This is a genomic window from Mesorhizobium sp. M7A.F.Ca.US.006.01.1.1, from assembly GCF_003997935.1.
Classification (GTDB): domain Bacteria; phylum Pseudomonadota; class Alphaproteobacteria; order Rhizobiales; family Rhizobiaceae; genus Mesorhizobium.
The window spans coordinates 1-54,643 of record NZ_RZQL01000014.1; the positions used below are offsets into that span (position 1 = coordinate 1).

Consider the following 54,643-nt stretch of genomic DNA (forward strand, 5'->3'; position numbering starts at 1 on the left):
CTCCGCAACCCCTCGCCCTCTCCCCGGCCTTCCCGCGGCCGGATTCGAACCCTGGAACAAATCACGGGGCCTGGAACCAAATCACGGGCGAGACTGTTCAGTTGTAACTTTGATCCCACGCTGACATCCGGCCGGCAAAGCGGCGACATTGAGGAGTTCTCACCATGAAGATTTCATCCGGATTTCGTTCCATCGCGGTTGCCGCCATCGCCACCGCGAGCATCGGCTTTGCCAGCGCCGCGCATGCCGACAGCGGCACGATCCGCTTCGCCGTCTACAAGGCGGCCTTCTTCGTCGGCGGCTCCGGAGGCGAAGGCACATTCACCTTCCATGGCCGCACCTACCCGATCTCGGTCGGCGCCGTCTCGGGCGGCCTCGCCTTCGGCGTTTCCAAGACCTATTTCCGAGGTACCGTGCGCCACATCAAACGCGCGCGGGATGTGACCGGGGTCTATGGCGCGGCGGGCGGCGGCGGCGCGCTTGGCAAAGGGGCTCAGGTGATCGTCATGACCAACGACAAGGGCGCCCGGCTCGAATTGACGGGCAGGCAGGTCGGCCTGCAGGTCAACGCCGACCTCAGTGGCATGAGCATCTCGCTGCGGTAAGGGCCTAGCTCCTCAATCCCGGCGCTTCCTGCCCGGTGCGCTCGACATATTCCGTATAGCCGCCGCCATAGGTGTGGATGCCTTCGGGCGTCAGTTCCAGCACGCGGTTGGAAAGTGCTGCCAGGAAATGCCGGTCGTGCGAGACGAACAGCATGGTGCCCTCGTACTGCGACAGTGCCGTGATCAGCATCTCCTTGGTGGCAATGTCGAGATGGTTGGTCGGCTCGTCCAGCACCAAAAGGTTGGGCGGGTCGAACAGCATCAGCGCCATCACCAGCCGCGCCTTCTCGCCGCCTGACAGCACGCGGCATTTCTTCTCGATCTCGTCGCCGGAAAAACCGAAGCAGCCGGCAAGTGCCCTGAGCGGCGCCTGGCCGGCCTGGGGGAACGCGTCCTCCAGTGTCTGAAACACGGTGCGCTCGCCTTCCAGCACCTCCATGGCGTGCTGGGCGAAATAACCCATCTTGACACTTGGGCCCCGCGCGACCGTGCCGGTGTCGGGCTCGGAAGCGCCGGCGACCAGCTTCAGAAGCGTCGATTTGCCGGCGCCGTTGACGCCCATGATGCACCAGCGCTCGCGGCGGCGGACCTGGAAGTCGAGCCCCTCATAGATTGTGCGGCTGCCATAGCCCTTGTGGACGTTCTTCAGCGTCACGACATCCTCGCCGCAGCGCGGCGCCGGCAGGAAATCGAAGGACACGGTCTGGCGGCGCTTCGGCGGCTCGACGCGGTCGATCTTGTCCAGCTTCTTCACCCGGCTCTGCACCTGTGCGGCGTGCGACGCCCGCGCCTTGAAGCGCTCGATGAAGGCGATCTCCTTGGCCAACATCGCCTGCTGGCGCTCGAACTGTGCCTGCTGCTGCTTGTCGGCGATCGCCCGCTGCTGCTGGTAGAATTCGTAGTTTCCGGAGTAAGCGGTCAGCGAACCGGCGTCGATCTCGACCACCTTGTTGACGATGCGGTTCATGAACTCGCGATCGTGCGAGGTCATCAGCAGCGCGCCGTCATAGCCCTTCAGGAAGGATTCCAGCCAGATCAGGCTTTCCAGGTCGAGATGGTTCGATGGCTCATCGAGCAGCATGGCGTCGGGCCGCATCAGCAGGATGCGGGCCAGCGCCACGCGCATCTTCCAGCCGCCGGACAGCTTTCCGACATCGCCGTCCATCATCTCCTGCGAAAAGCCGAGACCGTCCAGCACTTCTCGGGCGCGGCCATCCAGCGCATAACCGTCGAGTTCCTCGAAGCGGTGCTGCGCCTCGCCATATTTTTCGATGATCTCGTCCATCTGGTCGGCCTGCTCGGGATCGGCCATGGCCGCCTCGAGGGCTGCCATTTCGGCCGCGACTTCGCTGACAGGACCGGCGCCGTTCATCACTTCGGCCACAGCGCTGTGGCCTTCCATGTCGCCGACATCCTGGCTGAAATAGCCGATGGTGACGCCGCGATCGACCTGCACCTGGCCTTCGTCGGGCTGCTCCTGGCCGGTGATCATGCGAAACAGCGTCGTCTTGCCGGCGCCGTTCGGCCCGACGAGGCCGACCTTCTCGCCCTTCTGCAGGGACGCCGACGCTTCGATGAAGACAAGCTGACGGCCGTTCTGCTTGCTGATGCTTTCAAGTCTGATCATGCGGTGTCCGGGGAATATGCTTGCGTGAAAGGATTTGCCCGGCGCCTTACGCGAAGGATGGCTGCAAAGGAAGAGGCGCAAGCGCCGCAGCGCTCACCCTCCCCCTTGTGGGGAGGGTCGACGAACCGGCGTTGCGCAGCAACGCCGGTGAGACGGGGTGGGGAGCAGCGCTGAGACGGGATGGGGGCGCTAGACAAAACGAGGCGCGGGAGCCCCCGGCCACCACCTTCCATCCCACATATGAGAGAGATCTAAGCCAGATCTGGCGCCGACATCATGATGAACGGGCAGAGCCGGCTCGCGCTGGCGCGAGCCGGCTCTTTTCAAAGGGTTCTGTTCAGAACCGGTAATTCAGCCCGACGAGCACCTGCTGCACAGTGAGTTTCGTCGAAACGACGTCAGGCACACCAACGGCCGTCGGCCCCAAGTTATAGCTCACATCGTGCTTGCCGAAATCCATGTAATTGTATTCGCCGAATACCGACCAGTTGCTGGCGAATTTCCACTCGGCGCCGACACCGACGGTCCAGCCCAGCCGGTCATAGTCAGCGCTTTCCGACAGGAAGGACGAGCCGTAGACGGCGCTATCCACATGAGCCCAGGCGCCACCGGCCTTGACGTAACCCAGCACTGCCGGATCAAAGAGATAACCTGCCCGGCCGGTAACCGTGAAGAGATCCTTGACCTTGTCTTCCAGATCGAAGGCCGGGAAAGCGGTAAGGGCGTGACTGCTCTTGATGTCGCCGAAATCGAACATGCCCTGGACGCCGAATACCCAACGATCCATCTGATAGTCACAGCCGAGCTGCGCGCCGCCAATGAAACCGCTGCCGCTGCCGGATCCATAATCGTTGTTCACGATCGTACCGTCGACCTTGCCAACCTGCGTCTGATCGACATGAGACCAGCCGCCACCGACATTGCCGCCGATATAACAGCCTGTCCAGGATGCGACCGGCGCTTCGGCCATCGGGGCCAATGCATCGGCTGCCCAAGCCGATGAGCCACCAAGCGTGAAGACCGCAAAAGACGTAAGCAACAAGCTTTTCATGTGAATGCCCCCATTCAGCGAATTCACCAATACGTGGCAATATACTCCGCCTGCCTACTTTAGATGTACCAAATAGGCCACAGATAGCGGAATTGCACCGCAAGCGCCAAAGCAAGCGGCGTATCTCCCCCCAGACACACGCCGGAAACAACATTCAACACTCCAGAAAAACTCGCGAAAACATCGCCTGCCATAACCACCCTCGCGGCGGCCAAGCGGCCTGCGGCACAACGCGAAGAAAATGGTCCCGAAAATGCAACGACGTTCGACCGGATGGATCGGTGCCCTCGCAGGCATTTCGCTCGCCATGCTTGCGGCCGTACAATCGGGTGCGGAAGCAGCGGTCACCCGGAGCGAATATTGCAGCCAGCTCGGCCTGCAGCTCGACGGGGCTATCCAGACGAAGGCCACCCCAGGCACCCGCGCAAGCCAGATCGCCGAAGCCACCGCGCTTCAGGACAAGGCGAACCGGTTTTGTGCCGAGCGCAAACAGGCCCAAGGCATCAGAACCTACGCCAACGCCCTGAAACTCCTTGGCGTGACACCGGTCGACCTGAACCAGTGACAGCAACCAATCCTTGAAAGACAGGCCACCTCTCTCGCAGAGCGAGGGCGGGTTTTCCAGCGCATCGCACCGCGGAAGTTCCTGCCGGACTACTTCTCGCCCAGATACTGGAAGACGGCCTGCTTCCACCAATCGCTTTCGATGGTCTGCAGGAGGGCGACATCGAGAGACTTGCGCAACGGGCTGCCGAGCGGCAGCGCCATGGCATATTGCTGCTGGTCGAAGGTCGCGTCGAGAACCTGCAGGCTCGTCGCGTAGTTCTGCCCGACCAGCCAGCCAAGCAGCGGCTTGTCGTGCACCAGCGCATCGATCTTGCCGGCACGCAGCGCATCGAGGCCTTCCTTGACCGAGGCAAAGTCCTGATGACGAATCTTCGTCGAATCCAGATAGGACGCAGTCGGCGAACCCTGCACCGCGCCGACCCTGACCGCGGCGAGATCGCTTTCGCCCTGCACCATTCCTTCCATCTGCGTCACCGTCAGCACCGATGTGACGCCCGCGGTGAACACCGCGATCGCAATGATCGATCCCATCATCCAGAGCGCGGCCAGCACGCGCCCCGGCACGGTTCGCGGGCCGAAATCACCGGTGCTAGCCTGCGTCGCGGCGATGGTCGACCACCACATGCTGGAAAACAGTCCCTTGGCTACGCTGCCGCCGAAATCGTCATTGTGCCGACGTTCGAACATCCAGATCAGGACGCCGACCACCACCGATATGATGACCAGCGCCAGCACCGCCTGCAGGAAGCCGAACGATGTCAGGGCATGCAGCACCGGCCGCCATGACGGCTGGTTGTTGAGCGGCGTCGCGATACCGAGCCCGGTCGTGAAGAAGGGCTGCGTGAAGTCGACGGCCTTTTCGCGGTCGGCCGTGACCGTGATCGCGGCCATCGCCGCATCGAACCTGCCGCTAACGACACCATCGATCTGGTCCTGCACGGCAGGCACTTCGACATAGCGGAAGCGAAGGTTGAGCCGCCCGGCCATTTTCTGCCAGAGGTCGATGCTCAATCCCGACCAACTGCCGTCCTGCAGCTTGAACGCAAAAGGCGGCGCCTGCTTGATCCCGACCGAGATCTCTTTTGCCGGCGAGGCCGAGGGGGAAGCCAGGTCGGGAGAAATCTGATCTGGCGAAGTCTGGGCAAGCGTGGCGCCGGCTCCGACACACGCGACGATGACAATGAGACCCAGCGCCATCGTCCACGAAGCAACTCTTCTCAACAGCAACGACTCCCAGCGACCAGTCCGCCGCTCGGTCGTCGCGGCTTTCGAAGGGTAACCGCCGTGCCCTCCGTCGTCCACCGGCGATGTCGTTGCTGAAGAGGCCGCGCCACGGGCCGACCACCGAATTGCACAAAAACAAGCAGTTGGAACAATTTCACGATTCAGATCCTGAAGCGCTTCGCGCAACGCCCGATCCCGTGACGACAGGCTTGCCGTACCGAAGACGAATTCGCGCCAACCTCACTTCTTGCCTTGCGGATGGATCGTCTCGCCACGCTTCAGCATTGCCACAAACGCCTCGATCTTCTTCTTGCGCCCGGCCTCGGTCTTCATGTTGTGGGTGCGGAAGGCGAGCGCGAAGCGGTTTTGCGCGCTGAGTTTTTCAAGCATGGCCTTGGCAGCGGGTTCGGCGTCTATGGCTGCTTGCAAATCATCGGGAATTTTCATCTCCTTGCCGCTGCCATAGGCGCGCGCCCAGCGCCCGTCGGCCTTGGCCGCCTCGACCTGTTTGAGCCCATGCTCGGTCATGCGGCCCTCCTCGACCAGCCGCGCCACATTGTCGATGTTGATCAGGCTCCAGATACTCTTCCTGCCGCGCGGCGTGTAGCGCTGCAGGAAGCTCTTGTCGTCCAACCCCTTGCGCACGGCGTCGATCCAGCCGAAGCACAGCACGACGTCGATGGCTTGCTTGGGGGTGATCGACTTCAGTCCGGACCCTACCTTGTGAATCTTGATCCACACTTCGGTTTCCGTGGCGTGGTGCTTGCCGAGCCACGCGTAGAAACTGGCAGGATCCGGAAACTCGTGCACCTTGTCGGGATCGACCCTGACCGGCGCCATCAGTCGGCCTGTCCATTCGGTGTCGCTCGCGCCATCATAGTTCCCTCTCTGTCATCCCTGGCATTGCCCATCGTCATCGACCAGAATGGCACGAGTCGCTGTCAGTTTCCGGCAGCAAACTTGGCAGGCGCGTACGGCGTTCCTTCGCGCCCTCGACCTGAACATTTTTCTCCCGGCCCCGCTGTATAAAATCTCGGAATACCTGCCATGCTCTTGCTCGGGCACGCCATCTCGCTCCCTGGGGAATACGCCATGAAATCTCTGTTGCTCGCGCTTGCGTTTTTGCTACCCACAATGGCACTCGCCGAGCCGATCGAGACCCGGAAGATCATCACGGCTGTGACCGGCGACTTCAACGGCGATAGCGCCGTCGATCTTGCCATGGTGGTAGAGACTGAGCCCGGCCATCCGATGGACGTCCATTTCTTCCTCCGGGACAAGGAGCACAATTACCTCAAACCCGTCGAGATCGTGCGCGGGCAGATCCGCGGCGAATGGAACGGCTACGACCGCCCGGGTTACAACAACTCCGACACCGAGCCGGAACTGACGATGCTGCCCAACGGCTCGATCAAATTCTACCAGCCAGCGATGCCGGTCGGCAGCGAACGGACCGACATGACGCTGACCATCGCCTGGCGCAATGATGCCTTCGTCGTCGCCGGCTTCGCCTATGACCACTATGACTATTTGAAGGACAATGCCGAAAGCGCCTGCGAGTACAATGTCCTGACCGGCAAAGGCACCAGCAGCGAAAAGCAGCCGGACGGCAGCACCAAGCACAAGACCGTCTCGGTCGAAGGCCACACCATCGCCTTCAAGGACTGGAACCCGGGTACCACCTTCAGCGCTTGCGGCGAGTGACCGGCGCCTCTTCGACCGACTTCAGCTTGGCGGCGGCGCTGCAGGCGTCAGCCCGTGGCGGCGCATGATGTCCATCATCCCAGCCTTGTCCGGCGGACCGCCGGCTGCGGCGTTGAGCAAGCCGAAAGCCTCGCGGAAATAGTCCGGACCGATCGCCGCCGGTGTGATGACGCACAGCGCCTTCGCATCCGCGCTGCCATTGTTGTCGAAGCGATGGACTGCGCCACGCGGAATGCACAGCGCCTCTCCGGGTCCGACCTCGATCGGCTTGCCGTCGACGGTCCAGGTCAGCACCCCGTCAATGCCATAGATCGTCTCTTCATAGTGGTCGTGGCTGTGGGCCGGCGCCGGCAGGCGCTGCGCGCCTGGCACCATCAGCTCGAAGGCAGCAACGCTGCCATTCGAATTGTCGCCCGTCACCAGGAAGCGAACCGACAGACCCGTGGTGCCGATGATTTCATTGGCTGGATTGACCTGAAGATTCATGACTGACATTGCGCAAACCCCTCCGGTAAATTACATTTACTAGCTATCAGTAAACTCAATTTACCGGATCGTCAATGGCCGCCTCAGCGGAAGTTCTGCAGACCAAGACCGAGAACCTGCTGATCGGCGCCCTGCTGCGCGTGCCGGCACAAGCGATCCAGCGGCGGCTGATCAAGGAGCTCAACGCCGCCGGTTTCGACGAATTGCGCCTGCCGCACATGGCGGTGTTGCAGTTTCCCGGACCGGACGGCGCGCGGCCCGGCACCATCGCCGAGCGTGCCGGCATGAGCAAACAGGCCATCAACCAGCTGCTCAGCAGTCTCGAAGGATACGGCTATCTGGTCCGCTCCGACATTCCTGGCGACGGCGGTGCGCGCGTCGTGCGGTCCACGGAACGCGGCCATGCCGCGTTCTGGAAAATGGTCGATATCCTGCGCGACATCGAGGAGGAATGGCGCATCGAACTTGGGCCGGAGCGCTTTGCCCAGCTGAAAGCTTTGCTGTTCGTCGTCTGGGAAAGTCCGCTGGTGCGCTGAGCCAGAGACGGCGCTCGTCCGCCCTGCTCCATCCGCCTTTCCGATGGCACTATCGGTTTCTTCCGTTTCCTTCTGTCGCGCCGAACTGCCAATTCCTGCCCTTGTCCATCCAAGCAAAGGCAGAGCGAAATGAGCATTTCAAATCAGAAAATCCTGATCGTCGGCGGCGGTTCCGGCATGGGTCTGGCACTGGCCAGGCGCTGCGTCGAGGCCGGCGCCGAGGTGATCATCGCCGGCCGCGGCGAGAACCGGCTGCGGCAGGCGCGCGAGGCGCTTGGCAATCCCGCCGGGCTGGAGACGGCCGTCGTCGACATCACCCGCGAAGACCAGGTCGCGGCTCTGTTCGCAGGGATCGGCGACGTCAATCACATCGTCAGCACCGCAGCCGACATCGAAGGCGCCTACCAGCTGCTGCCGGCGCTTGACCTGAAGGCGGCGCAAAAGGTGGTTGAGAGCAAGCTCTACGGTCCGCTGCTGCTTGCCAAGCACGGCGCACCGCGGCTGGCGGTGACCGGCTCGATGACCTTCGTTTCCGGCATTGCCGCCTACCGACCGGCCGCGCGCGGCTCTGTCGTTGCCGCTGTCAACGCAGCGCTCGAAGGCCTCGTGCGGGCGCTGGCGGTCGAGTTGGCGCCGATCCGCGTCAATGCCGTGTCACCCGGCTGGGTCGACACCACGATCTGGACGCAGGTGGCCGGCGATCGCAAGAACGAGACCTTGGCCGCGATGGCCGAGCGGCTGCCGGTCGGGCGGATCGGCCAACCCGAGGACATCGCCGACGCCATCGCCTTCCTGATCGGCAATGGCTTTACCACGGGAACGACGCTGCATGTCGAAGGCGGCCACCGGTTGATCTAGACCGCCGCTGTCTCCGTCAGGAGTTGTTTGCAAACAAGGCTTTGGAGCGGTTCGCCGATTCAAGTCCTGAACCAGCCCTGTCGGGCGACGCAACCGGCACCAGCGTGTCGCGCGCGGCAGTGAGAAATTGCTTGAGCGCCGGCGGCTGGACGCGGCGGCGGCGCCAGATCATCGCCAGCGGCGCCGTCAGCGCTTGGCCGGGCCATGGCATTTCGACGAGATCGCCATGCGCCAGCGCATCGCCGACGGCAAGGCGCGGAACGAGGCCCAGCCCCGCACCGGCCGCCACCAGCCGCGCAATGGCGCCGATGCTGCCAACCTCGGCCGCAAGTTTTGGCGCGGCAACGCCCGCCTCGGCAAAGGACGTGTCGAACATGTGCCGGTAGATGCATCCGGGCTCCGTCGCCACGAAGGAGAGCGTGGCAAGGGCGGCCAGGTCATGCCTTGCGCTGCCCTGCCCCGCAGCGGCGACCAGCACCAGCGGTTCGGCTGCTATCGTGCGGCTGGCGAAGCGTTCATCGGCGGCGTTCTTCGCGAAATCACGGCGGTCGAAGCAGAACGCGACATCGATCTCGCCATCCTCCAACTGACGCAGCAGCACGCCGCTGCCCGCCACCTTCATCCGCACAATGATGTCGGGATGGCCGGCCTGGAACCCAGGCAGCCAAGGCGCCAGCCTGGCCGACGCGATCGTCTCCAGCGCGCCGATCGTCAGCTGCCCGCTTGTCGAACCCGCCGCCGCCTGCACGGCCGCGCGCGCCTCGCCATCGAGCCGCAACAAATCCTCGGCGATCGGCTTCAGCGCCAGCCCCGCCGGCGTCAGCTCGAGACCGGACTTCGCGCGCGAGAACAGGGGAGCGCCAAGCTCCGTCTCGAGCGCCAGAATTTGGTCGCTGACGCTCGATTGCGCGAGATGGACCACTTCTGCGGCACGCGTGATGTTGCGGCTCCGCGCCACCGCCAGGAAGGTTTTGAGCAGCCTTGGATGCATCGCGTGGTTGACGCGCCTACTGCAGCTGCGGCTTTTTCAGAAAGCTGCCGCGGTCGGCCGATTTGACGCGCAGCCAGGTTTCGCGGCCGTCGCGCAGCACCCGCATCGGGATCTCGGCACCGGCCGAGCCGCTCTCCCACAGCTTGCGATAGAAATCAGCCAGCCCATCGACAGCGCCGTCGCGGATGTCCGAGATGATGTCGCCCTGGCGCAGGCCAGCCTTGGCCGCCGGACCGCCTTCGGTCACGCTCATCACCACCACTCTGCCATCGCTTTCGGCCGACAGCGCGCCGAGCCATGGCCGCGGCGGCTTGGCCACCTGGCCGCGTGTCAGGAGGTCGTCGAGAATGGGCGGCAACAGATCGATCGGCACCACCATGTTGATGTCGGCCACCTCGCCGTTGCGGCTCATCTGCAGGCGCAGGGAACCGATGCCGAGCAGCGAGCCGTCGGCGCCGAACAGCCCCGCACCGCCCCAGGACGGATGCGCCGGCGCAATGAAGATCGCCTCGTCGAGCAGATATTCCCAATAGCCGGCGAATTCTTGCTTGGTGACGATCCTGGCCTGCACCGACTGGCCGATACCGTCGGCCAGCACCACGGCGTCGCCGATCCTCGCCTTGCCGGCATCGCCCAGCGCCACCGCCGGCAGGCCGAGCGGCGCCAGCGCCTGCACCAGGCCGAAGCCCGATTCCTGGTCATAGGCGAGCGCGTGCGCGGGGATGACGCGGCCGTCATGGCTGGTCAGCCAGACCTCTTCCGCTTCGGTGATGAGATAGCCGATGGTCAGCACCAGCCCGTCATTGCGAATGACGACGCCGCTGCCTTCCCTGAGCGTGCCGAGCGCCCCGGCCGTAAAGGCATCTTCGGGAACAGTGGCCCGCACGGCAACGACCGAGCGCGGATTGGGATTGATGCTCATGCTTTTGTCCTGGGTGGGCTTTGGCGACATCTTCTATAGGTATGCCACGCAGGAGAAGGCGCAAGGGTAAGGAAGAGCCCAATTGCCGATGTCGGCCCTGCGGGCATCGATTATAGTTCAACGCAAGTTGAACTTACACATCCGCAGCCCTAGTTTATGGCGACCCGCCATCCTTCCCCGACACGAGGCCACGAAATGACCGACTACACACCGCCGAAAGTATGGACCTGGAACAAGCCGAGCGGCGGAGCCTTTGCCAGCATCAACCGGCCGATCGCCGGGCCGACGCATGACAAGGAACTGCCCGTCGGCGAGCATCCGCTGCAGCTCTATTCGCTGGCGACGCCGAACGGCGTCAAGGTCACCGTCATGCTGGAAGAGCTTCTGGCGCGCGGCCACAAGGGTGCCGAATACGATGCCTGGCTGATCCGGATCAACGATGGCGACCAGTTCGGCAGCGGCTTCGTCGAGGTCAATCCAAACTCCAAGATTCCGGCCCTGATGGACCGCAGTGGCGCCACACCGGTGCGCATCTTCGAATCCGGCTCGATCCTAGTCTATCTCGCCGAAAAATTCGGCGAATTCCTTCCGACCGAACAGCCGGCCCGCGCGGAGGTGCTGTCCTGGCTGTTCTGGCAGATGGGCTCGGCGCCGTATCTGGGCGGCGGCTTCGGCCACTTTTATGCCTATGCGCCGGAAAAATTCGAATACGCCATCGATCGCTTCTCGATGGAGGTGAAACGCCAGATGGATGTGCTCGACCGCCGGCTGGCCGAGACTGAATATCTCGGCGGCAAGGACTATTCCATCGCCGACATGGCAGTGTGGCCATGGTACGGCGGGCTGGCACTCGGCCGCATGTACAATGATTCCGCCGAGTTCCTGTCGGTGCAGGAGTACAAGCATGTGCAGCGTTGGGCCAAGGCGATCGACGCCCGCCCGGCGGTCAAGCGCGGCCGCATGGTCAACCGCGCTTTCGGCGAGCCTGCCATGCAACTGCATGAACGCCACGACGCCGGCGATTTCGAGACGAAGACGCAGGACCGGCTGGCGGCCGAATAGGCCATCACGGGTAGCGGCAGAGGAAACCCGCCACCGACGCGACGTCGGGGCGGGTTTTTCCCAAGGTCGGGAACGCCCTTAGTTCGGGAACGCCCTTAGTGCAAGACTTCGACGATCTGGCGGGTCTCGGGATCGACCAGGACAGTCTGGTCGTTGATCACCGCGACGCGATATTTGACGTCGGGCACTTCACGCAGTTCGACAGTGTCCGGCACCGAGGAGCCGAGCTTGAGCTCGACTCCCAGAAGGTTCACCGAGGCAAGCGGTTCCCTCTTGATGTATTCGCGAACGACCGTCTCCTGCTCCGGCTGGACGACGACGACGTTTTCCGCCAGCGCCGCACCAATGCCACCCATCAGGACGACGGCGGCCGCCGCACTCGTAAGATGAAGTTTCATGACCATTCTCCTGGTGATAACTGAATTCCGCCCTCCATAAAAACTCCATCGCTGCCATGCGGTTCCATCACCACTTCAGAATTGAAGATGTTACGATTTCGGTCCGGATATTAATTTGTTGCTGATCAAACGCTCGGCAGACAGCGTTGAAAAGCTTGAAAATTCGCACAAATATGTGGGGATATTTAGGGGTGAAGAATTCTATCTGCAGCCGGATTGGCGAGCAATCGGCCCCGCATCCCTCCGTCTGGACGGTGTGAACGGCTTCGGCACGAAAAAGGCTCGCCCCGCCGGGAGCAGAGCGAACCATGACAGTATCGATGGAGGTGGCAACCTCATCGGTACTGCCAGAGAACGCGAAGCATCAGCACTTGTTCCAAGCCTGGCGGCCTGAGCACGATGCGAAGCCGGTCGCGCATGCATCATGTTCCCATGATGGCTGTGCCGAATCTCCAGCAGGGATATGCTCAGACGGCGCCGTGTCTCAGTGACCAAACACCTTGGACAGCTTGGTATAGAAACGCCATTCCTGATCGGTCCCGGTTATCCGGTCTCAAAGCTGGACACCGTCGCGATGCAGTGGCGGGAAGGCGTCTACCGGATCCTGGCTCGGCGCGATATCGTGTGCGCGCCTGAAGATCAGCCTCACGATCAGGACGAAGTAGCCGACCTGCAGGACAAGCAGCGTTGCTATCGTCCAGGCAAATGCCTCCCAGAAGGATCCGGTGGCCATATAGGTCCAGGCCGCGACGATGATGGCCGTGGCTGACATTCCTACGAGAAACTGTCCAAAATACATGGTTTCCAAAACCGTCGAAACCGCGGCGGCTCCGATCAGTCCCTGCCTCATTCCTGCGGATAACATTTCATTATTTTAGCAACTTCGCAAGTAAGAGACCGATCGCCGCTACGGCTCTCCATTGCGCGGGGACTTGGCAACGGTGGCGATCCGGCGGGCTGGGCTGACGCGCCAGCCGTCGACAATCCAGAAGCACGCCCGCTCTTTGCACTTCGAGCACGGAACAAACACCGACACGCCGAGTTTCGCCTCCAGTTTTCTCAGGGAAAGGAGGCCAGCATGGCACCGCGCAACAAACCAGGCGCCGACATCGAAGATGACGCACCGCAGGCGGATGGGCCTACCATCGAGCAGCAGGATTGGGATGCGATCAAGGGCGGCGAGATCCTGCCAGAGTCCGTGCTGGAAAACGGCGACATACGCTACGGCATCGAAAAAGACGGCGATCTGCCCGACGAGGACGACGATATCGCGTACCAGGACAGCGACGACGCCCTCCCCGATGATGAGGAAGAAGCCGCAATCACGCGCGATCAGACCCGCGAGGGCCGATTCGACGAGACGTGAGCCGTTCGTCGGCCGAGACTGTTGTTGAACTTGCCAAAGCCACATTTTCCCTGCCCGGTTCGCGGGCAAATCTGGTTGGCCGGCTAAGTTTTCCGCCTAGGCACTATATCAGATTTACCTAAAATAGCGGAACATCCAAGGGACATTATCGGAACTGAACAAGGCCCCTTGGACTTTTGCGCACGCCAGATAAGACCTTGGTCCTACAGGAAAAAGCAAAAGCCCGAAGTGACCGATTGAGCCTTCCAACGAGGGAACATCGGGCCTTGCTTGTCGTTTCTCGCGAACACTCGGCACAGCCGGGTGCCATGCCTGGAGAATAGCGCGATGCCTTACCGATCCACCATCATCAAGACAGGCTATGGCCCAGGCACGGCGATCGCCGTGCTCATGGTTGGATTGACGGTGGTGGGCATCGTGTTCCTCATTCTCGGCAGTTCGCTTTACTTCAGCGAGCAGCCTGCGGATCAACGGGCCTTGTCTTCGCCGCCCGCTCGATCGATACACGCTGCCGATAGCAAAGCGGCAACTGAACGAGCAACTGCTGAGCGATAGCGAGATTGCCGCCGCGCGGGCTCTCCAGGCTCCTCGAGGAAGAACCGCCATTGCCGCTGTTTGCAGCACTGCAGCCTCGGCAAACAGCCTTCGGCTCGGCAGCCGCAGGAAAGATGCGGATGCCGAGCCGATCGCACTGATCAAATCGCTAGGACGTGCAGGCTAGCTGCTAAAATCGAAGGATGACCGAAGGACCGCGTCTGCGATAGCACCGGACGCGACGGCGACCATGCCGCCAATAACTGCGGCAGACCCGTCTCCAACGCCGCCCGTGCCGGCGCCGGCGCCAGCCCCGATCCCGATCCCAACCCCGGTCCCAGTTCCGATCCCACCTTCGATGATCGACCGGCTGCACCTCCGCATGTCCACCTTCGTCGTCGAAGGCCTCTGTTTGTGATGCCTCGATTTCATCGAGAATCGTTTCCGGCGCCTGGAACACCGGCCGCTGCCTCGATCGGGCGAATTGCCCCTGCAAGGGCCGCTGCCCCGGCAATGCCAAACATCGCTGTCAAGAAGGATCGCCGATCCATAGTAACCTCCCAACATTTCATAAGCTGAACATAGCGCTTGCTTGCCGAATGAGCAGGCCCGCGCATGGTGAAAATAGAGGATTCGCCAGCCGCCGAAGCGGCTTGCGAATCCTATCAGCGCAGGAAGGGACGTTGCTGCGCCGATCGACGAGATGTCAGCCAAGGACTATCCCCATCACCAGAAAGGTGACGGCTGTCGCGAAAATCGGTGCGAGCAACCAGCGCGCTTGGCCAACACTTTTGTCCATCTGTCTCTCCGAATTCCGGGAGACAAACAGCCGTGAACAGAGAGCCGTTCCCGTCGGTAAGACCAATGCGGTCGCGGACCAGACTTAAGTCGCACATCTTATCCGACCGAAGCCCCAGCGGAGGAACATTTTCATTTGGCTCAAGTTCAGTTGCCGTCAGCGTTGGACAATCTTGTCATGCTGACTCGCAAGGAGAAACGGTATGAAAATGCACCTAACGGGCGCCGCAGCGGCGCTATTGCTGTTGGCCGGAGTCGGGGCCGTTGCCGCTCAGGACGTTGTCATTCAGCCTGAACAGGACACGGTCATCCGCGAGTATGTGAAGAAGCAGCCCCTCGCTTCGGTCAAGGTTCCCGGTGTGGAACTGAATATTGGCAGCGCGTTGCCGGACACGGTCGAGCTTCATGAGATCCCCGATGTCAAATACCGCTACGTAGTCGTCGACAACCGCACCGTCCTTGTGGATCCCAGCACCCGCAAGATCGTCAAGGTATACGACTGAATTTCGAACTGTTCCAAACCCGCCGCCAACCATGGCGGCGGGTTGCCCATGTCAGTTTCCAATCAGGACGAGTGAAGATGACAAGCAAAGCTGTGACATCCCCTGCCTTGGGCGTTCGCCTGGCCGATCTCCAAGCCAGGATGCGCGATGCGCGGGTGACGGATGCCGAAATGAAAACCTTTCAAAAGGTCGCGGCCATCATGGAAGATCGTCACGGCCGGATCGATGGCGACGACCTGATTGCGGCGTCGTTCCTCGCCGATCCGGTGCAGACCGGCAAACGCCCTGAGCGACATGCCGACAACCAGCAGACTTGATTCCCGTACCGGGAAAGCGCGCCGAAAGTCTCAGCCGAATCTGCACTTTTTCTCCGGCCTATTCCGCTTTCGCGGAAGTTTCGAGCAGCCTGCAATGTGCAATGTTGCTAATGCGGCGGTACGAGCCGCCCTGGTTGACGCGGGCGCCCGAGCCATCCCAACAATGCGCCCCCCCGTCCGCGTCGACCACGGCAGCCGCCCGGCGCTGTCTTTCCTCGCGAACTCCTCAAGCCGGCGTGCCTGATAGTGCAACCAGCGGCGACGTTCATCACAGGCTTCAGCCGCCGACAAGCGCCTTTGTGGTCACCAGATTGACGCCGGCCTCGGCGAATTCGCCATTGTGCCTGATGATGACCTGCTCGGCACTCTCACTGGCATTGTCCAGCGTGCTGTGCGCATCGGACACCACGGTCACGCCGAGCCCTCTGGCGATCGCGCCCTTGACCGTCGCGGCCACGCAGAAATCGGTCTGTGCACCCAAGAGCACGACAGCACCCGCACCCTGCCCGGCAACCCAGTCACCGAAGGCAGGATTGCTGAAAGCATCGCGCACGGATTTGGCAAAGGTCGGCTCGTCCGCCGCTTGGCCAAGTGCGGGCCACACCGGCCAGCCCGGTTCATCCGGTGCCAACGGATCGCCTTCGGGTCCGTCATGCCTGATAAAAGCGACCTTGCGCCCGCCGCGCCGCGCCCAGTCGATCACCGCCTTGGTGCGCTCGACAATATCAGGCGCATCATGGATCGGCGGTTCGTGCACCCCGTCGAACATACCGGTCTGGAGATCGATGACGATGAGCGGCGCGTTGTCTGGGAGGCTGGATGCTGGCATGAGCCTTACATAGCACGGCGGACAAGGTGATCAAGATTTCGCCCACTCCGGCGCACCGGCAAACAGCACCACGCCGTCGCCGCCGGTGGACGGCCAGTCTCGGATGGTGCGATCGTTGCCGCCGGTCGGCACCGTGCCGTCGGCGGCGAGGGCCACCGCATAGATCGCGCCGGGTCCGGCTGTCGAATAGCGCCCGATTGCCGGTGTCCCTGTCCCACAGCCGCGCCGTTCGGTCGAGTGAGCCGGAGACCAGGCGCTGGCCGCCAGCCGATAGCGCCAGGAAGCCCGCTGTCGGCGCCCGGCTTGGTTGACACATGTCGCGCATCTGCCATTCTCGCCTAGCGATGAGGAGAGATCACGATGAAGAAGACTTACGCGAAGCCGACCTTCGTCAAGAAGGGCAAGCTTTCAGCCGTCACGGCAAACGGCTCGACCAGCGCCACGCTTTAATCGCACTTGGGCGGAGATGCGCCTGGCGCTGAAGCAATTCCAGGAAAACATCGAAGGTTTCGATCCGGAATCGCGCAAAATAAAGAATTGGAGGGCGGGCACCTTGCCGCTCCTCCTTGGATTTATTGCAGTTTTACCGATTTCAGCCCGCGTGGTTGACAGTTAGCCGCAGTCTGGCATCATCGGATCGGGATTTTAGGAGAGTCTGATATGAAAAAGATCTATGCGAAGCCAGTTTTCTTGAAAAAGGGCCGACTGTCGGCGGTCACAGCGTCAAACGGCGCCTCTATTATTATTAACGGCGCCGCGTAAACGTAACCTGATTGAAGCGGAGCGAAATTTCGCCCCGCTTTGGCGTACCCAAATCTCAGCGCGTCAGGACCAAATCGTCCACGACCATTTGCCAATAGTGTTTCGTCGACAGGCGAACACGCGTTACAGCTTTGAGCATCGGGGCGTAGTGCAACGGCGCGAGCGCCGACAGCGTGATCTGATCGCTTGAGATCAGTTGCTCGCCAAGCCAGCTTTCGATCAGCGCCACCTCCCCTTCCGACGCCAGCCAGGCGGCGCTCAGCATGACCGAGTGAAAGCCGAACGGCCGTTCGCGGCTGAATTCGGCCGGCAGCCCGCTGCTGGTGTAGAGCACATAGTCACCGGAGACATTGCCATTGACATAGCCCTGGCTGTCCTTGGTGTAGTCGCGCGCCATCGCATTCAGGTTGCGCCACGCCAATCCGGCATGACCGGCCGGAATTTTCCTGAAGGGGCGCGACGTCACATCGTCGAAACCGATCGTTTGGAGAGCGGCATCAGTGGCGATGCCGGCGCGTTGCGGCGACAGCAGGCCGAGATCCGCCGAGTAGGGCGACAGCGTCAGCCGCCGCTCCAGGCCGCCGCCACTGACGCTGACCGTGTCGGCTTCTTCAGCCAGGTCGAAGCTGAAGACGGCGCCCGGCGCCAGTGCCCGGTTCTCCAGGACGTGCCCATTCCCCGACACGGAGAGGGTCGCGGGGCCATCGCCGGCAACGCGCCCACTGACGCGGCGCGGCGGTGCCAGACCGACCGGCAGCAGCATTTCCTGCGATACCATCCCGGCCGGCGAACCCGGCAGCGGCTGGAAGGGTCGGGACTGAATGTCATTTTCGCTTTTCGCCTGCCAGCCGGGCGGCACCGAAACCACAAAGCGCCAGTTGCCCGGCTTGCGGATCACGGCCTTTCTGCTTTTCACCGACATGGGGAAATTGGCAAAGCCGGCATTGTTGGTACGCGCGGACGCGGCGAGCTTGCCGGCTTCGTCATACAGCCGCACCATGATCCCGGCCATCGGCCGGTCTCCGGCGCCGTATTTGCCGTCGCGATCGACATCGAAATAGACGAAGGACGAGTAATTGAGCATACCCCCGCGGGCGTTCCAATCGGTACGGACGGCATAGTCGGCAGCTGGATTGGTCTGCCGCCGTCCCTTCCGACGGCTGCGCTTCCGCCACAGCCGCCAGGACACGACAGCAGCCGCAAGCACCACAATGGCGGCGGACAGTATCTCGACAGCGCCCAAGTCAGGCATGGAGCCTCGATTCACAAATCTCGTGGGGGATTGCGTTCATGGGCGATCCGGCTGCGTTGGAATACTTTGCCGACAGCTTATTGCACGTCGGCCAAAAACGAACCAGGATTTGGGACAGCGACATGCATCAAGACAAAAGACTTAAAGCGCGTTGCATGGATCCGTTCAAGCGCGACGCATGAAAGCAGTCGCCCTACTTCAATTCCACCCACACCGGCGCATGGTCGCTGGCACCGTCCTCGCCGCGCACGTCGCGGTCGATCCCGGCGGCGGTCAGGCGGCGTGCCGCTTTCTTCGACAGCAGGATGTGATCGAGCCGGAGGCCCGCATCGCGCGGCCAGCGGTTGCGGCGATAGTCCCAGAATGTGTAAAGCGTTTCCTTCGGATGCTTCTTGCGCAGGGCATCAAGCCAACCCTGGTCGAGCAGGCGCTGGAACGAAGCCCGGCTTTCCGGCTGCACCAGCGCGTTGTCGTCATAGGAGCGGGTGGCGTAGATATCGCGCGGCTCGGGCACGACGTTGTAGTCGCCGGCCAGCACCACCGGCAGGCCGGTGTCGAGCAACTGTTCGGCATGCGCCTCCAGCCGCGCATGCCATGCGAGCTTGTAGGCGAATTTCGGGCCGGGCTGGGGATTGCCGTTCGGCGCATAGAGGCAAGCGATGATAATGCCATTCACCGCCGCCTCGATGTAGCGGCTCTGCCTGTCGGCCTCGTCGCCGGGCAAGGCATCGCGGGTCAGCACTGGCTCGGCACCCCGCGCCAGAATGGCGACGCCGTTCCAGGTCGGCTCGCCCTTCCACACCGCGCCATAGCCGGCCGCCGCCAATGCCGAGCGCGGAAACTGCATGTCGCGTGCCTTCAGCTCCTGCAGGCACACGACATCGGGCTTTGCCACAGCCAGCCATGCCAGCAGGTTTTCAAGCCGGCTGTTGATGTTGTTGATGTTGAAGGAGGCGATCTTCATCGCTTCAGGAGGCGATCCGACCCGACCACGCCTTCACCGTCTCGGCCAGCGTCTTCAGATGGTCGGCGGTCGAAAATCCCGAAATGCTCTTGCGTGGCTTGAGATCATGGTCGCCATCTTCCAGCCAGATAATTTCGATACTGTCCGACAGCCCATAGCCGGCCACCTCGTCCCTGGTGCCGAACTCGTCGCGGGTGCCCTGGAAGATCAGCGTCGGCGTCTTCAGATCGGCGAGGTGTTTGGTGCGCAATTGCTCGGGCTTGGCCGGCGGATGGAAGGGATAGCCGAGGCAGACCAGCCCTGAAATCTCGCCCTTGGCAAACATCTCGTCGGCAACCATCGAGGCGACGCGTCCGCCCATCGACTTGCCGCCGATGACGAGCGGGCCGGTCACGCCCTTCGCCCTGAGGTCGGCTATCGCCTTGATATATTCCGGATTTACCGTCTCGGCCCGCGGCGGTGGCTTGCGGTGGCCGTAGCGGCGCGCGGCCATGTAGTGGAATTCAAAGCGCGCAACCTGTAAGCCGGCCGCGGCCAGCGCCTTGGCGGTGGCGGTCATCGACGCCGAGTCCATCGGCGCGCCGGCGCCGTGGGCGAGCAGGATGGTGATGGGGGCGGTGTCGTGGCCATCGAAGAGGAAGGTGGTCATAGGGCGGTCTCGCTGGAGAGGTCGAGTTCCGTCACACCCCCCTCTGTCCTGCCGGACATCTCCCCCGCAAGGGGGGAGATTGCGCGCTCAACCGCTTTCGCCAATCTCCCACTTTGCAAGAAGGAGCGGGACGCCCAAGCTTCCGATCTCCCCCCTTGCGGGGGAGATGGCCGGCAGGCCAGAGGGGGGTGTTCAAGCGCCAGCATCCCTCACTCCGCCGTCCGCGCCAACTGCAAATCCACGAACTGCACCCCCTTAGTCGCCACCCGCGCCCATTCCGAATCCGCATCGAGCTCGAGATACCGCACCCACAACCGCCGCGCCTCCAGCAGATTGCCGGCGTCGAACTCCAGCCTCGCCAGGTTGAACACCGGATCGGCATAGCTCTTGTCGAGCGCAATCGCCTTCTGCAGGTGCCTTCGCGCCGAAGCTTCGCGGCCTTGCTCGCTCATCAGCCCGGCGAGGTTGAACCAGGCCTCGACGAAGGCCGGGTCGAGTTTTATCGCGCTGATATAGGCATGCGCGGCGTCCGCCGCGTGGCCGCCGGCGCGTAGGCAGTTGGCACGGTTGAAGGCGGCTATCGCATCGCTCGGGTCGATGGCCAGGCAGCGCTGGTAGAGCGCGGCAGCACCTTCATGGTCGCCGCCCTCCTCCGCTGCTTCCGCCTCAGCGAACAGCTCTTCCAGCGTGTCGTCGCCCTCTGCCCCGGCTGTTCCGAGATCGAAGAGCAACTGCCCGTCGAGTTCGCTCTGACCGCCCTCGAGATAGATCGCGTCGGCGCGCCCATGCTGCGAGCCGACGTTGAGCGACTTGGCGGTCAGCGACGCCACCGGGCCGGAGCGGTGGACGGAGCGCGCGATCGCCCCCCATGTCGCGCCGCCGGCGATGAGCCCGGCATATTTGCGCGCCAGGATCAAGTCGCGGAAGGAATAGGGTTCTGCGTCATGCTCGAACGCATCGAACAGCGACAAAAGATCGAGGTCGGCGCCAGATAGCCGCGATTGCTCGATCAGCGATTGCCGCGAGAGCGAAGACGCCTCCGGCGCCTTCATCAGCCCGAGAAGGCGCAGGAAACCATTCTCGCTGAGGAGCTTGTGCCCGGCCGCGCGCTCGGCGGCGACACGGCGCTCGATATCGGCGTCGCCGTTCCTGGAAAGCCTGGCCTTGGCGAGCAGAGCGCGGCCGAAGACAACATGCGTGGTGCGCCTGGTGATGCCGCGCCGCAGCTGACCGTGCTGACGCTCGGCCTCACGCGCCGCCAGCCTGAGTGGAAACGCCGCCAGCGCGCCGATGGTACCGAAGACAGCCCCCGGGACCGCTTGTGCCGTCATTTCTTGCTCTTGCCGACCGCCTTCAGCAGATTGGCCTTCAGCGGATTTTCAGCAGCACCACCCCCTGCCACCTTCTTCGCGGCGGGTTTGGCGACCTCGTCGGCCTTGCTCTTCGACTTGGCCGGCGGCTTCGGTTGCGACAGGCTCGCCTTGAGCGCATCCATCAGGTTGATGACATTGCCGCGCTCGGGGGCTGCCGCGATGATCGGCTTGTGGCCTTTCAGCTTCTCGCGGATCATCGTCATGAGTGCCGCCTCGTAGCGGTCCTCATAGTTCTTCGGATCGAAGGTGGTTTCCTTCTGCTTGATCAGCGCCTCGGCGAGCTGCAGCATTTCGGGGTCGGGCTTGCCGGCCGGGATGTTGCCGAAATATTCAGCCGTCCCGCGGACTTCGTTCGGGTTCCTCAAGGTGCACACGAACATGCCGTTCTCGCGCGCACCGATCGTCACCACGCGCTCGCGGCTGGACAGCACCAGGCGGGCGATCGCCAGCTTGCCGGATTTGCGCATCGCTTCGCGCAGCACGGCGAAGGTCTCTTCCGCCATCGCGCCGTCGGGCGCCATGTAATAGGGCGCATCCTGATAGATGACATCGACCTCGTCCTCGTCGACGAAGGCCTCGATGTTCATCGTGTGATTGGATTCGATGCGCACCGCATCGAGATCGGCATCATCGATGATGATGTACTGCTTGTCCTCGTATTCGTAACCCTTGACCAGATCAGCACGCTCGACGAGCCCTAGTTCGGGGTCGACCGGCTTCATGTTGATGCGGTTATGGGTCTTCTTATGCAGCTGGTTGAAGCTGATGCGCTCGCTGGCGCTGGTGGCGGGATATAGCCGCACCGGACAGCTGACGAGGCTGAGTTTGAGGTAACCTTTCCAACTTGCCCTGGGCGCCATGAAACACTCCTACGCGGCCATGCACTGACATTTTAGCTTGAGCATGATCTTATCCGAAAACCGGTTCCCACTTTTCGGGATCATGCTCTCTGCAGCGCTTTTCGTCCGAAGGACGATTGGCGACGCGCAAATCCTACACCGACCCCACACGATACAGGCAAATCCCTGACGAAATCTTTTAGGGCGCCTGAGGGGTCGCAGGCTAAGGATAATTCAAATTGTATGAAGCGTCGATGGACTTGGATTCCTCGCCCCCGAGTGGAGGCGAGGAACCTAGTTCTTCAAGGTCGGCAAATCCCGCGCGAACTCGTCGATCTCGGCCCATGGATCGCCCGACGTCGCCAGCAGCCCCGGCAGGGAGGAATAGTTCAGATCCTGCGGCGCATCGATGGATTCCAGATCGCTCCAGCTCACCGGGGTCGAGGCCGGCAGATTGGTGCGGGCGCGCAGCGAGTAAGGAGCTGCGGAGGTGTGGCCGCGCGCATTGCGGTGATAATCGATGAAGATGCGCTTCTTGCGGTTGTCCTTGCCCATGGTGGTGGTGAAAGTATCAGGCGCCGTTGTCGCCAGATGCGTGGCTATCGCGCTGGTCGCCTGGTGCAGTTTCTTCCAGTTCTGCTTGCCCGTCACCGGCACGGTGATGTGGATGCCGCTGCCACCGGAGGTCTTGGCGAACGGCACCAGCCCCAGGCGCTCCAATTCGCCCTTGATGTGCACGGCAGCCTCGACCACCTCGCGCCAGGCGATCCCTTCTCCCGGATCGAGGTCGAGGACGATCTGGTCGGGTCTGTCGAGGCTGGTGCGGTGGGTGCCCCAGGTGTGGAACTCGACGACGCCGAACTGCGCCAGCGCCAGATACCCTTTCGCGCCTTCGACCGAGAGATAGGATTTGGTCTCGCCCTCGGAATTCGTCGCCTCGAACGTCACCACCGAGGGCGGCATGCCGGTGAAGGCGTGGCGCTGGAAGAAGCAGTCCTTCGGCAGGCCGGTCGGGCAGCGCACCAGCGACACCGGCCGGCCGAGAATGTGCGGCAGCATGAAATCGCCGACCAGCGCGTAATAGACCGCGATGTCGAGCTTGGTCGGGCCGGTCTTGCCGAACAACCGGCGCGTCGGGTTGGTCACCCAGATGGTGGCAAGGTCGGCCTCGGCGATCAGCCGCTTGCGCTTGGACGAAACCGGAGTCGACAGGCCGACATCCCTCAAACCGCGGAAGACGCCGTGGCGCAGTGCATTGTCCGAGGTGCGGTTAGCGTAATGGATGCGCGCCGACAGCAGCGGCCGCACCCAGTTCATCTCGCGCATGATTTCGCGCGGGACACCCTCGGGCGCGGTGGCGCCTTCCCGCAACGGCTCCAGCCTGGCGAGCAATTCACCGACGGTGGCGGCATCGAAACCGGTGCCGACTTTGCCGCGATAATGCAATTCACCACCCTCGAACTCTGCCATGCCGAGCGCCGCCAACCCTTCGGCCGCATCGGAAATGGTGAAGCCGGCGATGACGAAGTCGCCCGACTGCAGCGCCTTGGTCTTGGTCCAGCTTTTGCTTCGGCCGCTCTGATAGACGGCCGTGGCGCGCTTTGAGACGACACCCTCCAGCCCAAGTTCCGACGCCTGGTCGTAGAGCCCCTGCCCCGAGCCCTCGACATGGTCGGAGAACTGGATGGCGGAATTGGCGCCGAGGCCCGACAGCATCTGCGCCAGCAGCGCCTTGCGCCGGACCAGCGGCGCCTTGGTCAGGTCCCAGCCGTCGAGATGGAGAAGATCGAAGGCGTAAAAATGGAGCTTGCTGCCGGCGCCCTCGGCCAGCGCATCCTGCAGCAGCGCGAAGCGGCTGATGCCCTTGGCGTCAAGCACGACGATCTCGCCATCGATGATGGCATCGCGGCACGGCAGCTTCGCGAAGGCATGCGGCAGGTCGCCATAGCGCTTCGTCCAGTCGATGCCGCCACGGGTGATCAGCTTGACCGCGCCGTCAGTGAGATGCGCCATGGTGCGGTAACCGTCGAATTTGATCTCATGCAGCCAGACTTCCCTCGTGTCCTCGCCATCCGGTGGTTTTGGCACCTGCGTCGCCAGTTGCGGCTCGATACGGGCAAGCATGAGGGCCTTGAATGCGCCCGGCAGTGTGCCGGGCTTCAGCGATCCCTGTCTGAGCGCGGGTCTGGCGGCGGGCTTTGCCGGCGCCGCCAGCTCCTCGATGCGCAATCCGGATTTGACGCTTTCCGGCCGCGCCGTGAGGATGTCAAGCGCGGTGTCGGCGGCGAGGTCACGCTCCTTGAAGAGCAGCCAGTTCTTCTTGTTTTCGTCTTCGCCGGGTTTCGGCTTCAGCCGGGTCAGCATCCAGCCGCCATTGAGCTTGTCGCCGGCCAGCCGGAACTTGAAGGCGCCGGTGCGCAAGCTCTTTTCGACATCGTCCATCGGCGCCCAGGTGCCAGTGTCCCAGACGATCATCGGCCCGCCGCCATACTCGCCCTCGGGAATGACGCCCTCGAAGTCGATATATTCGAGCGGATGATCCTCGGTCTCGACCGCCAGCCTTTTGTCGGCCGGATTGAGCGAAGGCCCGCGCGGCACCGCCCAGCTCTTCAAGACATCGCCGACCTGCAGTCGCAGATCATAATGGTCTGCGGTGGCGTGGTGCTTGTGCACGACGAAGCGGTTGCCGTCGCTGCTGACGAGCCCGCCAGCCGGTTCCGGCGTCTTGGCGAATTCGCGTCTGGCGCGATAGGCTTTGAGCTTTGGTGGAGTGGTCATGGCAAAGATCGGAGCGCGGAGGCCAGGAACAAGCCAGTCACGCCCTCAATCGTCAGCAGCCGGCGTCAACTCGAGCTCCGCCGGCGACAGCCCTTGCTGCAACTGGCTCAGCCGGAATTCGTCGACCCAATAGGCCTCGCCGTCGACCAGAACCCGGGCCTGGTAGGTGCCGGCCGAAAAACGCTGCGCGGTGATGTAGACCTTGTGACGATCAAGCGCCTTGCGCACTGCGGAGCGCTTGGAATTCTGACCTGTGACGGGACTGAACATGACACTGCCCTCGGTCGCCCTGACACGCAACGCGGCCGCTGCCGGCAGCCTGACGACTGAGGTCAAAGATGGCGGAGACGCTCCGTCCTGTCAATTTGGAAGCACACAACCTGATCATGCACGGTGGCGCGGTGCCGTCCGCCACCATCCTGCCGCCGGAACATGTCGGGTTACCCGTCAGCTTGGCGATGACGACAGGATCGTTATCGCCGTGACGCTGGTGAGTTGCTGGCGCTTGTTAAGCGTCGGCTTTTCGTAAATCTTTTTCATTAAAATCCCCAAAGCCCCGAATGGCCGCGCCAAGTGGGGCACCCACCAGCGCTTTGTCAAGCGAACGCTGAAATACCTTCGGCGGAAAACCTCCTCGCGCACGCGCGCACATGCTACCGCGTCAGCGGGGATGCTTCGCGAGGACTGCCGACCGACTGCCGCCCTACGTGGCAGGCATGCCCGAATGAGCAGATTTTTGAACTTCCGTGCCGATGAGATCGAGTGTCGCCGCCGCGACATCGGCAACCTGAAGCCGCTGGACGCAGTAGACCCCACCGGGGTTATTTTCTTTACACAAACCCGGAGCGATGCATGGGCAAGGCATGGGCGGCTGGAGCGTTCGGCTGGGGACACCGAACGGGCCCCATTGCTCAGGCGACGTCAGACCGTACAGCCCCACCGCTGGAGTTCCGACAGATGCCGCGATGTGCATCGGGCCGCTCTCATTGCCAAGAAAAATCGACGCTTCGGCCAACAATGCCGTCAGAACCTCAAGCGAGGCTTTTCCGACGACACTTGCGACCGGCGACGCTGCCCCTTCAAGGATCCTTTGCGCGGCAAGCCCTTCATCCGGCCCACCAACGAGCAGGGATCGCAGCCCGGTTTTGGCGTATACCTCGTCGATGACCGCCGCAAAATGTTGCGGCGGCCAACAACGTCCTTCGAACCTCGCGCCGGCATGCACGGCCACATATGACTTCTTCGCCAAAGCGTTTCCCGCAAGAAGCCTGGCACATTCTTCCTGGGCAGTCTTGGTCGGCTGCAGCCGAGGCGTTGGGTCCTGACAATCCAACCCAAGGGCGCGGAGTGGAGACAGGTTCCTGTAGAGATAATGCGGTCCGCCATCTCCGAAGGTCGCGGCGAGAACGTTTGCAAGCTGGATTTCCCAGAACTTCATCGGATGCTCGGGAGGATCGAAGCCGACGCGAAGTGGAGCTCCAATCAAACGATGCATGATCCGCGAGGTTTTCGAATCGGTAAGGTCGATGCTAAGATCGAATCTTCGACGCCGCAGATCAGAGATGACGCCACGATAGTCGCTCAAACGCTTGCCCAGAGTCCTTCCTCTGCCACGGGATTCAAAGCCAACGGCAACATCGGCGATCCCTTGCGCGACAATGAACTGCTTGAGACCCGGCGCACAAAGCATGGTTACCGATGCTTGTGGATAAGAAAGACGCAGATTGCGAACCAAAGCAGATGTCAGAACGACATCTCCAATGTACTTTGTTTGAATAATGAGGATGGAACGAATCCCATCTCCTAAACTTGCATTCATCGAGATGATCTGCCGAAAACGCTAACTTAAAAAAATCTGCCGAGGACACTCACTTCTGAACGTCAAGCGGCGCTTTCAAATATAGAGCCAACCAACCCTGTCAACAAGCTTGCCGTGCCTTGGTGCCTCTTTGCATCGGTCGTTGGCGACCGGCAAACGCTTGTCCTAATCCTTCAATCGCCGCCGCAAGCGGCGCGTCACACCCGACCGGCCTTGAGCAGCCCCGGATGGAGCACACGCGCAGCTTCGTTCGGTCGCCAGCCTACGAAGCGGCCGGCATGCCCGAATGAGCGGATTTTCGAACCTCCCCGATGAGATCGAGTGTCGCTTCTGCGACTTCAGCAACCTGAAGCCGTTGAACACAATAGACTGCACCTGGGTTGTATTCTTTACAAACACCTGGAGCTATACATGGACAAGGCAGGGATGGCCGGAGCGTTTTGTTGGGAACAACAAACGGACCCCATAGATCAGGAGACTGCATACCGAACAATCCCACCGCCGGAGTTCCAACAGACGCTGCAACGTGCATCGGGCCGCTGTCATTGCCAAGGAAAATTGCCGCTTCTGCCAACGACGCGACAAGGACTTCAAGCGAGGCCTTTCCGACCACAGAGGCCACCGGGGACGTTGCCGTTTCAACTATGCTTTGCGCAACGGGCCTTTCATCAGGCCCACCGACGAGCAGGGATCGCAGCCCGGTTTTGGCGTATACCTCGTCGATGACCGCAGCAAAATGTTGCGGCGGCCAACAGCGCCCCTCAGACCCCGCGCCTGCATGCACGGCCACATACGACTTCTTTGCCAAGCCGCTTTGCGAAAGAAGCCTGGCACACTCCTCTTGAGCAATCTTGGTTGGCTGCAGTCGAGGGGTTGGATCTTGAACCGCTAACCCAAGGGCGCCCAGTGGAGACAGGTACCTGTAGAGATAATGGGACCCACCATGGCCGAAGGGCGCCGCGAGAACGTTTGCCATCTGGATTTCCCAGAACTTAAACGGACGCTCGGGAGGATCGAAGCCAACGCGAAGTGGGGCGCCGGTCAAACGATGCATGATCCGTGAGGTTTTTGTATCGGTAAGTTCGATGCTGAGATCGAATTTTTGACCCCGCAGAGCAGAAATGACGGCATAATAGTCGGTCAAACGCTTGCCCAGAGTCCTTCCTCTGCCACCGGATTGAAAGCCAATAGCAACATCGGCGATCCCTTGCGCGACAATGAACTGCTTGAGACCGGGCGCACAAAGCATGGTTACCGATGCTTGTGGATAAGCAAGACGCAGATTGCGAGTCAAAGCAGATGTCAGAGTGACATCTCCAATGTACTTCATTTGAATAATGAGGATGGAACGAATCCCATATCCTAAACTTGCATTCATCGAGATGATCTGCCGAAAACGCCAAATTAAAAAATCCGCTGGGGACACTCATTTCTGAACGTCAAGCGGCGCTTTGAAATATAGAGCTAACCAACCCTGTCAACAAGCTTGCCGTGCCTTGGTGTCTCTTTGCATCGGTCGTCGGCAGGACCGGCAAACGCTTGTCCTCAGTCCTTCAATCGCCGCAAGCGGCGCGTCAGGCCCTGGACGGCCTTGAGCAGCCAAGGACGTGACCGAGTCATGCCTTCGACCCGGCTGCGCAGCAAAATGGCTGCGTTGGCAGCCCTGCCCCGCACCGTCACCGGTTCGCAGATCTCGGCCAGAACCGAGCTCGCGGCGCCGATATGTTGCTTGTAGCCCTGGCCGCCGACCGACAGGTCGAAATAGTCGAAGCCCCGCTCGCATCCCCACATCATCAACTTGCCCATCGTCGTCAGGCCGGGTGAGACATTGGCGACCGCATTCTGGTCGATGCCGAGCAGGAGGGCGTGAAGTGTGCCTTTTCTGACCAGCACATAGATGGAGGCGAGCCAGGCTTCACCGACGCGTAGCCCGAAGAGCCGCACCGATCCATTGGACAGGCCTTGCAGCGCCGCTGCGCGGTAGAAATCGACGACCGGGGCCTGCGTCAGGAGGTCGAAACGCCCGAGCTCGCGAAAACGCTTCAGCCGCAGTTCCAGCAGCACATCCAGGAGCTCCTCGGTCAGATCAGGCGTATCGGCCGCGACCAGAGCGAGGCCACCAAGCTGTTCGAAGCCGCGGCAATGTTTGCGGAAGGCCTTGGCGAAGGACGGCTTGCAGATCCGCTTGATGAGCGTCTCCGGGTCGCCATGCAGCACGAGGCCGGAGGTGACCTGGATGGAGTCGCGCGCCACCGAAAGCAATGCCAGCGGATTGACCACGCCGTGGATCTGCTGCGGGATTCCCGCGATATGGATGCGATCCGCCGGTGGCAGCACGGCACGGACCGCCGCCCACATGGCGTCGGCACTCTGCCTGGTCCACGCTCTCCCATCGGCCAGCAGCGGCACCGAGTAGTCGCACACGCGGCAACTCAGCCATTCGATCACGTGGTGGCCGAAGGCCCGGCGCCGCATCAGCGGCAGCAGCATGGCCGGCGCGCCGGTCACGGCGTCACTCACCTCGACGAAGACCAGGTCCGCGTCTTTGGGCATCAGCCGTGCGGCGATTCCTTCGACCCAGGCATAGTGCTGATGGGCAGTGCAGACGCCGTGCGCCTCAAGGAGCAGCCATAGCAGCCTTACGGTGTCGAAACTGGTGTGCAGCCGAGCCGTGAAGTGCTCGGTTGCATCAGCATTGGCAACAGTCGGGGAAAACAGCCCACCGGGCAAATCCGTGGTCGGAGTCGTTCGCGTCGCGTAGCTTGCCACATGCTTCTCCCGTCATTCTGATCCCCCACGCAGGCGCCGCAAATCCCGCATCAGTCCCTGGAGCCTCTTCAGCAGCCGAGGTTTGGAGCGCACGAACACCTCGGTCCGGTTGCGGACCTCGATGGCTGCGCTCACGAGGCCGCCTCGCACCGTAATCCCGTGGCAAAGCTCGCGCAGGCCCGAACCCACGGCACCCATATGTTCCTTATAACTCTGGTTGCCTACTGACAGGTCGAAATAATCGAAACCGCGGCCGCGCGCCCAGCTCATCAACTTGCCCATGATCAGAAGTCCCGGTGAGACATTGGGCACCGCGCCCTGATCGATTGAGATCAGCAGAGCATGAACGGTGACTTGATGGATCAGCAGGTATTGTACCGCGATCAGAGCTTCACCAACACGCAACCCGAAGAGCCGCACCGACCCATCCGACAGACCCTCGAGAGCGGCGTTTCGATAGAAGTCGACAACCGTCGCCTGCGTCAGCAGATCGAAGCGGCCCAGTTCGCGAAAGCGGCTGAGCCGCATCCGGACCAGGCCGCCGAAGATAACCTCCACCAGGGCCGGTGTGTTGGCTTCGACGAGTTCCACGTCGCCAAGCCGTTCGAGGCGGCGCCAGTCCTTGTTGAAGGCCTTGACGAAGGATGGCCGGCATAGGCGCTTGAGGACGGTTTCCGGGTCGCCGTCGATGGCGAGGCCGAAGCTGGTATGCAGGGAATCGCGCGTGGCCGCGAGCAAGGCCAGCGGATTGGCGACGCCGCTGATCGATTGCGGAATTCCCGTGATCTGGATCCGGTCCGCCGGCGGCAGCACGGAACGCACCGCGGCCCACGCGGCCTGCGCCGATTGCGTCGTCCACGGGCTGGCATCGGCCAGCAGCGGTGCCGAATAGTCGCAAACGCCACAGCTCAGCCATTCGATCACCCGATGGCGGAAGGCCGGCCGCCGTATCAATGGCACCAGCATTCGCGGCGCGCCCGTCACCGCATCGTTTACCTCCACGATGAGCAGTTCTGCACCTTCCGGCATCAGCCGCGCGACGATCCCCTCGGCCCAGGCATAATTCTGGTGGGCGGTGCACACACCGTCCGCCTGAAGGCGCAGCCAGAGCGGCCTCACCGCTTCCAGGTTGGTGTGGAGCCGCGCCGTGTAGGCATCGATGGCCACGACGGTGGCCGGATGCGAGGACTGGCCATCGGGCGAGCCGGTCACCGCAGCAATTTGCACCGCCTGGACTGCCATGTTTTTTCCTATCGCTTTGCCGTAGCGAACGGCAGCGTCCGCCGCCACACGCCCAACCGGCTGTCGCGCGCCTCATCGGGATGCTCGATATTCCACATGCGGTGATGCGCGAAATACCATGATGCCACGAGCACGAACATCTCTGAGACGGCGGAACCCAACAACGCCCACGGCGGAGACGCGATTGCCAGCAGGGCCGCGATCAGCGCCAGCCCGACGACCGCGCCGCCCGTCGTGATGAACGCGACGATCCGAAAATCGCCGAGTATCTCAAGCACGATGCGGGGCATGATATAGAGCATGATCGGGACAAAATTCGCGATCACGAAAAGTCCGATGAACCAGGTCGAAGCGTCCTGGAGAGCCTGGGATCTTATCATCGGCAGGACGAACATGATCGCACATCCATAAGCAAGGCCGCCGAGCCCCATGACGAGCGCCCAGATCTTGGCCTGCGTCCAGACACGGCCTGTTTCATTGTTCCGCATCAGCCTGGCGAGATCCGGCTGCGTCATGTTGACGAATGCAAGGCTGATGATGCGCAGCGGAGCAAACAGCACCAGAACCGCCGCCAGCGGTGCGTAGGCGGCTGGCCCGGCAATGCCGGCGACCAGCAGCGCCAGACATTGACCCTGGATGTTGGTGGTGGTCGCGCTGAATGCCGACCAGCGCAGCTGGGGCCAGAGCCTGACATAGCGTCGCCGCGTCGGCATGCGGAAGCTGATGCGAAGCGAGCGCCGGGCCAGCCGGACCAGGACGAAAATGCCGAACACATTTGCCGCGGCGAGTGCATAGAACACGGTCTGCAGCGGATCTTGGACCAACCAGACCGACAGCCCGGTCAGGACACAGCCGGCGACTGTAAAAGCGCCATCGCTGATGGAGACGACAACCTGCTGGCGCCGTGCGAAGAAAGCCGTGCGCATATGGCTGCGCAGCGACCAGGCACCGACGAAGCAGCCCGCGGCAATTCCGCTCGGATCGCCAAGGACATGCATCAGAACAGCCGTGCCGACGGCCATCAGCAACGCCACGATCAGCGCCGCCGTTCCGAACGCCACGTCATAGGTATCGACGCCGGCGCTGTTGGTGCTCTTGCTCATCCAGATGCTGGCGGGAACGGCGGTGAGCGACCTGATATAGGACAGGCCGACACCGCCCATCACCATGCCGATGGCGAAGAGGCCGTAGCCCTGCGCCGACAGCATGTGCAACAGCATGATGTTGAGGGCAAAATGAAAGCCGCTCTGCATCGCCTCGCCGCCGATCATCAGCACGAGGCGTCGAACCAGATGGCTCGGAAACGATAACTTCACGGCCATGTCTCCGCTTCGCGGGCAGCAGGCGCCTTGCCCGGCCGCGCGATGGTCGTCTTCAGCTTGTCGGCGGCGATCGCGGTGATCGCCGCGGCCGCGACCGGCTCGCTGAAGATCGCCTCGTAGCGCGCGCGCCCGGCAGCGACAAACCCGCGCCAGGCCTCAGGGGCGAGGATGATCTCCTGCAATTTCGCGCCAAGAGCTGCTGCGTCGCCGGGCGGGACATGCCAGCCGGTCTCCCCGTCGCTGACCACTTCCACCAGCCCGCCGATCGCCGACACAAGCGGCGGCCGGCCATAAGCCATCGCTTCGATGGCCACGCGGCCCAGCGATTCCGGACGCCGCGACGGCACGGTGACGATGTCGGCCCAGCGATAATGCTCCGAGGGGTCGGGAATGAAAGGCAGGACTCCGACGCGCCCGGCAAGCCCCATGGTTTCGACCAGTTCGGCAAGCGCACGCTCGCGCTCGGTGCTTTCGAAGGCGCCGCCGACCAGCCGCACCTCGACCCTCGCCTGGAGTTCTGCCGGCATCGAGGCGATCGCCTCCAGCAGGACCTCCTGCCCCTTGATCCGGTTGATGCGGCCGAGCAGCAGCACCCGCAATGGGCGCTTGCCGTCATACGTCATCGGTTCGACCGCCGCCGGCCCGGCAACGCCGTTGTAGACGACATACGCGCGTGCCGCCTGGGGATCGCCAAACGCGGCGCGTGTCGCGCGCGAATTGAAGATCAGATCCGCATGGCTCCAGTGCATCAGGCCGACAAGTACCCTGCGCATGGCGCCTTCGGGGATCTCGTGGATATGCAGGACGGCCTTGTGAGGCAGCAACCGCGCGGCCAGCGCATAGTCGGCCACGATCGAGGTGTTGACATAGACGAGGTCGCAAGATTTGAGGCGTCGCCACGCCCTGAACACGGCAACCGGCAGTCGCGCCATCTCGACTGTCGCAAGGCGCGCAATGGCCTGGCGCCTCAGCACCCAGAGCGGTTCGAAGACGATCCGGCTGGCATGCGCTTCCAGAATCTGCACGATCGGCCCGCTGCGCGGCAAGACCACTTCGATGTCGGCCGACGGAAACGCGGCGCGCAGCGCAGCAACGCTCTCCGCGAAGCTGCGGTCAGAACCATAGAGTTCATAACCCTGATGAACGCAGGCAATCCGCATCTTCATATCCCGCCGGGTGCTACCACCATCGCGCTGGGCAATTGTGGCAGAAGCCCGTCCGCAAGAATCATGCCCGGTTCGATATGTCCGACTATCGGTTCGATATGTCCGACTGTCGGTTCGATACGTCCGACTCCCGGCCGCACGCCCCTGGCATTGCTTCGCTTCGATACAACTACGCACAGAAGGGTTGACCGAGAATGAAACAACCACCGGGTTCAACACCGTTTTTTTACAACCCAGCGCGATGATCCCCTCCCAGGATGCCGAAATCGGGAGATGGCACGGAAGTTGCCGTCCCCTCCTATAAATTAAGCAATACCTAATATATAGAGATATGTGAAAGTGCCGCCGGCCATGAAACCAGAAACGCCCGCCATTCTGATCCTGGGGACCCGCGGCATACCCGCGGCCCATGGCGGCTTTGAAACCTTTGCCGAAAAACTGGCGCTGTTTCTTGTCGGGCGCGGTTGGAAGGTCAGCGTCTATTGCCAGGATGAGGTCGAGCGGATCGATCAGCGGGTGCGCAGCGAAACCTGGCGCGGCATCGAGCTCATTCACATCCAGGTCGCCTCCAAAGCACCGCGCGCGACCCTGGAATTCGACTGGCAGTGCGCCCGCGACGCCGCCCGGCGACCGGGCGTTTGCCTGGTGCTCGGCTACAATGGCGCGATCTTCCTGACCTGGCTCAGGCTGAAGCGACGCAAGATATTCACCAACATGGACGGCATCGAGTGGCGCCGCCCAAAATGGGGAATGGCGGCGCGAACCTGGTTCTGGCTCAACGAATGGATCGGCGCATGGGCCTCGCATCGGCTGGTCGCCGATCATCCCGCCATCGCAGATCACCTGGCGACACGGCGGCCGCGCAGCGCCATCGCCACCATCGCCTATGGCGCCGATCCGGTGACATCAGCGCCCGAGGCGCCGGTCCGGGCGCTCGGCCTCGAGCCCGGGCGCTATCTCATCTCGATCGCGCGCATCGAACCCGACAACAACATCCTGCCGGTCGTCGAAGCCTTTTGCTCCGCCAAGCGCGACATGAAGCTGGTGGTGTTGGGAACGTTGTCCGACGACATTCCCTACCATGCCGCCATCCGCAAGGCGGCGAACGGCTCGGTGGTCCTGCCGGGCGCCATTTACGACCAGGCAACGGTGAAGGCACTGCGCTTCCACGCCCGCGCGTATCTGCATGGCCATACGGTCGGCGGCACCAACCCGTCGCTGGTCGAGGCGCTGGCGGCCGGCAACATGGTGATCGCGCACGACAATCCCTACAACAGGTGGACCGCGGGGGCTGCGGCGATCTACTTCACCGACAAGGACAGTTGCGCCGAGCGGATGCAGCAGGCGCTGGACGATGATGCCCTGGTCAAGGCCTGCGGCGTTGCGGCCAGGGCGCGCGCCCGCGACGCCTTTCGCTGGGACGATGTCCTGCTCGCCTATGAAAATGAGGCCTATCATTTGCTCGGCGTGACCACCGCCAAGACCACCGCGATGGACCACGCATCGCCAGGAACCGTATGACAGGCTGGTCGCGTCGGCGGGTGCTGCGGACGGCGCTTTCCACTGCGGCGGCTCTCGGCTCGCTCCCGGTCGCTCGCGCCGCCGCCGGGCCGCGGTTTCGGCGCGGCGTCAACGCCTGGCCCTGGTTCTCGCTGACGCGCGAATTTCCCGCCCCCCGCACCGACTATGGCTGGCCGCCCTTCCAGTCGCAACGGCCGGTGCCGACACCGGACGACCTGCGCCGGCTGCGCGAGACCGGGCTCGATTTCATCCGTCTGCCCGTCGATCCCGGCCCTTTCCTGGCCGCCGACGCCAAGACGCGCAGTCAGTTGCTGGACATGCTGGACGCGGCTGTCACCGCCACCCTCGACGCCGGTCTCGGCATCATCCTCAACATCCAGGCCAATGCCGCCACCCATTACTGGAACCCCGACCGCATGGTCTCCAGCACCGTGGCACCCGCCTTCGATCTCTATCGCGGGCTGGTCGGCGAGCTTGCCGGCAGGCTGGCGCGGTTCCAGCCCGGCAGGGTGGCGCTCGAGCCGGTCAACGAACCGGCGCAGGCCTGCGCGTCGAACGTCTGGTTGCAAATTCAGCTCGCGCTTCTGACCGCGGCAAGGGCATCGGCAGCGACCCTGCCGCTGGTCCTCACCGGAGGCTGCGGCTCGATGGTGAGCGGGCTGACCGCGCTCGATCCGGCACCGCTGTCGCCCTTCGAGCCGATCCTGTTCACCTTCCACTTCTATGAGCCCTATCTGTTCAGCCATCAGGGCGCGCCCTGGATGCGCGAGCCCGTCTACCGGTCGCTCAACAATGTGCCGTGGCCGGCATCCGCCGGCTCGCTGCAACAGACGCTGGCATCGGTCAGGGCGCGCATGGCGCAGGACACCGAAACCTCTGCAGATGCCAAGCAAGCCGCCTATGCCGAGACCGAGCGTGTGCTGAAAGTCTATTTCGACGCCCAGCCCGACCGCTGGTTTGTCGACAAATATCTTCGCCAGGTTCGCGATTGGGCCGACGGCCATAGCCTTGCGCCGGAACGCATCATCATGGGCGAGTTCGGCGCGCTGCGCACCGACGCCCGCTATGTCGCCGCGCCCAACCCGGATCGCGGGCGCTACATCGCCGATGTCAGGCGGAGCGCCGAGGAACTCGGCTTCGCCTGGGCACTGTGGGATCTCTTCGATGGTATGGGCATGATGGACGACACCACCCGGGCGCTGGACCCCGAAATCATCGCGGCGCTTGGCCTGACCATGCCGGCGGACTGACCGGCCTGAACGCTGCCTGCGCCGGCCGGTAGAGCACCAATGCCAGCACCACGAATTTGGTCAGCAGCGTCGTCTTCGACGCGACGCTTTCCGAGGTGTTGATCAGGATGACCCAGCCCAGCATCGGCAGCCAGATGCCGGGATGGCAGCGGCGCGCCACCTCGAACAGGAACAGCACGAAGCCGAACGTCAGCAAAAGGGTGAAGAAGGCGCCCTGATAGAGGACCGTGCGGATGATCGGATTCTCGATGCCCTGTTCGAGACCGTTGATGCGACGCAGACTGTCGATCAGCTCGACATCCGGCCCCACGATCAGATCGTGCAATTCCAGGTGCTTGAAGAGCTCGAACATCTCGACGCGGGCATTGGCGCTGCCGCTGTCCGACACGAAGCGCTCCAGCAGCGCGTCGAAAAAGCCATAGTATGCCGCCACGATGATGACGACCGGCAGCAGCGCGGCAAGCATGAAGCCGAGTGCCGCACCCAGGAGATTGACGCGGCCCTGGCGCAATCTGGTGATGCCCTGAAAAAGCAGGTAGCAGCCGCCGAGCACCACCGTCGTCACCATCGCGGTGCGGCCGCCGAAGGCGACGAGTGCCGCGCATTGCAGGCCGATCAACCCTATCCGCACAGGCATCGACAGGGATCTGGCACCGGAGAGCAGCGCAAGCACATAGATCGACGTCACCATGGCATTGGCAAGCGGATGCCCCTGCAGCGCGCTCGAGCGCAGATCGGTGGTAAACGCCACGCCGTCCAGGCGATAGGGGAAGATAAGCGTCTTGGTGGCGAACTCGAAAAGGGCAAGCAGCGCATTCGCCGTCATGACCACGTGAACGACGGTCTGCAGCCCGGCGAAGGTCCGTTCGTCGTCCTCGCTGAGCATCAGCACCAGAAGTGCCGCAGCGACGAACGTATCGATCATGCCGGCCATGCCGGGCCGCTGCCTGGCGATGACGACGAACAGAAGCACGATCGATATGGCGGCCATCAGCGCGCTGGCCGGCCGCCTGTCGGCGAGATGGACGATATGGCCGGCCGGATTGCCTGATGCGCAGGAGCGCCAGGCAAACAGGAGGACGATGAGATAGGTGGACGGGTGGATCTTGGTCGCCGGGTTGCCGAACAGGCCATCATAATTGTAGCCGACCAGCCACAGCATGCCGCCCGAGATGCTGAACAGCACCGCTACCGCCGAGATCAGTCCGAAGCGCGTCAGCGCATCGACCGACGTGCCGGCGCGAGGCGCGGCGGCACCATGGTTCGAAGCGCTTGCGCTCCAACTGGCCGCCATATCAGGCGGCCTCGTCGACCAGCAAGGCGGCTGTCGGCAGGCGCCCCATGACGGAAACCGCCTGCGAAGTCGTCGTGACGTCGCGCATCGGGGTGGCGTTCAGCGTGGCGACGAGCACGATCTCGTCGGCCATGGCGACCAGCGGCGAGGCATTGAGATTGTCGGCCAGCGCGCCACCGTCGATGACGACGAGCTCGAAGCTCCGGCTGGCCCGGGCCAACATCTGTTGCGCAAAATAGATGCCATGCGCTTCCTGGAAGACCGCCTTTGAGCGGCCCCTGCCCAGCACGGCAACGTTGCTGCCGGCGGCGTAATGGCTGACGGCCTCGAAGGCGTACTCGCCGCGCAGCACATCGAGAATTCCCGGCTGCGGATCCTTCTGGTCGCCGCCGCCGGCATTGGCATCGATGAACAGCACACGGCTGCCCCTGGATGCCGCGGCATTGGCCAGCAGCCGCGCCACCCGGCTGCGCTGCGCGCCCTCGCCCGGCGACGATGTCACCAGGATGGAAGGCACCAGCGGCCAGTCCGCCGGACGCTGGCCTGAACTGAACATGCGCCTCAGCGCAAGGCCGACGACGGCGTCGGTCTTCTGGCTGGAGCCGGCGGCGCGCGCCCCGCCGAAAGGCCACCAGCGCCGGCCGGTGTCTGACTTTGCCGGCACCACGCCCAGCACCGGCGCGTCGATGGCCGACTGCATCTGGGCGCTGGAAAGCACTGTCGGCGAGGAATATTCGGCGATCAGCGCCAGACCGGTGCCGAGCCCAAGGCCGCCGAATATCGCGCCCAGCAACAGCAGCGGCAAAGGCGGCCAGCTCTTCTTCAAGGCGGGCATGGCGTTGGAGATGATGCGCGCATTGGTGCTGTCGACATTGATCTGCTCGCGCGTCTCCTGGGCGCGCTGGAGATAGTTCGAGTAGACGGAACGCAGCGCCTCGAGATCGCGCTGCAATTCGCGCAGCCGCACCGAGGCCTGGTCGGTGTCGAGCGACTTGCTCTTCATGCCCGCGACCTTGGCTTCCAGCGCCTGCTGGTTGGCCAGCGCCCGTTCGTAGTCGGTCTCGGTGGCGGTGGCGATACGGCCGAGTTCGCGTGCGATCAGCTGGCGCGTGTCGCGCAGCTGCTGCTGGGCGGCGATCAGCGAGGGATGACGCGGCCCCAGCTCCGTGCCGAGCTGCGAGACCTGGTCGACCAGCGTCGCCTCTTGCGCCCGCAGGCTGGAGATCACCGCCGAGCGCATTGCTTCCGAAGTTGCGTCCGCCGTGCCGCTCTGCCGGCGCATCTGGTCGACCTGCGCCTTCAGCGCCGCGGTGCGGCTTTGCGCCGCCGAAAGCTGCGTGTTGATCTCGGTCAGTTCCTGGTCGCTGACCAGATTGCCCGCCGCCATCACCATGTTGTTGGCGGACTTGTAGGCCTCGACGGCATTCTCGGCCTGCTGGACGCGTTTGCGCTGTTCGTCCAGCCGCGCGGTGATCGACTCGGAGGCGTCCTTGGCCATTTTCGCGCGCGCGCTCGCCTGGTCGACCAGGTAGGCCTGCGCGATGGCGTTGGCCAGGAGGGCGGCCTTGTCGGCGCTCTTGGCGGTGACGATGACGTCGAGGACCAGGACCTTGTCGGCCCGCTTCACCGCCAGGCGACGGCGCAGCGCGTCGAGTGTCTGCACCGACCTGTCGCCTTCGGCTGATGCCGAACCGAGCAGGCGCGACAGCAAGCCTTGCCCATTGAATTCCGGATCCTGCGTCAGGTTTGTCGCCGCGATCGCCCGCATCAGCACGCCTGTCGACTGGACCACGCTGACCTGGCTCTCGACCTGCGTGATGCCGCCATCGGGTGAGATACGGCTGGGATTGACGTCGTTGGTGACCACCTGCAGGTCCTGCGGGTCGATGAGGATTTCCGCCGCCGAACTGTAGAGCGCGGGCGTGAAAAGGCCGTAGAGCAGGGCGGCCAGCGTCAGCAGTGCGACGGTACCGAAGATCCAGAACCGGCGGCGCACCAGGATGCGCTTCAGATCGCCCAGTTCGACAGTGGAGGCTGCGTATGATCCCGCGCGTGCCGCATCCGGGGAGTGTTGCTGAGGAACCATGGGCAGGGATGATTGCATGGCTGCCTCCGACAATACTCCATATGCCGGCAAGATCAGTTTGCGGCACTAACCTAGCTATTCCTCCAACTGTTAAAACATTGTTAATTATGTTGAGAGGTGACGTGAATTTTGGCACGCGGTTTGCTTAAAAATATACATATCGAGATGTTGGCTACGTAGCGAGCGGAGACGGATGCAGATGGGGCTACAATTTGACCGGACCGGCCTGGCCGGCAAGGCCGGGCACTGCCTTTTCGGACCTCCAACATGCAGATAAGCCTACGCCTGGACGGCGACTGCGTCCGCGCCTTTCACGTCACGCTGCTGGAGCGCCTCGCCGCGCTCAACGACGTCGAACTGTCCGTCGATGTCAGGCCGGCGGGCGGCGGCATTCCGCGCAGCGCCGCGGCCCTGTTTCAACTCGAAACGGCGATCCACGGACTGTCTCATGATGGACTGGCCAAGCGTGTGCCGCTTTCGGCGCTCGCGCCCTACCGGCAATCCCCCGCTTCGCCTGACCTGGTCGTCGACCTCTGCGGCGACGTCAGGCTGGAAAGCACACGGGTCTGGCGCGTCACCTATGACGGCGCCAGCGGCGAAGCGGCCTTGCTGGCCCTTGTCCTCGCCGGCCGCACGCCGCTTGCCCGCATAGAGGAGAACGGCGTTGCGATCGCCGCCGGACGTCTGGGCACCGAATATGGCGGCATCGCGCTGGCGTCCTTCCAGGATATGCTGGCGCGCACAGCAAGCCTGATCATAGCTGCCATGTCAGGCGCTGCAAAATCGGCGCCTGATCTGCCCGAGCCGGCGCAGGCAGGCAGCCCGCCGCCAATGCCCTCGGCCGGCAAGCTTGGGGTCAGAGCCGGCAAGGCGCTGGCGCGGCGGATCGTTCAGAAGATCTATCACCTTTGCTACAACGCGCCGCACTGGAAGGTCGGCTGGCGGCAAACCGGAGGCCGCGATCTGTTCGACCTGCGCGCGCATCCGGCGTCGGGTTGGCAAGATCTGCCGGACGATGGCAGTCGCTTCTACGCCGACCCGTTCCCTATCCTCTACCGGGGCCAGCTGACCCTGTTCGTCGAGGACTATATCCATCGGCTCGGCAAAGCCATCATCTCCGCCGTTCCCTTCGGCCCGGCAGGCCCGCTCGGAAGGCCTGAACCGGTGCTGGAGCTGCCCTACCATCTCTCCTACCCCTTCGTCTTCGAGCGCGACGGCGAGGTCTGGATGGTGCCGGAAAGCTGCGCCAACGGCACGGTCGATCTCTACCGGGCCACTGCCTTCCCCGGCGGATGGGTCAAGGAAACGACGCTCCTGTCCGATGTCGTCGCCAGCGACGCCACGCTTGTCGAGCATGGCGGCGCCTGGTGGCTGTTCGCCACTGTCCGCGACGGCGGCGGCGCCTTCTCCGACGCGCTGCATCTGTGGTCGGCGCCGGATTTTCGCGGCCCCTGGACGCCGCACCCCAAAAATCCCGTGCTGATCGACATCGCCTCGGCGCGGCCGGCCGGCCGCATGGTCAGGCGCGGCAACGACCTGCTGCGCCCGGTCCAGGACTGCCGCAGGAGCTATGGCGCGGCGCTTGGCATCGCACGCATTTCTCACCTTGATTTGATCGGCATGGAACAGGTCGTTGAAACCATCTTAAATCCAGGTGCGCTATGGAGTGGGCGTAAACTTCACACGCTCAACGAGGCTGGCGGCTTTGAGTTCATCGATGGCTCGGCGATCGCACCGCGCTGGAAGCAGCGGACCCGCGATTAACCTAAACATTGGTTACTACCAGGCACGCGCCCCGGTTGCTTGCGGTTGATTTGGGTCCGGAAGATATTTTCTACCGGAGATTGTGAAACGTGCAGTTGCCACCAGAAAGGGCAGCAAAATGAGCATCTCAGAGGCCGGCCCGGCCGAAGTCGACGTGGCGATCGTCGGTGCCGGAATGGCTGGGACCACCTTGGCCATGCTGTTGGGAAAAGCCGGGCGCAAGGTGGCGCTGATCGACCCGCACCGCGTCCACCACGAAGAATTCCGGGCCGAGAAGATCGGCATGGATCAGATGCTGCTGTTCGAAAAGCTCGGCCTCGATGCAACACTCAAGCGTCTCGTCACCTCGACGACCGACACGCATATCTTTCGCCTCGGCCAGTTCTTCGCGCATGAGAAGAAGGCTGAATTCACATTCTCCTACGGCGCGCTGATCAATGGCCTGCGCGATGCCTTGCCTGCGCAAGTACCGCTGACTGTCGGCAAGGTAACCGAGGTCTCGACTGGACCGGACCGGCAGCGGCTTGTGCTGGCCGACGGCACCGTCATCGATGCCCGCCTGTTGGTGGTGGCAACCGGTCACGGCGAGGCGGTGCGGCGCGCCGTCGGGGTCGAGCGTATCGAACATTCGAAGGCGCATTCGCTGTCGATGGGATTCGACCTCGCCATCTCGCCCAGCGATTTCGGTCATCAGTCCGTCACCTGCTACAGCAGGCGGGCTGCCGACCGTATCGCCTACATCAGCATCTTTCCCCTCGGCGACAAGATGCGGGCGAACATGTTCCTCTATCGCAATGTGGCCGAAGCGTGGACGCGGGCGTTCCGCCAGGAGCCGCAAAAGATGCTCTGCGAACTGATGCCCGAAATAGCAGCGCGATGCGGCAACTTCGAAGTCGCAAGTCCTGTCGAGGTCAGGCAGATCAGTCTGAGCACCACGCAAGGCCATCGCCGCGACGGGGTCATCTTCGTCGGCGATGCTTTCTGCACGACGTGTCCAACGCCGGGCGTCGGCATCGGGCGTGTGATGACCGATGTCGATCAGCTCCATTCGGTTCACATTCCACGCTGGCTCGCAACACCAGGCATGGCGGCCGACAAGATCAACGCCTTCTATGACGATCCGGTCAAGGTGGCTGCCGATGAGGATGGCATGCGGGTGAGCTACTATGCCAAGTCGATTACCGCCGACACCGGACTGGAATGGCGCGTAAGGCGCCTGCGCAACAACACCGCACGCCGGCTGATGATCATCGGCCGCAAGGTCCGGCATCTGGGACAACGGCGGGCACCCGTGGCCAATATGCGATAGGGCACGATCAGCCGCGTCCTATCGCCGATATTGATTGCTTATAGCGCGAATGCGTCAGCCGCCAACCGCTCAGGTTGCCGTCGACGAAGGTGTCGAGGGGATAGTCTGTGCCGTGACGCCCGAAAGCCTGTCGCGCTTCTGCAAGGTTGGTTTCTCGTATTTCTTCACTGTAAAATGCCCTCCAAATTGATACGACGCCAGCAGAACCAATTCCCTGCCCCGTGTCAATTGTGTCATTACTGGTCCTTACGTCGTTTCCGCGTCATCGTGGTCAAACGATTATTCACTGTTGCATTGCCGGCACATATCAGCTCCGACAGGGCACCTCATCGCAGCGCCAATCGCGCTCTCCTTGCCTCTCTGCGCGATGTTGTAAATCGTTTCATCCAAGGTATTTTGGCCATCGGGAACAGAGGGAACAGTCATGTCCAACAGCGCCTTGCCGCTGGTCATCAGTGCGCCGGAACCACGCACGCTCGACCTGATCTTCACAGCCCAGCAGCTGGCGCGGCTCAAGGCGCACTATCGGATCGTCGAGACGACCGCTGACGGCGTCGCGAAACTGCCGGCCGACGTGCTGGCCGAGGCGCGCTACATCATCGGCCAGCCGCCCATATCGTCCGAAACGCTCGACCGGATGAAAGCGCTGCGCTGCGTCTTCAATGTCGAGACCAACCTCATCAACAACATGCCCTACGAGACCTTGTTCGCGCGCGGCATCCATGTCGTCACCACCGGCCTGGTGTTCGCCGAACCGGTCGCCGAGCTTGGGCTTGCCATGGCGCTTAACCTCGCCCGCGACATCGTCGATGCCGACCTCGCCTTCCGCCAGGGACAGGAACTGTGGGGCGGCGATGGCAACCAGAGGGCGCGGCTCTTGTCCGGCGCCGATGTCGGCATCATCGGTTTCGGCGATCTCGGCCGGGCGCTTAACCGGCTGCTGTCGGGTTTCCGCACCCGCACCAAAGTCTTTGATCCCTGGCTGCCGCCATCGATCCTCATGGACAATGGCGTCGAGCCGGCCTCTCTCGACGAGGTGCTGTCGACCAGCGACTTCATCTTCGTCGTTGCCTCGGTAACCAGCGAGAACCAGGGTTTTCTCGGCGCCGACGCGTTTGCCGGCATGCGCAAGGGCGCCGCCTTCATCCTGCTCAGCCGCGCTGGCGTGGTGGACTTCCCGGCGCTGATGGCGGCGGTGAAGAGCGGCCACGTCGCCGCCGCCAGCGACGTTTTCCCCGAAGAACCGCTGGCGCGGGACCATCCGGTGCGCACCCTGCCCGGCTTCCTGCGCTCGGCTCACCGCGCCGGCGCGCTCGACATCGCCTTCAAGCGCATGGGCGATATGGTGCTGGAGGACATGGACCTGATCGACCGCGGTCTGCCGCCGCTGCGCTCCAAGCGCGCCGAGCGCGAGACGGTTTCGCGCATGCGTTCCAAGCCGGCCGACAGGAATTGAGGCGTGGGTTTTCGTCCCGGTCGGCCGACCCTCGACAAGGTCGGCTTGACAAGAGCGCGGCCGGCGATGACGCTGCCGCAATCGAACCTTGCGGAGGGAAGCCATGAACATGAAGAAGATCTATGAAAAACCGATGCTGCTCAAACGGCAGAAACTCTCCGCCGTGACGGCGCAGCAAGCCGCTTCAGGAGTGACAGGGCCGACTGGCCCGACTGGCCCGGCATGACACCTCGCGCCGTCCAATGAAGCGCTGGACGCGCCCGTGGGTCGGCGGCGAGACGGCAGTCGCTCCAGGCGCAGCTTCAGGGTCCACGGCTGCTCTTCGCTCTGCGCGCGACCGCTTCCATAAAAGAGCGGGCGGCAGCGTCACAAGCCGTTCTGGACGGTCCGTTCGCGGACAGCACGACCTCTGCGGCCTTCCGCGACATGCCGTATTTGCGGGCGAAGACCGCAGCGTCGTAAGGTTCGTTTTCCGCTGCGGGTGCCGCGGACGTGATCCTCGCCTTGGTCATTGGCGGGTCCGCCTGAAACTCTCAAGCAACTCGCCTTCATTGCGGCAGCCATCCTGGAACAGTGAAAACACCGTGGCTGCCAGACGCAGCACGTCCGACTCCTCCGACATGCGATCGAGTTTGCGCTCCAGGCAGACCCGATCGAAGACGCGCTGGCACAGCTGCAGATCGGAAGGATAGAAACCGGGATTGCGCTTATGAAGGCTCGGCATAAGAAGCCCCTTTCGGAGCAGCGACCACTTCCTAATGCATGTCGCCCAAAAGTTACCTCGGTTTTGGGAGAACGACATGCATGGACAAAGACCCTAAAGCGCATCGCATGAATCCGATCAAACGCGATGCGCTTTAGACGCTGTGGGTCAAAAATGAAATCGGGCTGAGCAAGAGTCAACATCGGCCTTCATCACAGTAAGTATCGTACAATTCTCCCGCCGGTCCGCCCCCTTTTTTCGAACGGCTCTCGGGCTCAGCGCGACATGGCCTTTGTCATCAGCCGGCGGGATTTTATCGACCTCACCGTGATCCGGCGCTCTCAAGAAACGTGATCCGGCGCTCTCAAGAAATATGTCGGTTTTGTACCAAGTGGCGCTTGGTACGTTTCCGACACTAACATTCAGGCCGATCTTTTCATATGCGAACGAGCGTTGGGGGGCGCCGTGCTTCGAATTTCATATCGCATTGATATCTTTCTGCGTTCAGACCCCCTATACATAGGCGATCGTCCGTACGTTTTTACGGGCACGGACGGCTGGGAGATTGGATGGCTCTTGCCCTGCATTGGGCCACGCCATGTCTGATCTCACCAAAAACCATCAATACCGAAATCAGCTGCTGCAGCGCATGCCCGCGGCCGACTTAGCGTTGCTCGAGCCGCATATGCAGCGCTGCGACTTGCCGCTACGCATGATGCTTGTGACCCCGAATATTCCGATCGAGGCCGTCTACTTCATCGAACAGGGCATCGGTTCGGTGGTCGCCAGCACGGCGAGCGGCCAAGAGGCCGAAGTGGGCTTCATCGGCTTCGAAGGCATGACGGGATACTCCCTGGTGATGGGCGACGACCGGGCGCCGCATGCCTGTTATGTCCAACTCGAAGGCGAGGCGATTCGCATCGAAGCCGGCGCTTTCAAGGCAGCATTGGCGGCAAGTGCGACCTTGCGCATGTTCCTGCTACGCTTCGTCAACGCGCTACAAACCCAGGCCGGCTGCACCGCGCTCGTCAACGCGCGGCTGAAGCTCGAGGAGCGGCTGGCGCGATGGCTGCTCATGTGCGACGACCGCGTGCCCGGCGAACATCTCGCCATCACCCACGAATTCCTGGCCATCATGCTTGGTGTCAGGCGGCCAGGCGTCACCGTCGCCCTTCAATTGCTCGAAGGCCGCGCGTTGATCCGCTCGCGGCGGGGCGAGATCGTCATTCGTGACCGCGCCGGGCTGCTGGAACTCGCCAATGGCAGTTACGGCGAAGCCGAGGCCGAATATGCAAGGCTGATCGGCGAGATCGGCGCGGCCTGATCAGGTGCGATTGCGGCCGGCATCCGGCTTGCCCGATGCCGCTTTGCCGGGCGGTGCTGCACCGCCATTCCCGTCGATCGGCCCATCCCTGCCTATTGGCAAGCCGGCGTGCTCCAGACTTGCAAGCTTGCACTTCGTCTGCTCGGCCGCCGCTCCGACAAGGCAGTCGATGGTGAACATGGCACCGGCGTGCTCGCTTGCCGCGACCGCCTGGCGGATCTTCGTCAATTGCGCTTGCGTGTAGTCCAGAAGCTCGACCAGGCCGGTATGATCCAAACCGCCCTCCATTGCAGGATGTCGAGAGGCCGATCTGAGGTCGCTCTTACCGACCGAAATACGCCCATTTACGCGGCTTGCATAGCCGGACTGTCAGAATCGTACAGTCCACGCGCCACGGGGTCCCTGCCCTATTGGCCAAAGGTCCATCTTCGCAGCCTCGCTATGTCATGCAAGTGTATATAAGCTGTCGCTTGAATACTGGTCCGTACGTCTGCCGGGGAGATGTCGTGCCAATTCGCGAGAATCTTGCTGCCAATCTCAGGCGGCTGGTCCAACGCCACGCTTCCGTCAGCGCGGTGTGCCGTCAGCTTGGCATCAACCGCACCCAGTTCGAGCGCTATCTGCAAGGCAAGGCGGTTCCCAACAAGGCCACCGCCAGGCTGATCTGCGACTATTTCAAGATCGACGAGGATGGGCTGTATCGCCAGCCAGCCGCCGCGGCAGCCAAGGGCGACGGCAATGCAACGCTGCGCGAGGCACTGTACGAGAACATGGTGCGGCCGCCGTCGCCCGCCATCGCCGGAGGCACCTATTTCACCTATTTTTCGATCCCCGGCCGACCCGACTTTTTGATGCGCTCGGTCACCTTCGTGCGGCGTGAGGCCGATCTCGTCACCTTCAGGCGGGTGACGCGCTGGGCTCCGGGCGATGGCCAGGGTGGCTCAAGAATGCCCGGCAACCATTACGGCGTGGCGATCTCGCGCCTGAACTGGATCTATTTCACCGGCATCAACCGCCGCCAGACGAGCGAGCCCTCGATCATGACCGTACAGTGGGCTCCCATCTCCGAACCGGTTCTGGTCGGCAGGGCGATCGTCCTCACCGGATCGGGGCCGGCCTTTGTGTCGGTCATCATGCGGCAGGACGTCACCAGGATCAGCATGAGGCGAGCGCTGCAGATGGCCCATATCGTCAGTCTCGACGATCCCAGCGTCGATCGGCTGGTGGTCAGTCTTGCCCGAGAGACCCGCTAAACTCGCTTTTTACGGGAAAAATCGGGGAAAGTTTCAAGTTTTTCGACTATATTTTTCTTCGTTTCGGGATTTTTGCGCAAAAAATGCCGGAACTTTCACCCAAACCTGTCGTTTTCCAACTGATCGTTGCTTCGACGATCCCAAAGCAACAGGAGGAGTACGTCATGAACATCAAGATGATCTGTTTCGGCGCGATGACGCTCTCGATGGTTGCCGGCTCGGCGCTTGCCGCAGGCAACACCGGCACGTCGGCTCTCGACGATCCGGCCAAGATGCAGCCCTTCTACACCGATAGCGGCATGAAGACGATGGTCAGCAATGACGACTTCGTGAAGGCCTGGAAGGCCCTTTCGCCGGACGACCAGACCGCGATGATGAAGGCCTGCGAGGACGAGGCGAAGGACGCCACTGCGGCCAACAGCCATCCCGAATTCTGCAGCAGCGTGAAAGCGAACGGCGGCAGCAAGTAGCAGTCCAGCGACCCGATGAGAAACAGCCCCTTGGCGGGGCTGTTTTGCGTCTGTCGCAAGGCGCGCGGACAAGCCAGCCACGCTAGGATCGAGCCCGGCCGGCGCGCCGGCCATTTCCCATTCCTGCCATGTTGCACTGCGACAAAATTGTACTATGTTGCAATGCGATAAATTTGTTGCATTGCAATATCGGCCTGCCCTGCCGACACTGCACCGGGGCTGGGCTTGCACGAGGGAGCCGTCGTGGCAGCATCGTTCCGGCCGGACATACAAGGATTGCGCGCGCTCGCCGTCGGCGGCGTCGTCGCCTACCATTTCGGCCTCACCGCGCTCCGCGGCGGCTTTGCCGGCGTCGACATCTTCTTCGTCATCTCGGGCTGGCTGATATCGACCCACCTCATGCAGGAGATCGGCGAGACCGGCCGGCTCGACCTCTGGCGCTTCTATGCCAGGCGCGCGCGGCGCCTTCTGCCGGCAGCTTTGTTCGTCATACTGGTCACGCTGGCCGCCGGCTACTTCATCCTGGCGCCGCAGGAACAGGCGCTCTATTCGCGCGGCGCCATGTTCGCCTCTGCCTATGCCATCAATCTGTGGCTGCTGCGCTGGTCGTTCGACTATTTCGCCGCCGACGCCACCAGCAATCCCTTCATCCACTTCTGGTCGCTATCCGTGGAGGAGCAGTTCTATCTGGCCTGGCCTGCGCTGCTTCTGCTGGCGGCCTGGCTGCGGCCGGGCCGGCGAACGGCCGCAGCCGTGATCGGCGTGGTCGGCCTCACCTCCTTCGCCGCCTGCCTGTGGCTGACCAGCGCAGCACCCGCCTGGGCCTTCTATTTCTCGCCGCTGCGCGCCTGGGAGTTCGCTGCCGGCGGCCTGGCGACGCTGGTCCCCATGGCTTTGCTGCAGCATCGCATCTGGCTGCGGGCCGCACTTGGCTGGCTCGGCCTGGCGCTGATCGCGGCCGCCTATCTCCTGTTGAGCGAGGATCTGCCCTTCCCCGGTTGGTATGCGTTGCTGCCGGTGGCGGGCACCGTGCTGGTGCTGCTAAGCGGCGTCGGCGAGGAGCAGACCAACGGGCGGACCGGCTGGCACACCCTTGGACCGGCCACCGCCTTGTCGATGCCGCCCTTGCAATGGATCGGCACGCTCTCCTATTCGCTCTATCTCTGGCACTGGCCGGTCATCGTCTATGCCGGGATGCTGGCGCCCGATCTTACCGTACCGCAGCGGCTGGGCTGCGGCGTGCTGGCGCTGGCGCTGTCGGTGCTCACCTATCACCTCGTCGAGAACCCGGCGCGGCGCGGGGCCTGGCTGACGGTGGGCGCCCGCGCGCTCGCTCCGGCGCTCGCCCTGACCTGTGCCGGCGTGGCGGTCGCCTATGCCAATGCGCATCTGGCCACGCGCAACATCGGCCCCGAGCAGCGCGGCATCGAGCAGGCGGTCGAAAAACCCTCCATCGCGCGGGCCGTCGACAAGAACTGCCTGGCCGACTTCCAAACGGTGACGCCGAAACCCTGTATGTTCGGCCCGGCCGACGCCAGCCGCACCATCGTGCTGTTCGGCGATTCGCACGCCGACCACTGGTCGACGCCGCTGATCGAAGCAGCCAGGCGCAACGACACCAAGGTGGTCACCTATCTCAAAGCATCGTGCCGCGCCTCGCGGCTCTCCACCTTCAACGCGGTGCTGAAGCGCGACTACACCGAATGCGACGCCTGGCGCGAGCAGGCCATATCGGAGATCATCCGCCGCAAGCCGCACCTGGTGGTGATCTCCGAATTTTCCATCGGCAATCTGACCCGCGACCTGTCCGCGGCCGAACGCACTGCCGAAGTAGCGCGCTGGCAGGCCGGCCTGCGCTCGACCTTGCAGGCCTTCAGCCGGGCCGGTGTCGAGACGGCTGTTATCCGCGACACGCCGATCAATGCCAGCTTCGCCGGCTCCTGCGTGGCGCGCACCCTGTGGTGGCGCGAAGCCCCCTCGCCGCACTGCGATACGCCGAGGGCGGACGCCGCCAACGACAGCACCGCCGCCGCCGAGCGCGCCGCGGTGACCAGCGTACCCGACACCCGCTACATCGACCTCACCAACCAATTCTGCGGTCCGACCACCTGCCACGTCGTCATATCAGGCAAGCTGGCGTTTCGTGACAGGCACCATTTGGCAACGGGCTTTGCCGAGACGCTCGCGGGGCCACTGGAGAGGGCGCTGTTTTAGGGGCCTGGGTATCTGCGCCCCGTTTCGCAATGTCCATCACATCTTACGAATCTGTGGAACGGGGCCGCAGCTCGGGGGTTATATTAGCCTAACCTTGAAAAGGAGGCAGCTATGAAAAAGCTCCTGCTTGTTTCGGTTATCGCCATTGCTTCGGCGGCGGCGATGATCGCCCCCGCCGACGCCCGCAGCCGTATCAGTATCGGCATTGGCGGCTATGCAGACGACTATTACGGCGACGATTATTACAATGGTTACGACTATGGCGATCGCTACTATCGCCCTTATTACCAGTACGATGCCTATGACAACGGCTACAGGCCGCGCTATTACCACCGTCACCACCGTTGCCACATCGCGCTGGTCAAGCACTGGCGCCACCACCACAGGATCGTCGAGGAAATCCGCGTCTGCCGATAATCTGATCCTGTGAAAAATGATCCAGCCGGCTTCGTCGGCTGGATATTTGCGCCGCTCACCCCACCCGTCGCTCCATCATCATCCCATAATGCACCGCCAGCAGATCGAGCCCCACCTTCAGCAGCTTCGTCACCACGTTCCGGCCCTCGCCGCTCTGCTCGGACAGGCGCTTGAGGGAACCGTCCGCGCAGCAGACTTGTCGTACCACGGCGGCCACCTCCCAATGGCCTAGCGCTCTTGTGGCGGCGGCATAGGCCCGGCCGGCGTCGAGAACGCTGTCGGCGACGACGCCGCCCTCGCGGCCGCCGTCGACGCGCTCGGTCCAGCGCATCGGCTTGACATCAGCCTGCTGGCTGCAGCGGAAATCCTCGCGGTAGCGCAGGCCGGCCTCGCGCTGCTGGCGCGACAGCGAGGTGATGCCGATGAGCGCATCGATGGCGCGCACCCGCACGATGCCGCCGGTGGCGGCGTAGCCGTCATTCGACACTTCGTAGACACGGGCGGCCTCCAGCGTGCCCGCCGCCAGCCGCTTGCGGCCGAAGGCGTCATCCCTGAGCGCGAAATCATGGCCGATCTCGCGGCGTATGCGCACCTGCTCGGCCTCGCCCTTCGGCAATTTCGGCGCCTGCGGTTTTGCGGGTCTGGTCTTTTTGCTCATGGGAGGCTCCTGGTTGGGATGGGTGGTGGGAGGCCGGCAAGTGGCGATCCTTCGCGCTGTTGGGCATCTCCCACATGGCCGGCAGGGCGGCGAGGGCCGCCGTTCGGTTGGCCTTCAATGAACCGGAGGTCGTCGCCTCTTCGCCGCTGCGCCAGCTTCCTTCCCGGTATCCAGGCTGATGGAACCGGCGCGAGTTTTCGACGTTATGTCGCGTCCATGCCAAGGGGAGGTTCGCCGATGACAGCCTTCATGCCGGTTACCGTGCGCTTTTGCGACAACAAAACCATGCTGGTCAGTTCGGTGGCCGGAGCCGCCGAGGCACTGCGCCACCAATGGCCCGACAAGACAGCACCTGGCTATGTCGAGGCCTCCCGGCTGGTTACGCTCGCCGTTGACGGCATCTGCAGCCAGCGCATCGCGTTCGACGCCTTCACCAGGGTGGCCGAGCAACAGAACATACTGGTGGCCAGGCCCAAAAGCCGCGCCCATGACTGGCTGGATGCGGTGGCCAGCCCGTGAGGAGCGGGCGCCGGCCGAAAAATTGATGCAACCCGTCGCCAGCGGGGCGCGTTTATGGATGCGGTAGCTGCAGCCGCGCGCAAAGCGAAGGTGAACGCCGTGGGTACGATGAAAACCGGACTGCCGCTCAAAGTGCGGGTGGAAGATGAGATCGAAGAGATCGACAGCGTCAGCGAAGCCGCCGATTTTCTGCAGCGCTGGCCGCTGGAGCGGCGCGGCCATGTCTACCGCAGCGCGCTGAACGCCTGCAGCGCGGCGATCGCCGCGCAGATTTCCGAAGCCGACGCCATGAAAGTGTTTACCGGCTTTGCCCGGGTGACCGGCATATTGGTCGACGAAGGCAACCCGGCCATGGCGATGGAGGCGCGGAGCGTTCAGAGCCGCACGCCCAAGCAGAGCCGGCAGATGCCGAAATAGGGTTTTGCTTCTTTCTCCCCGTTTACGGGGGTGAGGTGTGGTCCGCGCAGCGGACGAAAAGCCAATTGCTTGGCTTTTCGAACAACGAACGCCCGGCAGGGCAAGGAGGGGCGGCGCCAGCGCTTCGGTAAGTGGCATCTGAATCGGATGCTTGAATTTCATGTCAGCTTTCAATCCTGCCTCGTCAGCGCTGCCCCTCATCCGCCTGCCGGCACCTTCTCCCCGTGAACGGGGAAAAGAGACCACGCCTCACCCCGTCGCCACAAATACGCGGCGCTGGAAGCGCGCCTGGTGGTAGGTGCAATAGCTTTTCAGCGCACTGGTGCGCATGCCGCAGCACAGCATGTCGGCGCCCGGCCGGCTGCCTGGCGCCCCCTCTTCGGCAATAGAAATGTCAGAAGCCTCCTCCACCGTCAGATCCAGCGGCGCGCGGCAGCGTGAAAACAGGCAATCGATGAAACGCATCGCCACGCCATGCGGCTGCCGGCCGATGGCCGCGCGGGGTAACGCCGGCACCTCCAGGCGATAAGCTATGCCGTCGGCGATCAGCACGCCCGCCTCGCGCACGAACGAATGCGCTCGCCTGGGCCGGGCCGCTTCACGCGCATGGATGTCCTTGGCGGCAAGCGCGCCATGCGTCTTTCCGACGACACGCGTCGCATTCGCCGGCGCGCCACTCGCCCGCTTGCTTTCAGAGCGCTTGCTCACATCCTGTCTGGCTCGCGGCGGCCGCCCCTTGCCATTGGCAAAGCCGATCGCGCCCAGCATGGCGTTACGGTGCACGATGCCGATGATGGCGTCGCGTGACACCGGGCTGCCGCGCAGCGCGCTGAACGCGACTGCAATCCTGGAGGCTGAAAGCCCGTCCTTCAGCCAGCGGGCGATCTCGTGCAATTCCGCGTCGCTATAGCTTGCCATATCCAGCTCCATCCAAAGTTCGGCCGCGCCACCGGGCAGCGTCAAGGTTCGACCCGGTGGCCGGGCCGCAGTCAGGTTGTTTTTCAAGAGCCGGCTGTCAGCCGACCAGCCTCAGCCGGATTGGGCCGATTTCCCGCCGGCAAGGTGCAAAAGCCGCGCCTCGGCCGTGTTTCTGTCCAGGGCGGAAACCGCCCTGCCCGTTAGCCTGTCGAACATGATGACGGTGCCGTCCTCGGTGCGGATGCAGGATCGGCCAGCCGGAAAACCAGTGCCGGCGCCATGCCGGCCGAATTGGGGGCCGGAGCCGCTGGGAGCGGCGTCTCCGGCCGTTCCGGTCGCCGGAGACGGGCGGGCCGGACCCGAGGCCGGTGCGGTCAAGCACCGAGCCTCGGGGTTCATCCCAGCCGGGGAGGAGGACGGCCGGGATGAAAGGGGATGGGCGGCGGTGACGACCGCCGGATGCGCCTCGCGTGAGGCCAGCGACTCGGCGCCATCAAAGCTGGACAGGTTTTGCATGACCAGATATAAGCATAACTCACAAATTGATGCAAGTCATTCTTTCATAGACGAGAGCCGCTTTCATCACTCACATGGGCGCCATGGCAAGAACGGAACTGTCGATCAAGGTCGGGGCGGCGATCCGCAAGGCGCGCAAGCAGCGCGGCCTGGTCATGCGCCACATCGCCGAGCACAACGACACCGATGTCGCCGCCGTCGGCAACTGGGAAACCGGCCGCAATCTGCCCAAGACCGAGAACCTCCTGAAGACCGCCGCCTTCCTGCGCGTCGACCCGGTGGCGCTGGGCCAAGGGCAGGTGGTGTTTCTCGACGATGCCGGACCGGTCGCCGATGCGGAGATCGTCACCGATGCTGGTCCGCTACCCGCCGGATCGATGGATATCGAGGTGCTGGGCGCGGCCGTCGGCGGCGACGATGGCGATTTCACCTTCAACGGCGAGCCGGCGGGTTACGTCCAGCGCCCGCCGGGCGTGCGCAACCTGCCGAAGGTGTTCGCCCTGCACGTGCTCTCGGATTCCATGGTGCCGCGTTACGAGCCCGGCGACCTGATCTATTGCGGCGGCCGCGACGCCATACCGGGCGACCATGTGGTGATCGAGACCTTCCCGGAGGAAAACGAGCGCAACGGCAAGGCCTTCATCAAGAAGCTGGTCAAGCGCACGGCGGGTGAGCTGGTGGTCGAGCAGTACAACCCGCCGAAGACGCTGACCTTCAACCGCTACGCCATCAAACATGTCTGGCGCGTGATTCCGCTGAAGGAATTGCTGGGGTATTAGCGCCTTTTTCTTTCCCCTGGCGGGAGAAGGGAACCAGCGCCAACCCATCCCCTTACGCCCGCCGCGATCCCTCCAGCGGCGTCTCGCGGTCGCTCAGCATTCGCGCTTCACTGCGCACGCGCTGGCGCTCGTCGATGAATGCCGCCTGGATTGTAACGGTCGCCCCCGGCAGTCCGTCGGCGCGGCAGGCCGAACAGACGATGCGGCCCGACAGAGCGGACAGCGGCGTATTCCCCGTCACCCCGAACCGCTTCAACTGATCGGGTCGCCACCACCTGTTGCGGCCGCAATCCGCGCACTCGACCGAGATCGAAGCGACATGTGCGATTGTTGGTTCCCTGCCCGGTAATGCCATCGCCCCTGCCTCGTCTTTGTTCCTTATTTGTTCGCATATTCCTGTGTTTTGCGCTGGGAGTCGAGTCGCAGTTTTCAAACAGTCCCAAAAGTTTTTCTTCTATATAT

At 63.0% G+C, this 54,643-nt stretch carries 60 protein-coding genes; 28 read left to right on the top strand and 32 right to left on the bottom strand.

Annotated elements, in window-relative coordinates; all coding sequences use genetic code 11:
• Window positions 1-164: 164 nt before the first annotated feature.
• The gene (locus EN943_RS04530) at window positions 165-605 is read left to right on the top strand and encodes a hypothetical protein (protein ID WP_127411688.1); all 441 of its coding nucleotides are present in this window, start codon (window positions 165-167) and stop codon (window positions 603-605) included.
• 4 nt (window positions 606-609) lie between these two features.
• Here EN943_RS04530 and EN943_RS04535 read toward each other — a convergent pair whose 3' ends face one another.
• The gene (locus EN943_RS04535; RefSeq protein WP_127411689.1) at window positions 610-2,232 is read right to left on the bottom strand and encodes an ABC-F family ATP-binding cassette domain-containing protein; all 1,623 of its coding nucleotides are present in this window, start codon (window positions 2,230-2,232) and stop codon (window positions 610-612) included.
• 337 nt (window positions 2,233-2,569) lie between these two features.
• Entirely contained in the window at window positions 2,570-3,283 is a 714-nt protein-coding gene (locus EN943_RS04545; protein ID WP_127411691.1) for an outer membrane protein, read from the bottom strand.
• A gap of 253 nt (window positions 3,284-3,536) precedes the next feature.
• On the opposite strand from EN943_RS04545, the gene EN943_RS04550 reads away from it, so the two are divergent.
• Complete coding sequence (locus tag EN943_RS04550) at window positions 3,537-3,848, top strand: hypothetical protein (RefSeq protein ID WP_164778073.1); 312 nt, start codon at window positions 3,537-3,539, stop codon at window positions 3,846-3,848.
• A gap of 89 nt (window positions 3,849-3,937) precedes the next feature.
• On the opposite strand, the gene EN943_RS04555 is transcribed toward EN943_RS04550, so the two are convergent.
• Both EN943_RS04555 and EN943_RS04560 read right to left on the bottom strand, forming a co-directional pair.
• Window positions 3,938-5,071, bottom strand: a complete 1,134-nt coding sequence (locus EN943_RS04555) for a transporter substrate-binding domain-containing protein (protein WP_245475582.1) — start codon at window positions 5,069-5,071, stop codon at window positions 3,938-3,940.
• A 243-nt stretch (window positions 5,072-5,314) separates the two neighbouring features.
• Complete coding sequence (locus EN943_RS04560; RefSeq protein WP_127411692.1) at window positions 5,315-5,914, bottom strand: YdeI/OmpD-associated family protein; 600 nt, start codon at window positions 5,912-5,914, stop codon at window positions 5,315-5,317.
• Between the two features lie 252 nt (window positions 5,915-6,166).
• Here EN943_RS04560 and EN943_RS04565 point away from each other — a divergent pair, with 252 nt between their 5' ends.
• Window positions 6,167-6,778, top strand: a complete 612-nt coding sequence (locus tag EN943_RS04565; protein WP_164778074.1) for a hypothetical protein — start codon at window positions 6,167-6,169, stop codon at window positions 6,776-6,778.
• A 21-nt stretch (window positions 6,779-6,799) separates the two neighbouring features.
• Here the strand turns inward: EN943_RS04565 and EN943_RS04570 are convergent, their stop codons facing one another.
• Complete coding sequence (locus EN943_RS04570; RefSeq protein WP_127411694.1) at window positions 6,800-7,273, bottom strand: cupin domain-containing protein; 474 nt, start codon at window positions 7,271-7,273, stop codon at window positions 6,800-6,802.
• Window positions 7,274-7,338: 65 nt separating this feature from the next.
• Here EN943_RS04570 and EN943_RS04575 point away from each other — a divergent pair, with 65 nt between their 5' ends.
• Window positions 7,339-7,800 carry a MarR family winged helix-turn-helix transcriptional regulator gene (locus tag EN943_RS04575; protein WP_127411695.1) on the top strand — a complete coding sequence of 154 codons (462 nt, stop codon included), beginning with the start codon at window positions 7,339-7,341 and terminating at the stop codon, window positions 7,798-7,800.
• A gap of 129 nt (window positions 7,801-7,929) precedes the next feature.
• The gene (locus EN943_RS04580; RefSeq protein WP_127411696.1) at window positions 7,930-8,658 is read left to right on the top strand and encodes an SDR family oxidoreductase; all 729 of its coding nucleotides are present in this window, start codon (window positions 7,930-7,932) and stop codon (window positions 8,656-8,658) included.
• Window positions 8,659-8,674: 16 nt separating this feature from the next.
• Here EN943_RS04580 and EN943_RS04585 read toward each other — a convergent pair whose 3' ends face one another.
• Both EN943_RS04585 and EN943_RS04590 read right to left on the bottom strand, forming a co-directional pair.
• Window positions 8,675-9,649 carry a LysR family transcriptional regulator gene (locus EN943_RS04585; RefSeq protein WP_127411697.1) on the bottom strand — a complete coding sequence of 325 codons (975 nt, stop codon included), beginning with the start codon at window positions 9,647-9,649 and terminating at the stop codon, window positions 8,675-8,677.
• Window positions 9,650-9,665: 16 nt separating this feature from the next.
• Window positions 9,666-10,571: a S1C family serine protease gene (locus tag EN943_RS04590; protein ID WP_127411698.1), complete on the bottom strand. Its 906-nt coding sequence runs from the start codon at window positions 10,569-10,571 to the stop codon at window positions 9,666-9,668.
• Window positions 10,572-10,766: 195 nt separating this feature from the next.
• Between EN943_RS04590 and yghU the strand changes: the two genes are divergently transcribed.
• A complete protein-coding gene (gene yghU, locus EN943_RS04595; protein ID WP_127411699.1) occupies window positions 10,767-11,633 on the top strand; it encodes a glutathione-dependent disulfide-bond oxidoreductase in 867 nt (288 codons plus the stop codon).
• Window positions 11,634-11,728: 95 nt separating this feature from the next.
• Here yghU and EN943_RS04600 read toward each other — a convergent pair whose 3' ends face one another.
• Window positions 11,729-12,031 carry a DUF1236 domain-containing protein gene (locus EN943_RS04600; RefSeq protein ID WP_127411700.1) on the bottom strand — a complete coding sequence of 101 codons (303 nt, stop codon included), beginning with the start codon at window positions 12,029-12,031 and terminating at the stop codon, window positions 11,729-11,731.
• 118 nt (window positions 12,032-12,149) lie between these two features.
• Here EN943_RS04600 and EN943_RS04605 point away from each other — a divergent pair, with 118 nt between their 5' ends.
• Window positions 12,150-12,425 carry a hypothetical protein gene (locus tag EN943_RS04605; protein WP_127411701.1) on the top strand — a complete coding sequence of 92 codons (276 nt, stop codon included), beginning with the start codon at window positions 12,150-12,152 and terminating at the stop codon, window positions 12,423-12,425.
• A gap of 159 nt (window positions 12,426-12,584) precedes the next feature.
• Here the strand turns inward: EN943_RS04605 and EN943_RS04610 are convergent, their stop codons facing one another.
• A complete protein-coding gene (locus tag EN943_RS04610) occupies window positions 12,585-12,803 on the bottom strand; it encodes an exopolysaccharide production repressor protein (RefSeq protein ID WP_348630099.1) in 219 nt (72 codons plus the stop codon).
• A gap of 306 nt (window positions 12,804-13,109) precedes the next feature.
• On the opposite strand from EN943_RS04610, the gene EN943_RS04615 reads away from it, so the two are divergent.
• The 4 genes from EN943_RS04615 (at window position 13,110) to EN943_RS04635 (ending at window position 15,549) form a co-directional block, all read left to right on the top strand.
• A complete protein-coding gene (locus EN943_RS04615) occupies window positions 13,110-13,397 on the top strand; it encodes a hypothetical protein (protein ID WP_127411702.1) in 288 nt (95 codons plus the stop codon).
• Window positions 13,398-13,724: 327 nt separating this feature from the next.
• Complete coding sequence (locus EN943_RS04620; protein ID WP_127411703.1) at window positions 13,725-13,952, top strand: hypothetical protein; 228 nt, start codon at window positions 13,725-13,727, stop codon at window positions 13,950-13,952.
• Between the two features lie 980 nt (window positions 13,953-14,932).
• On the top strand, window positions 14,933-15,232 hold the full coding sequence (locus EN943_RS04630) for a DUF1236 domain-containing protein (protein ID WP_127411705.1): 300 nt from the start codon (window positions 14,933-14,935) through the stop codon (window positions 15,230-15,232).
• A 77-nt stretch (window positions 15,233-15,309) separates the two neighbouring features.
• Window positions 15,310-15,549, top strand: a complete 240-nt coding sequence (locus EN943_RS04635) for a hypothetical protein (RefSeq protein ID WP_127411706.1) — start codon at window positions 15,310-15,312, stop codon at window positions 15,547-15,549.
• A gap of 277 nt (window positions 15,550-15,826) precedes the next feature.
• On the opposite strand, the gene EN943_RS04640 is transcribed toward EN943_RS04635, so the two are convergent.
• Complete coding sequence (locus EN943_RS04640) at window positions 15,827-16,378, bottom strand: isochorismatase family protein (RefSeq protein ID WP_127411707.1); 552 nt, start codon at window positions 16,376-16,378, stop codon at window positions 15,827-15,829.
• Window positions 16,379-16,408: 30 nt separating this feature from the next.
• Window positions 16,409-16,534: a hypothetical protein gene (locus EN943_RS38780; RefSeq protein ID WP_281060841.1), complete on the bottom strand. Its 126-nt coding sequence runs from the start codon at window positions 16,532-16,534 to the stop codon at window positions 16,409-16,411.
• A 204-nt stretch (window positions 16,535-16,738) separates the two neighbouring features.
• On the opposite strand from EN943_RS38780, the gene EN943_RS04650 reads away from it, so the two are divergent.
• Window positions 16,739-16,828: a putative RiPP precursor gene (locus EN943_RS04650; RefSeq protein WP_127411708.1), complete on the top strand. Its 90-nt coding sequence runs from the start codon at window positions 16,739-16,741 to the stop codon at window positions 16,826-16,828.
• 210 nt (window positions 16,829-17,038) lie between these two features.
• Entirely contained in the window at window positions 17,039-17,140 is a 102-nt protein-coding gene (locus EN943_RS04655; RefSeq protein ID WP_127411709.1) for a putative RiPP precursor, read from the top strand.
• Window positions 17,141-17,195: 55 nt separating this feature from the next.
• Here the strand turns inward: EN943_RS04655 and EN943_RS04660 are convergent, their stop codons facing one another.
• Window positions 17,196-18,392, bottom strand: a complete 1,197-nt coding sequence (locus EN943_RS04660) for a hypothetical protein (protein ID WP_127411710.1) — start codon at window positions 18,390-18,392, stop codon at window positions 17,196-17,198.
• Between the two features lie 38 nt (window positions 18,393-18,430).
• Between EN943_RS04660 and EN943_RS04665 the strand changes: the two genes are divergently transcribed.
• On the top strand, window positions 18,431-18,574 hold the full coding sequence (locus EN943_RS04665; RefSeq protein WP_127411711.1) for a hypothetical protein: 144 nt from the start codon (window positions 18,431-18,433) through the stop codon (window positions 18,572-18,574).
• An 11-nt stretch (window positions 18,575-18,585) separates the two neighbouring features.
• On the opposite strand, the gene EN943_RS04670 is transcribed toward EN943_RS04665, so the two are convergent.
• From EN943_RS04670 to EN943_RS04730, 12 genes are all read right to left on the bottom strand, one after another.
• The gene (locus tag EN943_RS04670) at window positions 18,586-19,356 is read right to left on the bottom strand and encodes an exodeoxyribonuclease III (protein ID WP_127411712.1); all 771 of its coding nucleotides are present in this window, start codon (window positions 19,354-19,356) and stop codon (window positions 18,586-18,588) included.
• A gap of 4 nt (window positions 19,357-19,360) precedes the next feature.
• Complete coding sequence (locus EN943_RS04675; protein WP_127411713.1) at window positions 19,361-20,005, bottom strand: alpha/beta fold hydrolase; 645 nt, start codon at window positions 20,003-20,005, stop codon at window positions 19,361-19,363.
• Window positions 20,006-20,214: 209 nt separating this feature from the next.
• Window positions 20,215-21,336, bottom strand: a complete 1,122-nt coding sequence (locus EN943_RS04685) for a tetratricopeptide repeat protein (RefSeq protein WP_127411715.1) — start codon at window positions 21,334-21,336, stop codon at window positions 20,215-20,217.
• Entirely contained in the window at window positions 21,333-22,238 is a 906-nt protein-coding gene (locus EN943_RS04690; RefSeq protein WP_127411716.1) for a Ku protein, read from the bottom strand. Before EN943_RS04690 ends, EN943_RS04685 begins: the two co-directional genes overlap by 4 nt.
• A 273-nt stretch (window positions 22,239-22,511) precedes the next feature.
• Complete coding sequence (ligD, locus tag EN943_RS04695; protein ID WP_127411717.1) at window positions 22,512-24,995, bottom strand: DNA ligase D; 2,484 nt, start codon at window positions 24,993-24,995, stop codon at window positions 22,512-22,514.
• 45 nt (window positions 24,996-25,040) lie between these two features.
• Complete coding sequence (locus EN943_RS04700; RefSeq protein WP_024501734.1) at window positions 25,041-25,265, bottom strand: hypothetical protein; 225 nt, start codon at window positions 25,263-25,265, stop codon at window positions 25,041-25,043.
• 433 nt (window positions 25,266-25,698) lie between these two features.
• The gene (locus EN943_RS04705) at window positions 25,699-26,814 is read right to left on the bottom strand and encodes a glycosyltransferase family 9 protein (RefSeq protein WP_127411718.1); all 1,116 of its coding nucleotides are present in this window, start codon (window positions 26,812-26,814) and stop codon (window positions 25,699-25,701) included.
• 262 nt (window positions 26,815-27,076) lie between these two features.
• Window positions 27,077-28,240 carry a glycosyltransferase family 9 protein gene (locus tag EN943_RS04710; RefSeq protein ID WP_348630100.1) on the bottom strand — a complete coding sequence of 388 codons (1,164 nt, stop codon included), beginning with the start codon at window positions 28,238-28,240 and terminating at the stop codon, window positions 27,077-27,079.
• A 119-nt stretch (window positions 28,241-28,359) separates the two neighbouring features.
• Window positions 28,360-29,583 carry a GNAT family N-acetyltransferase gene (locus EN943_RS04715; RefSeq protein WP_127411719.1) on the bottom strand — a complete coding sequence of 408 codons (1,224 nt, stop codon included), beginning with the start codon at window positions 29,581-29,583 and terminating at the stop codon, window positions 28,360-28,362.
• A gap of 12 nt (window positions 29,584-29,595) precedes the next feature.
• Complete coding sequence (locus EN943_RS04720; protein ID WP_127411720.1) at window positions 29,596-30,825, bottom strand: GNAT family N-acetyltransferase; 1,230 nt, start codon at window positions 30,823-30,825, stop codon at window positions 29,596-29,598.
• Between the two features lie 8 nt (window positions 30,826-30,833).
• On the bottom strand, window positions 30,834-32,147 hold the full coding sequence (locus EN943_RS04725; protein WP_164778075.1) for a hypothetical protein: 1,314 nt from the start codon (window positions 32,145-32,147) through the stop codon (window positions 30,834-30,836).
• Window positions 32,138-33,307, bottom strand: coding sequence for a glycosyltransferase (locus EN943_RS04730; protein ID WP_127411722.1), 1,170 nt, complete (start codon window positions 33,305-33,307; stop codon window positions 32,138-32,140). The genes EN943_RS04725 and EN943_RS04730 overlap by 10 nt, the downstream gene beginning before the upstream one ends.
• A 357-nt stretch (window positions 33,308-33,664) precedes the next feature.
• Between EN943_RS04730 and EN943_RS04735 the strand changes: the two genes are divergently transcribed.
• The gene (locus EN943_RS04735; protein ID WP_127411723.1) at window positions 33,665-34,834 is read left to right on the top strand and encodes a DUF1972 domain-containing protein; all 1,170 of its coding nucleotides are present in this window, start codon (window positions 33,665-33,667) and stop codon (window positions 34,832-34,834) included.
• On the top strand, window positions 34,831-36,084 hold the full coding sequence (locus tag EN943_RS04740; protein ID WP_127411724.1) for a cellulase family glycosylhydrolase: 1,254 nt from the start codon (window positions 34,831-34,833) through the stop codon (window positions 36,082-36,084). Before EN943_RS04735 ends, EN943_RS04740 begins: the two co-directional genes overlap by 4 nt.
• On the opposite strand, the gene EN943_RS04745 is transcribed toward EN943_RS04740, so the two are convergent.
• Together EN943_RS04745 and EN943_RS04750 are read right to left on the bottom strand one after the other, a co-directional pair.
• The gene (locus tag EN943_RS04745; protein ID WP_127411725.1) at window positions 36,047-37,378 is read right to left on the bottom strand and encodes a VpsF family polysaccharide biosynthesis protein; all 1,332 of its coding nucleotides are present in this window, start codon (window positions 37,376-37,378) and stop codon (window positions 36,047-36,049) included. The genes EN943_RS04740 and EN943_RS04745 overlap by 38 nt on opposite strands.
• 1 nt (window position 37,379) lies before the next feature.
• Window positions 37,380-39,482 carry an exopolysaccharide transport family protein gene (locus EN943_RS04750; RefSeq protein ID WP_127411726.1) on the bottom strand — a complete coding sequence of 701 codons (2,103 nt, stop codon included), beginning with the start codon at window positions 39,480-39,482 and terminating at the stop codon, window positions 37,380-37,382.
• 249 nt (window positions 39,483-39,731) lie between these two features.
• Here EN943_RS04750 and EN943_RS04755 point away from each other — a divergent pair, with 249 nt between their 5' ends.
• The 4 genes from EN943_RS04755 to EN943_RS04770 all read left to right on the top strand — a co-directional run bounded on the left by EN943_RS04755 (window position 39,732) and on the right by EN943_RS04770 (window position 44,219).
• Window positions 39,732-41,228, top strand: a complete 1,497-nt coding sequence (locus EN943_RS04755; protein WP_127411727.1) for a formyl transferase — start codon at window positions 39,732-39,734, stop codon at window positions 41,226-41,228.
• A gap of 118 nt (window positions 41,229-41,346) precedes the next feature.
• Window positions 41,347-42,537, top strand: coding sequence for an NAD(P)/FAD-dependent oxidoreductase (locus EN943_RS04760; protein ID WP_127411728.1), 1,191 nt, complete (start codon window positions 41,347-41,349; stop codon window positions 42,535-42,537).
• Window positions 42,538-42,961: 424 nt separating this feature from the next.
• Entirely contained in the window at window positions 42,962-43,993 is a 1,032-nt protein-coding gene (locus EN943_RS04765; RefSeq protein ID WP_127411729.1) for a hydroxyacid dehydrogenase, read from the top strand.
• Between the two features lie 103 nt (window positions 43,994-44,096).
• Window positions 44,097-44,219, top strand: coding sequence for a putative RiPP precursor (locus tag EN943_RS04770; protein ID WP_348630101.1), 123 nt, complete (start codon window positions 44,097-44,099; stop codon window positions 44,217-44,219).
• Window positions 44,220-44,501: 282 nt separating this feature from the next.
• Here EN943_RS04770 and EN943_RS04780 read toward each other — a convergent pair whose 3' ends face one another.
• Window positions 44,502-44,717, bottom strand: a complete 216-nt coding sequence (locus EN943_RS04780; RefSeq protein WP_164778076.1) for a hypothetical protein — start codon at window positions 44,715-44,717, stop codon at window positions 44,502-44,504.
• 577 nt (window positions 44,718-45,294) lie between these two features.
• Here EN943_RS04780 and EN943_RS04785 point away from each other — a divergent pair.
• A complete protein-coding gene (locus tag EN943_RS04785) occupies window positions 45,295-46,020 on the top strand; it encodes a Crp/Fnr family transcriptional regulator (protein WP_127411732.1) in 726 nt (241 codons plus the stop codon).
• Here the strand turns inward: EN943_RS04785 and EN943_RS04790 are convergent, their stop codons facing one another.
• The gene (locus tag EN943_RS04790; RefSeq protein WP_127411733.1) at window positions 46,021-46,296 is read right to left on the bottom strand and encodes a hypothetical protein; all 276 of its coding nucleotides are present in this window, start codon (window positions 46,294-46,296) and stop codon (window positions 46,021-46,023) included.
• A 230-nt stretch (window positions 46,297-46,526) separates the two neighbouring features.
• Between EN943_RS04790 and EN943_RS04795 the strand changes: the two genes are divergently transcribed.
• The 4 genes from EN943_RS04795 (at window position 46,527) to EN943_RS04810 (ending at window position 50,374) form a co-directional block, all read left to right on the top strand.
• On the top strand, window positions 46,527-47,273 hold the full coding sequence (locus EN943_RS04795) for a helix-turn-helix transcriptional regulator (protein ID WP_127411734.1): 747 nt from the start codon (window positions 46,527-46,529) through the stop codon (window positions 47,271-47,273).
• 164 nt (window positions 47,274-47,437) lie between these two features.
• A complete protein-coding gene (locus EN943_RS04800) occupies window positions 47,438-47,743 on the top strand; it encodes a hypothetical protein (protein WP_127411735.1) in 306 nt (101 codons plus the stop codon).
• Window positions 47,744-47,986: 243 nt separating this feature from the next.
• Window positions 47,987-49,957, top strand: a complete 1,971-nt coding sequence (locus EN943_RS04805; RefSeq protein ID WP_127411736.1) for an acyltransferase family protein — start codon at window positions 47,987-47,989, stop codon at window positions 49,955-49,957.
• A 111-nt stretch (window positions 49,958-50,068) separates the two neighbouring features.
• Window positions 50,069-50,374 (top strand): hypothetical protein, encoded by a 306-nt coding sequence (locus EN943_RS04810; RefSeq protein ID WP_027160843.1) that lies wholly within the window; start codon window positions 50,069-50,071, stop codon window positions 50,372-50,374.
• Window positions 50,375-50,429: 55 nt separating this feature from the next.
• On the opposite strand, the gene EN943_RS04815 is transcribed toward EN943_RS04810, so the two are convergent.
• On the bottom strand, window positions 50,430-51,032 hold the full coding sequence (locus EN943_RS04815; protein ID WP_127411737.1) for a DUF6456 domain-containing protein: 603 nt from the start codon (window positions 51,030-51,032) through the stop codon (window positions 50,430-50,432).
• A gap of 237 nt (window positions 51,033-51,269) precedes the next feature.
• Between EN943_RS04815 and EN943_RS04820 the strand changes: the two genes are divergently transcribed.
• Window positions 51,270-51,551 carry a DUF982 domain-containing protein gene (locus tag EN943_RS04820; protein ID WP_127411738.1) on the top strand — a complete coding sequence of 94 codons (282 nt, stop codon included), beginning with the start codon at window positions 51,270-51,272 and terminating at the stop codon, window positions 51,549-51,551.
• A gap of 108 nt (window positions 51,552-51,659) precedes the next feature.
• On the top strand, window positions 51,660-51,968 hold the full coding sequence (locus tag EN943_RS04825; protein WP_164778077.1) for a DUF982 domain-containing protein: 309 nt from the start codon (window positions 51,660-51,662) through the stop codon (window positions 51,966-51,968).
• Window positions 51,969-52,217: 249 nt separating this feature from the next.
• Here EN943_RS04825 and EN943_RS04830 read toward each other — a convergent pair whose 3' ends face one another.
• On the bottom strand, window positions 52,218-52,886 hold the full coding sequence (locus tag EN943_RS04830; RefSeq protein ID WP_127411740.1) for a GcrA cell cycle regulator: 669 nt from the start codon (window positions 52,884-52,886) through the stop codon (window positions 52,218-52,220).
• A 111-nt stretch (window positions 52,887-52,997) separates the two neighbouring features.
• Complete coding sequence (locus EN943_RS04835; protein ID WP_245475583.1) at window positions 52,998-53,264, bottom strand: hypothetical protein; 267 nt, start codon at window positions 53,262-53,264, stop codon at window positions 52,998-53,000.
• A gap of 212 nt (window positions 53,265-53,476) precedes the next feature.
• On the opposite strand from EN943_RS04835, the gene EN943_RS04840 reads away from it, so the two are divergent.
• Window positions 53,477-54,181 (top strand): helix-turn-helix transcriptional regulator, encoded by a 705-nt coding sequence (locus EN943_RS04840; protein WP_127411742.1) that lies wholly within the window; start codon window positions 53,477-53,479, stop codon window positions 54,179-54,181.
• A gap of 52 nt (window positions 54,182-54,233) precedes the next feature.
• Here EN943_RS04840 and EN943_RS38190 read toward each other — a convergent pair whose 3' ends face one another.
• Complete coding sequence (locus tag EN943_RS38190) at window positions 54,234-54,422, bottom strand: hypothetical protein (protein ID WP_245475584.1); 189 nt, start codon at window positions 54,420-54,422, stop codon at window positions 54,234-54,236.
• Between the last annotated feature and the right edge of the window lie 221 nt (window positions 54,423-54,643).

Coding starts and splice junctions, on each gene's coding strand:
- EN943_RS04530 (WP_127411688.1), top strand. CDS start 165: ATGAAGATTTCATCCGGATTTCGTTCCATCGCGGTTGCCGCCATCGCC.
- EN943_RS04535 (WP_127411689.1), bottom strand. CDS start 2,232: ATGATCAGACTTGAAAGCATCAGCAAGCAGAACGGCCGTCAGCTTGTC.
- EN943_RS04545 (WP_127411691.1), bottom strand. CDS start 3,283: ATGAAAAGCTTGTTGCTTACGTCTTTTGCGGTCTTCACGCTTGGTGGC.
- EN943_RS04550 (WP_164778073.1), top strand. CDS start 3,537: ATGCAACGACGTTCGACCGGATGGATCGGTGCCCTCGCAGGCATTTCG.
- EN943_RS04560 (WP_127411692.1), bottom strand. CDS start 5,914: ATGGCGCCGGTCAGGGTCGATCCCGACAAGGTGCACGAGTTTCCGGAT.
- EN943_RS04565 (WP_164778074.1), top strand. CDS start 6,167: ATGAAATCTCTGTTGCTCGCGCTTGCGTTTTTGCTACCCACAATGGCA.
- EN943_RS04570 (WP_127411694.1), bottom strand. CDS start 7,273: ATGTCAGTCATGAATCTTCAGGTCAATCCAGCCAATGAAATCATCGGC.
- EN943_RS04575 (WP_127411695.1), top strand. CDS start 7,339: ATGGCCGCCTCAGCGGAAGTTCTGCAGACCAAGACCGAGAACCTGCTG.
- EN943_RS04580 (WP_127411696.1), top strand. CDS start 7,930: ATGAGCATTTCAAATCAGAAAATCCTGATCGTCGGCGGCGGTTCCGGC.
- EN943_RS04585 (WP_127411697.1), bottom strand. CDS start 9,649: ATGCATCCAAGGCTGCTCAAAACCTTCCTGGCGGTGGCGCGGAGCCGC.
- EN943_RS04590 (WP_127411698.1), bottom strand. CDS start 10,571: ATGAGCATCAATCCCAATCCGCGCTCGGTCGTTGCCGTGCGGGCCACT.
- yghU (WP_127411699.1), top strand. CDS start 10,767: ATGACCGACTACACACCGCCGAAAGTATGGACCTGGAACAAGCCGAGC.
- EN943_RS04600 (WP_127411700.1), bottom strand. CDS start 12,031: ATGAAACTTCATCTTACGAGTGCGGCGGCCGCCGTCGTCCTGATGGGT.
- EN943_RS04610 (WP_348630099.1), bottom strand. CDS start 12,803: ATGTCAGCCACGGCCATCATCGTCGCGGCCTGGACCTATATGGCCACC.
- EN943_RS04615 (WP_127411702.1), top strand. CDS start 13,110: ATGGCACCGCGCAACAAACCAGGCGCCGACATCGAAGATGACGCACCG.
- EN943_RS04620 (WP_127411703.1), top strand. CDS start 13,725: ATGCCTTACCGATCCACCATCATCAAGACAGGCTATGGCCCAGGCACG.
- EN943_RS04630 (WP_127411705.1), top strand. CDS start 14,933: ATGAAAATGCACCTAACGGGCGCCGCAGCGGCGCTATTGCTGTTGGCC.
- EN943_RS04635 (WP_127411706.1), top strand. CDS start 15,310: ATGACAAGCAAAGCTGTGACATCCCCTGCCTTGGGCGTTCGCCTGGCC.
- EN943_RS04640 (WP_127411707.1), bottom strand. CDS start 16,378: ATGCCAGCATCCAGCCTCCCAGACAACGCGCCGCTCATCGTCATCGAT.
- EN943_RS04650 (WP_127411708.1), top strand. CDS start 16,739: ATGAAGAAGACTTACGCGAAGCCGACCTTCGTCAAGAAGGGCAAGCTT.
- EN943_RS04655 (WP_127411709.1), top strand. CDS start 17,039: ATGAAAAAGATCTATGCGAAGCCAGTTTTCTTGAAAAAGGGCCGACTG.
- EN943_RS04660 (WP_127411710.1), bottom strand. CDS start 18,392: ATGCCTGACTTGGGCGCTGTCGAGATACTGTCCGCCGCCATTGTGGTG.
- EN943_RS04665 (WP_127411711.1), top strand. CDS start 18,431: ATGGGCGATCCGGCTGCGTTGGAATACTTTGCCGACAGCTTATTGCAC.
- EN943_RS04670 (WP_127411712.1), bottom strand. CDS start 19,356: ATGAAGATCGCCTCCTTCAACATCAACAACATCAACAGCCGGCTTGAA.
- EN943_RS04675 (WP_127411713.1), bottom strand. CDS start 20,005: ATGACCACCTTCCTCTTCGATGGCCACGACACCGCCCCCATCACCATC.
- EN943_RS04685 (WP_127411715.1), bottom strand. CDS start 21,336: ATGACGGCACAAGCGGTCCCGGGGGCTGTCTTCGGTACCATCGGCGCG.
- EN943_RS04690 (WP_127411716.1), bottom strand. CDS start 22,238: ATGGCGCCCAGGGCAAGTTGGAAAGGTTACCTCAAACTCAGCCTCGTC.
- ligD (WP_127411717.1), bottom strand. CDS start 24,995: ATGACCACTCCACCAAAGCTCAAAGCCTATCGCGCCAGACGCGAATTC.
- EN943_RS04700 (WP_024501734.1), bottom strand. CDS start 25,265: ATGTTCAGTCCCGTCACAGGTCAGAATTCCAAGCGCTCCGCAGTGCGC.
- EN943_RS04705 (WP_127411718.1), bottom strand. CDS start 26,814: ATGAATGCAAGTTTAGGAGATGGGATTCGTTCCATCCTCATTATTCAA.
- EN943_RS04720 (WP_127411720.1), bottom strand. CDS start 30,825: ATGGCAGTCCAGGCGGTGCAAATTGCTGCGGTGACCGGCTCGCCCGAT.
- EN943_RS04725 (WP_164778075.1), bottom strand. CDS start 32,147: ATGGCCGTGAAGTTATCGTTTCCGAGCCATCTGGTTCGACGCCTCGTG.
- EN943_RS04730 (WP_127411722.1), bottom strand. CDS start 33,307: ATGCGGATTGCCTGCGTTCATCAGGGTTATGAACTCTATGGTTCTGAC.
- EN943_RS04735 (WP_127411723.1), top strand. CDS start 33,665: ATGAAACCAGAAACGCCCGCCATTCTGATCCTGGGGACCCGCGGCATA.
- EN943_RS04740 (WP_127411724.1), top strand. CDS start 34,831: ATGACAGGCTGGTCGCGTCGGCGGGTGCTGCGGACGGCGCTTTCCACT.
- EN943_RS04745 (WP_127411725.1), bottom strand. CDS start 37,378: ATGGCGGCCAGTTGGAGCGCAAGCGCTTCGAACCATGGTGCCGCCGCG.
- EN943_RS04750 (WP_127411726.1), bottom strand. CDS start 39,482: ATGCAATCATCCCTGCCCATGGTTCCTCAGCAACACTCCCCGGATGCG.
- EN943_RS04755 (WP_127411727.1), top strand. CDS start 39,732: ATGCAGATAAGCCTACGCCTGGACGGCGACTGCGTCCGCGCCTTTCAC.
- EN943_RS04760 (WP_127411728.1), top strand. CDS start 41,347: ATGAGCATCTCAGAGGCCGGCCCGGCCGAAGTCGACGTGGCGATCGTC.
- EN943_RS04765 (WP_127411729.1), top strand. CDS start 42,962: ATGTCCAACAGCGCCTTGCCGCTGGTCATCAGTGCGCCGGAACCACGC.
- EN943_RS04770 (WP_348630101.1), top strand. CDS start 44,097: ATGAACATGAAGAAGATCTATGAAAAACCGATGCTGCTCAAACGGCAG.
- EN943_RS04780 (WP_164778076.1), bottom strand. CDS start 44,717: ATGCCGAGCCTTCATAAGCGCAATCCCGGTTTCTATCCTTCCGATCTG.
- EN943_RS04785 (WP_127411732.1), top strand. CDS start 45,295: ATGTCTGATCTCACCAAAAACCATCAATACCGAAATCAGCTGCTGCAG.
- EN943_RS04800 (WP_127411735.1), top strand. CDS start 47,438: ATGAACATCAAGATGATCTGTTTCGGCGCGATGACGCTCTCGATGGTT.
- EN943_RS04810 (WP_027160843.1), top strand. CDS start 50,069: ATGAAAAAGCTCCTGCTTGTTTCGGTTATCGCCATTGCTTCGGCGGCG.
- EN943_RS04815 (WP_127411737.1), bottom strand. CDS start 51,032: ATGAGCAAAAAGACCAGACCCGCAAAACCGCAGGCGCCGAAATTGCCG.
- EN943_RS04820 (WP_127411738.1), top strand. CDS start 51,270: ATGACAGCCTTCATGCCGGTTACCGTGCGCTTTTGCGACAACAAAACC.
- EN943_RS04825 (WP_164778077.1), top strand. CDS start 51,660: ATGAAAACCGGACTGCCGCTCAAAGTGCGGGTGGAAGATGAGATCGAA.
- EN943_RS04830 (WP_127411740.1), bottom strand. CDS start 52,886: ATGGCAAGCTATAGCGACGCGGAATTGCACGAGATCGCCCGCTGGCTG.
- EN943_RS04840 (WP_127411742.1), top strand. CDS start 53,477: ATGGGCGCCATGGCAAGAACGGAACTGTCGATCAAGGTCGGGGCGGCG.